This is a genomic window from Novosphingobium cyanobacteriorum, assembly GCF_029436685.1.
Taxonomy (GTDB): domain Bacteria; phylum Pseudomonadota; class Alphaproteobacteria; order Sphingomonadales; family Sphingomonadaceae; genus Novosphingobium; species Novosphingobium cyanobacteriorum.
Genome location: NZ_JAROCY010000004.1, coordinates 229,411 through 287,081 on the forward strand (window position 1 = coordinate 229,411; position 57,671 = coordinate 287,081).

Annotated in this window: 37 protein-coding genes and 1 tRNA gene (1 of these 38 running past the window's edge); 20 read left to right on the forward strand and 18 right to left on the reverse strand. The window is 65.6% G+C overall.

Features of this window, described 5'->3' with window-relative positions:
* Nucleotides 1-44 precede the first annotated feature (44 nt).
* A tRNA-Met gene (locus POM99_RS05970) sits at nt 45-121 on the forward strand.
* A gap of 533 nt (nt 122-654) precedes the next feature.
* Here the strand turns inward: POM99_RS05970 and POM99_RS05975 are convergent.
* Genes POM99_RS05975 through POM99_RS05995 form a run of 5 tightly spaced genes read right to left on the reverse strand, consistent with a single transcriptional unit; the run spans nt 655 to nt 7,966 of the window.
* Nucleotides 655-1,389: a response regulator gene (locus tag POM99_RS05975; protein ID WP_277275938.1), complete on the reverse strand. Its 735-nt coding sequence runs from the start codon at nt 1,387-1,389 to the stop codon at nt 655-657.
* Nucleotides 1,386-3,677, reverse strand: coding sequence for a response regulator (locus tag POM99_RS05980; protein WP_277275939.1), 2,292 nt, complete (start codon nt 3,675-3,677; stop codon nt 1,386-1,388). Before POM99_RS05980 ends, POM99_RS05975 begins: the two co-directional genes overlap by 4 nt.
* Nucleotides 3,674-4,189: a YfiR family protein gene (locus tag POM99_RS05985; protein WP_277275940.1), complete on the reverse strand. Its 516-nt coding sequence runs from the start codon at nt 4,187-4,189 to the stop codon at nt 3,674-3,676. Before POM99_RS05985 ends, POM99_RS05980 begins: the two co-directional genes overlap by 4 nt.
* 12 nt (nt 4,190-4,201) lie before the next feature.
* Nucleotides 4,202-6,337 (reverse strand): TonB-dependent receptor plug domain-containing protein, encoded by a 2,136-nt coding sequence (locus POM99_RS05990; protein ID WP_277275941.1) that lies wholly within the window; start codon nt 6,335-6,337, stop codon nt 4,202-4,204.
* 12 nt (nt 6,338-6,349) lie between these two features.
* Nucleotides 6,350-7,966, reverse strand: coding sequence for a putative bifunctional diguanylate cyclase/phosphodiesterase (locus POM99_RS05995; RefSeq protein WP_277275942.1), 1,617 nt, complete (start codon nt 7,964-7,966; stop codon nt 6,350-6,352).
* A 319-nt stretch (nt 7,967-8,285) separates the two neighbouring features.
* Here POM99_RS05995 and POM99_RS06000 point away from each other — a divergent pair, with 319 nt between their 5' ends.
* The 6 genes from POM99_RS06000 (at nt 8,286) to POM99_RS06025 (ending at nt 17,349) form a co-directional block, all read left to right on the forward strand.
* Nucleotides 8,286-8,801 (forward strand): Csu type fimbrial protein, encoded by a 516-nt coding sequence (locus POM99_RS06000; RefSeq protein ID WP_277275943.1) that lies wholly within the window; start codon nt 8,286-8,288, stop codon nt 8,799-8,801.
* Nucleotides 8,801-9,565, forward strand: coding sequence for a fimbrial biogenesis chaperone (locus POM99_RS06005; protein WP_277275944.1), 765 nt, complete (start codon nt 8,801-8,803; stop codon nt 9,563-9,565). Before POM99_RS06000 ends, POM99_RS06005 begins: the two co-directional genes overlap by 1 nt.
* A 68-nt stretch (nt 9,566-9,633) precedes the next feature.
* Nucleotides 9,634-11,901, forward strand: a complete 2,268-nt coding sequence (locus POM99_RS06010; protein WP_277275945.1) for a fimbria/pilus outer membrane usher protein — start codon at nt 9,634-9,636, stop codon at nt 11,899-11,901.
* Nucleotides 11,802-12,383 carry a spore coat protein U domain-containing protein gene (locus tag POM99_RS06015; protein WP_277275946.1) on the forward strand — a complete coding sequence of 194 codons (582 nt, stop codon included), beginning with the start codon at nt 11,802-11,804 and terminating at the stop codon, nt 12,381-12,383. Before POM99_RS06010 ends, POM99_RS06015 begins: the two co-directional genes overlap by 100 nt.
* A 114-nt stretch (nt 12,384-12,497) precedes the next feature.
* Nucleotides 12,498-13,760, forward strand: a complete 1,263-nt coding sequence (locus POM99_RS06020) for an MgtC/SapB family protein (RefSeq protein WP_277275947.1) — start codon at nt 12,498-12,500, stop codon at nt 13,758-13,760.
* Between the two features lie 241 nt (nt 13,761-14,001).
* Entirely contained in the window at nt 14,002-17,349 is a 3,348-nt protein-coding gene (locus POM99_RS06025; protein WP_277275948.1) for a hybrid sensor histidine kinase/response regulator, read from the forward strand.
* On the opposite strand, the gene POM99_RS06030 is transcribed toward POM99_RS06025, so the two are convergent.
* Both POM99_RS06030 and acs read right to left on the reverse strand, forming a co-directional pair.
* Entirely contained in the window at nt 17,326-17,949 is a 624-nt protein-coding gene (locus tag POM99_RS06030; protein WP_277275949.1) for a response regulator, read from the reverse strand. The genes POM99_RS06025 and POM99_RS06030 overlap by 24 nt on opposite strands.
* A 36-nt stretch (nt 17,950-17,985) precedes the next feature.
* Nucleotides 17,986-19,935: an acetate--CoA ligase gene (gene acs, locus POM99_RS06035; RefSeq protein WP_277275950.1), complete on the reverse strand. Its 1,950-nt coding sequence runs from the start codon at nt 19,933-19,935 to the stop codon at nt 17,986-17,988.
* Nucleotides 19,936-20,128: 193 nt separating this feature from the next.
* Between acs and POM99_RS06040 the strand changes: the two genes are divergently transcribed.
* From POM99_RS06040 to POM99_RS06050, 3 genes are all read left to right on the forward strand, one after another.
* On the forward strand, nt 20,129-21,634 hold the full coding sequence (locus tag POM99_RS06040; protein ID WP_277275951.1) for a DcaP family trimeric outer membrane transporter: 1,506 nt from the start codon (nt 20,129-20,131) through the stop codon (nt 21,632-21,634).
* A gap of 23 nt (nt 21,635-21,657) precedes the next feature.
* A complete protein-coding gene (locus tag POM99_RS06045; protein ID WP_277275952.1) occupies nt 21,658-23,421 on the forward strand; it encodes an MFS transporter in 1,764 nt (587 codons plus the stop codon).
* 93 nt (nt 23,422-23,514) lie between these two features.
* Nucleotides 23,515-25,395, forward strand: coding sequence for an AMP-binding protein (locus POM99_RS06050; RefSeq protein WP_277275953.1), 1,881 nt, complete (start codon nt 23,515-23,517; stop codon nt 25,393-25,395).
* Here POM99_RS06050 and POM99_RS06055 read toward each other — a convergent pair.
* Nucleotides 25,392-27,146, reverse strand: a complete 1,755-nt coding sequence (locus tag POM99_RS06055) for a hypothetical protein (protein WP_277275954.1) — start codon at nt 27,144-27,146, stop codon at nt 25,392-25,394. The genes POM99_RS06050 and POM99_RS06055 overlap by 4 nt on opposite strands.
* Entirely contained in the window at nt 27,143-28,870 is a 1,728-nt protein-coding gene (locus POM99_RS06060) for an Hsp70 family protein (RefSeq protein WP_313792115.1), read from the reverse strand. The genes POM99_RS06055 and POM99_RS06060 overlap by 4 nt, the downstream gene beginning before the upstream one ends.
* A gap of 279 nt (nt 28,871-29,149) precedes the next feature.
* Between POM99_RS06060 and POM99_RS06065 the strand changes: the two genes are divergently transcribed.
* From POM99_RS06065 to POM99_RS06080, 4 genes are all read left to right on the forward strand, one after another.
* The gene (locus tag POM99_RS06065; RefSeq protein WP_277275955.1) at nt 29,150-30,235 is read left to right on the forward strand and encodes a fumarylacetoacetate hydrolase family protein; all 1,086 of its coding nucleotides are present in this window, start codon (nt 29,150-29,152) and stop codon (nt 30,233-30,235) included.
* Between the two features lie 71 nt (nt 30,236-30,306).
* Nucleotides 30,307-31,059 (forward strand): D-xylose 1-dehydrogenase, encoded by a 753-nt coding sequence (gene xylB / locus POM99_RS06070; protein WP_277275999.1) that lies wholly within the window; start codon nt 30,307-30,309, stop codon nt 31,057-31,059.
* Nucleotides 31,056-31,940, forward strand: a complete 885-nt coding sequence (locus POM99_RS06075; RefSeq protein WP_277275956.1) for an SMP-30/gluconolactonase/LRE family protein — start codon at nt 31,056-31,058, stop codon at nt 31,938-31,940. The genes xylB and POM99_RS06075 overlap by 4 nt, the downstream gene beginning before the upstream one ends.
* Nucleotides 31,937-33,892: a sialate O-acetylesterase gene (locus POM99_RS06080; RefSeq protein ID WP_277275957.1), complete on the forward strand. Its 1,956-nt coding sequence runs from the start codon at nt 31,937-31,939 to the stop codon at nt 33,890-33,892. The genes POM99_RS06075 and POM99_RS06080 overlap by 4 nt, the downstream gene beginning before the upstream one ends.
* 3 nt (nt 33,893-33,895) lie before the next feature.
* Here POM99_RS06080 and POM99_RS06085 read toward each other — a convergent pair whose 3' ends face one another.
* Nucleotides 33,896-34,975 carry a LacI family DNA-binding transcriptional regulator gene (locus POM99_RS06085; RefSeq protein ID WP_277275958.1) on the reverse strand — a complete coding sequence of 360 codons (1,080 nt, stop codon included), beginning with the start codon at nt 34,973-34,975 and terminating at the stop codon, nt 33,896-33,898.
* Between the two features lie 225 nt (nt 34,976-35,200).
* Here POM99_RS06085 and POM99_RS06090 point away from each other — a divergent pair, with 225 nt between their 5' ends.
* Together POM99_RS06090 and POM99_RS06095 are read left to right on the forward strand one after the other, a co-directional pair.
* Nucleotides 35,201-36,616: a sugar porter family MFS transporter gene (locus POM99_RS06090; protein ID WP_277275959.1), complete on the forward strand. Its 1,416-nt coding sequence runs from the start codon at nt 35,201-35,203 to the stop codon at nt 36,614-36,616.
* A gap of 64 nt (nt 36,617-36,680) precedes the next feature.
* Complete coding sequence (locus tag POM99_RS06095) at nt 36,681-38,279, forward strand: alpha-N-arabinofuranosidase (protein WP_277275960.1); 1,599 nt, start codon at nt 36,681-36,683, stop codon at nt 38,277-38,279.
* 120 nt (nt 38,280-38,399) lie between these two features.
* On the opposite strand, the gene POM99_RS06100 is transcribed toward POM99_RS06095, so the two are convergent.
* From POM99_RS06100 to POM99_RS06115, 4 genes are all read right to left on the reverse strand, one after another.
* Nucleotides 38,400-40,256, reverse strand: a complete 1,857-nt coding sequence (locus tag POM99_RS06100; protein ID WP_277275961.1) for an NPCBM/NEW2 domain-containing protein — start codon at nt 40,254-40,256, stop codon at nt 38,400-38,402.
* Nucleotides 40,257-40,294: 38 nt separating this feature from the next.
* Nucleotides 40,295-41,374 carry an alpha/beta hydrolase gene (locus POM99_RS06105; protein ID WP_277275962.1) on the reverse strand — a complete coding sequence of 360 codons (1,080 nt, stop codon included), beginning with the start codon at nt 41,372-41,374 and terminating at the stop codon, nt 40,295-40,297.
* Nucleotides 41,375-41,541: 167 nt separating this feature from the next.
* Nucleotides 41,542-42,555 carry a cupin-like domain-containing protein gene (locus POM99_RS06110; RefSeq protein WP_277275963.1) on the reverse strand — a complete coding sequence of 338 codons (1,014 nt, stop codon included), beginning with the start codon at nt 42,553-42,555 and terminating at the stop codon, nt 41,542-41,544.
* A gap of 1 nt (nt 42,556) precedes the next feature.
* Entirely contained in the window at nt 42,557-43,261 is a 705-nt protein-coding gene (locus POM99_RS06115) for a SapC family protein (protein WP_277275964.1), read from the reverse strand.
* 355 nt (nt 43,262-43,616) lie between these two features.
* Here POM99_RS06115 and POM99_RS06120 point away from each other — a divergent pair, with 355 nt between their 5' ends.
* The 4 genes from POM99_RS06120 (at nt 43,617) to POM99_RS06135 (ending at nt 52,406) form a co-directional block, all read left to right on the forward strand.
* Nucleotides 43,617-46,547: a TonB-dependent receptor gene (locus POM99_RS06120; RefSeq protein WP_277275965.1), complete on the forward strand. Its 2,931-nt coding sequence runs from the start codon at nt 43,617-43,619 to the stop codon at nt 46,545-46,547.
* Nucleotides 46,548-46,619: 72 nt separating this feature from the next.
* Nucleotides 46,620-48,182: a tryptophan halogenase family protein gene (locus POM99_RS06125; protein ID WP_277275966.1), complete on the forward strand. Its 1,563-nt coding sequence runs from the start codon at nt 46,620-46,622 to the stop codon at nt 48,180-48,182.
* Nucleotides 48,183-48,279: 97 nt separating this feature from the next.
* Nucleotides 48,280-50,913: a glycoside hydrolase family 3 C-terminal domain-containing protein gene (locus POM99_RS06130; protein WP_277275967.1), complete on the forward strand. Its 2,634-nt coding sequence runs from the start codon at nt 48,280-48,282 to the stop codon at nt 50,911-50,913.
* Nucleotides 50,914-50,918: 5 nt separating this feature from the next.
* Nucleotides 50,919-52,406 (forward strand): family 8 glycosyl hydrolase, encoded by a 1,488-nt coding sequence (locus POM99_RS06135; protein WP_277276000.1) that lies wholly within the window; start codon nt 50,919-50,921, stop codon nt 52,404-52,406.
* Here POM99_RS06135 and POM99_RS06140 read toward each other — a convergent pair.
* From POM99_RS06140 to POM99_RS06155, 4 genes are all read right to left on the reverse strand, one after another.
* On the reverse strand, nt 52,403-54,724 hold the full coding sequence (locus POM99_RS06140; protein WP_277275968.1) for a glycoside hydrolase family 95 protein: 2,322 nt from the start codon (nt 54,722-54,724) through the stop codon (nt 52,403-52,405). The two genes, POM99_RS06135 and POM99_RS06140, sit on opposite strands and share 4 nt — an antisense overlap.
* Before the next feature lie 126 nt (nt 54,725-54,850).
* Nucleotides 54,851-55,591, reverse strand: a complete 741-nt coding sequence (locus tag POM99_RS06145; RefSeq protein WP_277275969.1) for a FadR/GntR family transcriptional regulator — start codon at nt 55,589-55,591, stop codon at nt 54,851-54,853.
* A 101-nt stretch (nt 55,592-55,692) separates the two neighbouring features.
* Nucleotides 55,693-57,144, reverse strand: coding sequence for a family 43 glycosylhydrolase (locus POM99_RS06150; protein WP_277275970.1), 1,452 nt, complete (start codon nt 57,142-57,144; stop codon nt 55,693-55,695).
* A gap of 11 nt (nt 57,145-57,155) precedes the next feature.
* On the reverse strand, nt 57,156-57,671 hold the 3' portion of the coding sequence (locus POM99_RS06155) for an acetylxylan esterase (RefSeq protein ID WP_277275971.1). The gene runs 174 nt beyond the window's last position; the window shows 516 of its 690 coding nt (coding positions 175-690); its start codon lies off the right edge, out of view; the stop codon is at nt 57,156-57,158.

Below are 57,671 nucleotides of genomic sequence, written 5' to 3' on the forward strand. Positions count from 1 at the left end.
CAGGATCAAAGCGGAGGATAAAGCGGCCAAAAGCCGCGCCCCAACGCGGGGTGGAGCAGTCCGGTAGCTCGTCAGGCTCATAACCTGAAGGTCGCAGGTTCAAATCCTGCCCCCGCAACCAGATTAAATATGGTCGCCACACCGCCCTAACGGGCGGTGTTATCGTTTGAAATACTGCATTACCTTGGGCGACGGTTGTTTCGTTCCTTGGACAGGTGGGCGAATTCTGGGTTTTGTGGTGTTCCCCTGAAATTGTTGAGCCTGGCGCTGGATTGACAGTCTCTTGTTAGCGTCTAACGCGTTGAGCCGGACGGTACGATGCGATGTAGGATCACCAGACGGCAAATAGTCTGAACCTTCAGGGATCATGTGAAGCGGCATGCCGACGGCGGATGCGGGCCGGGGGCGGGCAGTCACGAGGGGTTGGTTTGGCGTTTGCTGCTCGGGCACTATTCTGGTGCATGATGGTAAAGTGCCCAACCATAGGGTGTTCCGCCAAGAGTGTCTGCGGGATCGTTGCTGTTGCTTTCCGTCTGCGCCAAGCCCTGCCGTCATTGATGCCCGGGTGCTCGCGATCCGGACGGCCCAACCTTCGACTTTTGTTGGCTGGTTCGGAACCGATTTCTTCAAGAACCAATCGTGCCTTCTAGTAACCTAGCCACCCAAGGTCTGCATCAGGTCCTCTAGCAGAAGTTTCACATTCGCCATCTGGGCAAAATTCGGGGTCCGGCCCGCGGTGACGTTGGTGAAGATCTGTTCGTAGCGTTCGATGATCGTATCGAGTTTTTCGGCGAGGTGACTCGTTGATGGGAGCGGCGCAGAACCGCCGCGCGGCCCCAGCGATTGGCCGTCCAGAGTTCGTTCCAGTTCACGCCTGCGATGGATCTCATGCGCGAGTTCCTGTTCCAGATCCGCGAGTGCGATGCTGCGCAGCACGACGCGTTCATCCAGCGTGGCATTTGCTCGGCGCAGGTCCTCGGCAGAGCTGCGCTTGTCCATGTGCGCTTCGATCCGCGCGCGCAGGACATCGAAGTCGACCGGCTTGGTCACGTAATCGTCGGCTCCGGCACCCAGTGCTTCGATCGTGGCGCCGCTTTCGGCACGGGCGGTGACCATGATTACCGGCAAATCGCGCGTGCGAACGTCATTGCGCAGATGCTGCAAAACCTCGATGCCGTTCATCTGCGGCATCATGTAATCAAGCAGCACCATGTCGGGCAGGGTGGTGGCAATGCTCGCGAGGGCGGCAAACCCGCTGTCGACGCTTTCGACCATGTATCCATAGCGTTCAAGCCTGCGGCAGAGCACGGCGCGGTTGGCTTCCATGTCGTCGACCACGAGAATCCGGCGGACGGAAGGCGAACCCGTGGTTTGGGCAGGGCTGGTCATGCGGCGTATCCTTCAATGTCCGTTCCGTCGCCATCGCCAACGCGGCGGCCAAGGTTCTGTATGCGTCCGGTCAGCACGCGCGGCGACAGGCCGTTCTTGGGCAGGAGCTGGACGATCTTGCCATCAAGCTGCTGAGCTTCGTCTTCACTGAGCACCTTGCCGGTAACGACGATGACTGCGGGGCGGGTGCTTTCAGGCATGGCGGATATCCGTTCGATCAACTGGAAGCCATCGCCATCGGGCATGCGCAGATCGGTCACCACGAAGGTGAAGGTCTCTTCCTCAAGCGCCTGCGCCGCGGCGCTGCCGCTGCTGGCAAGCCGGGTCTGGTAGCCCATCTGCACGAAGCCTCGGTCATAAAGGCGGGCGGTGGCAACATCGTCTTCGACAATCAGCACGCGCCCGGTGTTGCGCTTGGCATACTGATTGAGGATTTCGGCCATATCCTTGCGGTTGACCGGCTTGATCAGGTGCTCGGCAGCGCCCGCCGCAAGCGCGCGGCGGCGGTCATCATCGACCGTGACCACGACGGTCGGAATGCTGCTGAGCGCTTCGTCCTGCTGAAGCAGATCGAGCACCTGCCAGCCATTGCAGCGCGGCAGACCGAGATCGAGCATGATGACATCAGGCACATGCTGACGCGCGAGTTCGAGGCCGGTGACCCCGTCGCGAGCGACGGCCGTGGCGTAGCCCGAGTGTTCGGCAAGCCGCAGCAGCAGTTGCGCGGCGCTCGTCTGATCTTCGATGATAAGGGCGAGTGGCGCTCCTGCGGGGCGCTCCCGATCATTGGCATCAAGCGCCTTCCCTTGGCTTTCCGGGCTCGGTCCGGGCGCATGCGCTTCATCGGCAGGACACAGATCGCGCTGCACGCGCAGGGTAAACGTCGAGCCTTCCCCGGGGGCGCTGTCAACCTCAACCCGGCCGCCAAGCATTTCGGCAAAACGCCAGGTGATGGTCAGACCGAGGCCGGTGCCGCCATAAGTGCGCGTGGTGCTGGTATCCGCCTGCACAAAGGGCTGGAACAACCGGTCAAGCTCTGCCGGGGCGAGGCCGATGCCCGTGTCGGAGACGGAGAAGACAAGTTCGTCGCCTTCCGTGCGGCCGAGGATGAATATCTGCCCGCCCTCGGTGAACTTGCAGGCGTTCGAGCCAAGATTGAGCAGGCATTGGCGCAGCTTGGTATAGTCGGTGTTGGCCTGCTGGATTGCAGGGTCCATCATCACCTGAAGGCGATTGCCCTTTTGCGCGGCGATCGGTTCGAGCATCCCGGCCACTTCATGAAGGAGGCGGGATGGGTCGAACTCATGGACATCCACCTCCATCCTTCCTGCCTCGATCTTTGACAGATCGAGGATGCTGTTGATCAGCGCAAGCAACTGATGCGCCGAACTGTGGATCCAGCCCACGTCGTCGCTTGAGCGCGGCATGTCGGCGCCGGACAGTTCTTCGCGCAGGATTTCGGCATATCCGATGATCGCATTGAGCGGGGTGCGCAGTTCGTGGCTCATGTTGGCGAGGAACTGCGACTTTGCCACGTTGGCCTTTTCTGCATCGTCCTTGGCCTGGCGCAGTTCGTTTGCGGTTTCGGAAAGCGCAGCGTTCCGGTCCTCGATCTGGCCGAGCATCGAATTGAAGGTGGTGCTGATGGTGTTGAAATCGGGATCGGGATCAGCGTGCAGGCGAACACCGTAATCGCCCGAGGTGGTGATGCGAAGCATCGCCCCCAGCAGGCTGTCAATGGGGCGATAGGCGATCCGGTTCATCCAACGCGTAAGGAGCAGGACGATCAGGAACGAGAATACCGAAATCTGCAACGCGACCAGAGTGTTGTCGACCAGGATATCGCCGAAGTCGCGGTAATGGACGCCCATTCTGAGGCGGCCGACGGGATCGCCGTCTGCAGCGATAGGGTATTCGAGCGTCCTGTCCCACTCTGCTGAGTCTTGCCGCGCGCGGGGCTGGGCGGAATAAGTGGCGACGATTTTGCCATCGGGGGTCATGACCTCGGCCCAGCCAATGTCCTTGATTCCGGCCACGGTGGCGAGCGTTTCGCTCGCGGCGCGTGGATCGGCGAACAGCACGGCTGGCGCAACGTTCGCGGCGAGGATCGATGCTGCCTGCTGGTGACGTTGCGCAGCCTGCTTTTCCTCGTTCGCCAATTGCAGCCCGATCAACCCGAGCATGGCCAGCAAGAGCGCGCTGGCGACGGCAAGTCCGGTGAGCAGCGAAAGCTTCGTCCGGAAGGACTGGCGCGACAGGAACCGATCCACCGGGCCGAAGCGGGTCATCGCACTGTCCGGGAGGCGAGGCGAAGCAGATGCGAACTGATGGTTACACCGGTTTCGTTTGCCGTGCGCAGGTTGATTTCAAAGCGGATCTGCGCGCCCGTGCGGACTAGGCCGACCGTCCCGCCGGCGCTTGTGAAGCCGCCTCCATCCCCGAACACCAGGGTGCCACGTTGACGGACACGCGCGATGTCCGCGGAATCACCGTTGCCGATGAACACCGCATCACATCCAGTAGCAGAACTGCCGTCGAAGCTGCGATACAGCACTTGCCGGTTGCCGGCGCGCTGGCCATTGAGACCGGCGAACTCACCGGAACCGGCCGCGCCACGCAGGGCGCAAAGCGTGATGGGCTGGCTGGCAGGCTTTCCCGGAAACTCGACATAGCGCATGATGTTGAAGACGATGGCCGCCTTGAGCGCGTTCGGGTTGGACACCTGGCCCGTGGCGGGTGCGCCGCCCGCAACCGCGACTGCGGTAGCGATGGCGAGGGCGGACTTGGGAAGGATACGCATCTGCATCCCTCCTCAGAACCGGTAACGCAGATGGGCCGAAACCGCGCGGGGTATGTAGGCCGGCGGGGCGGGATAGTCTTGCTGGTTGAATTCGATGTGGCGAGACTGCAGCAGATTGGTGCCGACGACGGAAAACTCGGCGCCGTTACGCAGGCGATAGGTGAGGCGCAGATCGGCGGTGGTATAGGCCGGGATCTTGCCATTGTTGAGTTGGCCGACGTGCCTCAGCTGCGCGTCTACCGATACTGTGTCGCCGATATCGAAATTGTTGCGCAGCGCGATCTGGTTGCGGGGAGAATAGGTCAGCGGGAACAGCAGTGTGGATGGCGCGCCCGTAGTCGGATCGGTGCCCAGCCTGTAGTTGAAATGCGAATAGTTGAGCGTTGCCTTCCACCACGGTGTGAGATTGCCAGCCAGTGTCGCTTCGCCCCCCCAAGTGTGCGTCTTGCCGGAATCGAGAAAGCCGACATCAACCTGCACGCCCACCGGGAATGGTACGTTCGGCACGAAGATCAGGTTGGAGCCGGTCGGAATGTTGACCGTGAGTGACGAGTAATCGTTGTAGTACCCCGCGACGTCGAGCGACCACTTGCCGCCCAGGTCGACGCGGGTACCGGCTTCGTAGGCGATCAGGACTTCGGAATTGCGATCGTTTACGCCGTTCAGCGTGGTGTAGATCGGCAAGGGCGTGGGGTTGTTCGGCTCACCCGGCAGCGCCACGAAGAACGAAAGGTGGGCGTTGCGTTCGAACCGGGATGGAGTGCGGACCGCGCGGGATACCGCTCCCCACAGGGATACGCGTTTTGCAGGGCGGAACAGCATCCGGGCGCTCGGCTGGATTTCAAACCCGGTGAAGTTGTTGTTCTCGACCTTGGTTCCGATCGTCAGGCGCAGAACTCCGGGGATGAGCGTGATGTCATCCTGCACATATCCGCTGATCCACCGGTCGGTTGCCGAGAGCGTGTCGAAACGGACATAGGGCGTCTGCATGATATCGTCGTGCAGGAGCCGGGCGCCGACGCCAAAGCTGATATCGTGCGTGTCGCTGGCCCGCCAATGCAGGCCGAAATCCAGATCGGCAAGCTGCCAGCGGACGCCAACGCCACCGAACTCGGTGCGGTTCAGGCGATTGTACTGCGCCTGAAGTGACCAATCGAGCGTATCGGACTGGCGACGCGTCCAACGACCAAGCACGTTGATTGACTTGAAGACGTTTTCCGCCTGGAACTGGAAGTAACCCGGCGCGAACAGGTTGGTGTTCACGAGGCGGAAAGGCGTGTCGAACTTGCCTTCGCCATATTCGCCCTGCAATGTGAAGGCGTTGTGGTCATCGGGCTCATAGTCGAGGCGAAGGCCGCCTGAGCCACCTGCCCAGCGCCGCCCGATATCCTTGCCCTGTGCATCGACCAGCCCGTCCTCGTGGCGATAGCTGCCATAGGCGCGATAGCTGAACGCGTCGGAAACGCGTGCACCGTGTGAAAGGCTCAAATCCTGCTGGCGCGTGCCGCCGCGCAGATCGACCGTCGTGCCACCACTGTCGGCGCTGTGCTTGGTGATGATGTTGATGACGCCGTTGGATGAGTTCGCTCCCCACAGGGAGGAACCCGGTCCGCGAACGACCTCGATCCGCTCGATATCGCTCAACGGCATCATCAACTGATCCCAGAACACGCCGGAAATCGTGGAGATGAACTGCGAACGCCCATCGACCATGACCAGCAGCGAGTTCGTCAACCGGCTATTGAAGCCGCGGATCGAAACGGCGTAGCCACCATTGGCCAGTTGCCCCACTTCGACACCGGGAACGCCACGGAGAAGATCGGGAATTGTCCGTGCGGCCGAACGACGGATCTCATCCTGGGTGATGACATAGACGGCGGCGGTTGAATCGCTGACCCGCTGGCGCTTCTTGGCGACAGACGTGGATTCGAGCGTGAGCAATTCCTCAAGCGAGACATCTAGCAGGCTGGCCGGCGCGGGGGCGACAGCATCGTCCGATGGTGCGGTTGCTTCGGCGTACGGCTCGGGGACAGCCTGGGCGCTGGCGAGGGCCGGCGTGGCCAGCAACGACAAGGCGAGGAGAGCCCGGCCAATTGCGAGCCCCGATGTCGCGCCTTTCACGGCGGAAGGAATACTTGTCGTATACATGGCTCTGTCCTGTCAGGCAGCGCTGGTTAAATTCACGCGTGGTCGGCGGCGGGTGGAATCACCGATCATTTCGCGCAGATGCTTAAGTTTCATCGGCCGTGCCGTGAGAAAGCCCTGAACCAGATCGCAGCCCATCGCGGAGAGCAGGTCGATTTGCGCCTCCGTTTCCACCCCTTCGGCCACGGTATGCAGGCCAAGGCTGTTGGCCATGCTGATGATCGTCTGGACCAGCACGCGGGCCTCCGGCTTTACCGTAAGGTCCTTGAGCAGCGCCTTGTCGATCTTGAGACGGCTGATCGGCAGGGCTGTCAGCAGGGCGAGGTTGGAATATCCTGTACCGAAATCGTCGATGGCGATCGTCACGCCCAGGTCGCTCAGACGACGCAGGCGGTCGGCCGCCAGTTCAGGATCGCGCAGGGCGACTTCTTCGGTCACTTCGATCTGCAGAAGGTGCGGGGGCACACTCCAGCGCGTGAGCGCGGACTTCACCGTGGAGATGAAATCGATCCGTTCGAGATGCGTTGGCGAGATGTTGATTGAAACCTGCAGCGGTTGGCCAGAGCGTTCGAACTCGGCAATCCGCATCACCGCTTCGCCGATCACCCATTCGCCGATCGTGGGGACCATGCCCGTGCGATCGGCCAGATGCATAAAATGGCGGGGAAGGAGCAGGCCCCGGCTGGGATGGGGCCAGCGGATCAACGCCTCCGCCATGTCGAACGACCTTGTCCGCAGATCGTAGAGCGGCTGATAGTAGAGTTCGAAATTGCCACGACTGGCAGCGTCCCGCAGTTCCTGTTCGAGAACTGCGGAAGCGCGCGCCTCTTCATCGAGTGAGGCGTCGAACAGGGCGAAACGGCCGCGGCCCGAATGCTTGGCGTTGTACATCGCGGCATCGGCAGCGCGCAGCAGTGCGGCATAGTCGCTGCCGTCTTGCGGCGATTGAGCAATACCGACGCTGGCCCCGATACACAGCGAATGCGCGCCGATCTCGAACGGTTCTCCCAGCGCGCGGACAATGCGCGAGGCGATGCGTGGTGCCATGGAAGTGACTTCTGGGTTTGCCATGAAGAAGACGAATTCATCGCCGCCAAGGCGCGCCAGCAGTTCGAACGAGCCGTGCTGGAAGGCCTGCGAGGTATCGCGACGAACAGCCAGTTCAAGCCGGTCAGCAGCGGCGCGAAGCAGGCTGTCGCCCACCAGGTGGCCCAACGTGTCGTTGATGGTCTTGAAGCCATCGAGATCGATGAAGAACAGCGCAGCCGGCTGCTTGTTCGGCAGGGCCGAAATATAGGGTTCGACCCTTTTCTGGAAATGTGCGCGATTGCAAAGACCGGTCAGCGCGTCGAAGTGCGCCGCTTCACGCATGTCGTCCACGCGCTGCTGCACCCTGGCCGCGAGCTCGGCGAAGACCTTGCGTGCTTCCGGCCGGTGGCGGAAGCGGTCCTTGTCGACGTCGGTATCGAAGCGGCCCTGTCCGATTGAGACCACGGCGTCGAGGAGTTCGGCGACTTCAAGGTTTTGGCGCCTGCGTTGCAGCATGGCTGTGCCGATGGCGGCCGTGTTGACCAGTACAAGTGCGCCGACGAGCATGTAGAACGCAGCCGCAGGCGCGAGCATTCGGCCCATGAGCAGAGCAGCGACGCTGGATGCGCCCAAGCCGAGCCATGGCAAGGCCAAATGTCTTTGCTGCACGATCAAGTTTTTTACCATACGCTCTGGCGCCGGTTTGCACCCAACCAGGCTGTATCAATCGTGCAGTAAAAACTTCATGTTAATGGGGGTAGTATTACACCAAGTGGTGAAAGAGTTAGTGTTTCCAATTGCTTAGTGGGTGTAGGGCTGTTGATTTAGTCAATATGGAAACTACTGATAAAACAGTCATATACGGAAGCGTGCCTAGGTGTACATGACTAGTTTTTGAAGGAGGCTGGTCTAGTGGGATGATATGAAAGTCCCATTCATAAACCATGCAGCCAGTTCCACCGGCGTCTTTGCGGCGCTCATTCTGGCTATTGCCCCCACTACCGGACAGGCAGCGACAGCGACCGACACCATGGCCGTGTCGGCTACGGTGCAGAGCGCCTGCATCGTTGCCGCGAGCGCCCTGTCGTTCGGCTCGTACAATCCGACAGCCGGCACCAATGCCGATGCCACGACCACGCTGAGCGTGACCTGTACTTCCGGCACGAGCTACACGGTTGGCCTCAGCGCCGGCAACGGCAGTGGCGCCACGGTTACCAGCCGCAAGCTGACCAACGGCGGCAATACACTGAACTATGCGCTGTACCAGGACTCCGCCCGCACCACGAACTGGGGCAACACTCCGGGCACGGATACCCCCGCGAGTGCGGTGGCAGGATCGAGCGCGACAACACTGACGGTCTATGGACGCATTGCATCGGGGCAGAATGTCCCGGCGGGCAGCTATACCGACAGCGTGACGGTGACGGTCAACTACTGATGCACCAGCTCGCGCGTCTTGTGCCGTTCGCCCTGCTGGCGACGATGTGGGGCCACCCGGCACAGGCCGGTGCCATCCGGGTAACACCCGTGCGGGTAGAGGTTCCGGCAGGACGCCAGTTCTGCGCGCTGACCGTGGGCAACGATGCGGAGCGACCGGTTACGGTGCAGGTCCGGGGATTTGCCTGGACGCGCGACGAAAATGGGTCAGACACGCTTGATGCTGGCAATGCGCCGGTGGTGAACCCCGCCATTGTGACCATCCCCAAGGGGGAAAGCCGGCTGGTTCGCTGCAGCCTTCCGCGCGATACGACTGGCGGCGCTGCGGAACAGCAGTGGCGGCTGATCGTGGACGAGTTGCCGCAACCTTCATCGGAAGTAGCGCCGGGCTCCGTGCAAACGCTGCTGCGCCTTTCGGTGCCTGTGTTCCGCACGCCGGACAAGGCGACGCCCCAGCTGGGCTGGTCAGTGGTGCGCACAGGTGATGGAACGCCTGCCTTGCGGATCACCAATTCCGGCGCGCGTCGGGTGCAGGTCGTCAAAGTGGTGATGCATCTGCGCAGCGGACAGGATGCGCCGCTCAATCGTGGGTTCTACCTGCTGGCAAAAGGCGCAATGGTACTGCCCGTGCGACCGGACATCGCGCACGATCTTGCATCCGTTACTGCGGACACGGATATCGGCACGATGAGCCTGGCACCTGCCGTGCGGGCGGAAGGCGCGCCTGATGGCAAGCTGGACTTGTCGCAGACCGCCAAGCAGTAGCTGCACGGCCGAGAGCGCGGCTTGTGTCCTCAACCATCCGCTTCTGTGCAGCTTTTGCGGCACTCGCCATGTCATCGCCAGCAATGGCTGATGCGGTGCCTGAAGCTCCGCGTCCGGTTGGGTTGATTCTCAACGGTATGGCCATGTCGGAACCGGGGCTGCTGGTGGTGCAAGGGGGGAACCTGTTCACCCGCGTCGAGGACCTGCGCCAGCTGGGCATCGAGGCGTTTACTGCGCCGGTTCTGCCGATTGAAGGGCAGGACTATGTGGAACTGGGGCACATCGCCGGCCTTTCCGCCGAGCTGGATGATGAACGCACAAACCTGAAGATCTCGGCGAGTCCTGAAGTCTTTCCACACCTCGCCTTTGGCCAGGGCAATGCGCGGGCCACACTTTCGCCAATCCTTCCCGCGCAGTTCCTTGGCTATGATCTGGTCCTGTCCTCGCAGGGTGGCGGCGTCGGTCTGTCGGGGCTGGTCGATCTTGGCATGTCCGGCCAATGGGGTGTGCTGGGCACCACCATGCTGCTGGCTGGGCGTGGTGGCCATGCAGTCCGGCTGGACACCAGCTTCAGGCGGGAATTTCCCCAGCGGCGCCTGCGCATCGGGCTGGGGGATGCGGTCAGCCGGCCGGGACCGGGAGGGCAGCCGATCCGCTTCGGCGGGATCCAGTTCGGCACCGACTTCTCGCTGGACCCGGATTCGATCAATTTTCCGCTTCCGGTCCTGCTGGCAAGCGCCGCGCTGCCCAGCACGGTCGAACTGCTGTCGGAAGCGCAACGGCAGAGCTATGAAGTCGGCCCTGGATCTTTCGACATCGCCTTGCAGCCGCGCATGACCGGGGCCGGGCAGGTGACGATGAACATCCGCGACGTGACCGGCCAGACGCGCACGATCGTGCGCGATTTCTACACAAGCACCGACCTGTTGCGACCCGGCCTGACCGATTTCACCGTCGAAGCAGGCGCGTTGCGGCGGAACTATGGTGTGGCTGGCGCCGATTATGGCGCCTTCTTCGCCGCCGCGGCGATCCGTCGTCCGCTGTCATCATGGTTTACGGCGCAGGCGCGCGCGGAAACCGCGGGGGGGACATCGGTGATTGGTATTGGCGGAAGCTTTGTGGTCGGGGCGCTGGCAGAGGTGAATTCAAGCGGCGCTCTATCCTTCGCCGATGGGCACCGCGGCCACGATTTGCGCGTCCAGGCCCGTCGAACAACGTCGGCCTACAGCCTTTCGGCCAGCTTCGAAACGGCCTCTAAGGATTTTCAGTCACCGGGGCAGGCGCCTTCCCAGACCGGAGAACGCCGCGAGATGACATTGGCGGCCAGTCTTCCGCTCGGTCGGTGGGGCGGACTCAATCTTGCGCAAGCGCTTCTGGATTCAGGCCGCAACACACCATCGGCGCGGCGATTTTCGATCACATCTGCCTCTTACAATACCAGCCTGTGGGGCGGCGCGCTGGGGGGCGGCGTGCAGCGGAGCATCCGACGCGGTGGTGGGCAGGCCCGCACGGACTGGTCGGTCTTCGCCAGCTATACCCTGGCCATCGGCCCGCAGACGCGCGTTGCGCAGTTTGCCGAATCCGGGCGTGCGGCCGCCACGTTCGACCGATCCCTGCCTGATGGCCCGGGGTGGGGGTTGCGCGCACTTGTGGGGCAGGATCGCGGCAGGCCATGGCTGGAAGGAGCCTATATGGTCCGGACGGCGGCTGGCGATTTCGGCATCGATGCGGCACGCCGCGGATCGTTTTCCGGAATTCGCGCTACCGCGAGCGGCGCATTGGTGCGGGTGGCGGGCACGGTTCTGGCTACTCCACGCCTTGATTATGCCTTTGCGCTGATCGACGTGGACAGCGACGATACGGTAACGGTAACCTTGGAAAACCGACCACTGCCGCGCAAGGCCGGAGCCGGGCGAAAGGTGATCGCCACCGGGCTGCAGCCCTATGCCGCCAACCATATCGGGATCGATGGATCGAATGTGTCGATCGACTCCGCGCTTGCGTCCACCGATGCGGTGGCGACGCCGGGGTGGCGGCAGGCCGCAGCCGTGCATTTCGGCGACAGCAGCCGCCATCCTGCCAGTTTCCGCATCATGGACGGAACGGGACACCCGATCCCCGTCGGGGCAATCGCGCGATGGAGCGGGGGCACAGGCGTGGTGGGATATGATGGGGAAGTGTGGATGGAAGACCACACCCCCGGAGAGGCGATGATCATCAGCATGGGGCACCGGCAATGCCGGTCTATCGTGCCATCGGGCGGTGCCGGCGGTGCCGAAAGCCCGGGACGCACGATGGCCTGCGAGCCCTATATCGAAGCGGAGGATGTCCTGTGACTACGTTGCGATCATTGTTGGGAATTCTGGCGCCTCTTGCCATTTCGTTGCCTGGGCCTGCCAAGGCGTCATGCGCAGCGTGCAGTTGCTCGGCATCGGCTACGAATCTCAACTTCGGGACCTATGATCCGGCAAGATCCACGCCCACCCAGGCGACATCCAGCGTTTCGGTGAACTGCTTTTCGTTCATCGTGCTGATGGTGGGTACTATCGACATCGGCCTGACGGCCGGAACGTCGGGGACAGCGACAACCCGGACGCTGGCGAATGGTACTTCACGATTGAACTACAACGTTTATGAAGAAAGCGCCCTGATCAACATCTGGGGCGGTCTGGGCAATGGCGGCCTGCTTGAGACGCTCTCGATTGCCGGACTGCTGACCTACACCAAGCAGTTGACTGCTTATGGCAGCATCCCGCCGCGTCAGTGGGTGAAGCCCGGAACCTATTCGGACTCTGTCGTGGTGACGGTGATGTTCTGAAGGCTTCGCGCCGTGGCGGATCACACGGTTCCGCCCTGCAGGCGGGCAACTTTTTGCTTCCCCCCCATGGGCCTGGCAAGGCAAGGCTGTTGCCATGGATAAGGCGGCCTGATCATGACTGCAGACGTTTCGCAGCAGGCGATCGCGCTGGCTGCCGCGCTGGCTGCAGGCCTGCTGGTGGGGCTTGAACGCGGCTGGCGGCAACGGGACCGGCCCGACGGCAGCCGCGCCGCAGGTTTCCGTACGTTCGGCCTGCTGGGGCTGGCCGGCGGGCTGGCGGGCCTGCTGCCCGATGCGCTGGCCTCGGTGGTCGCGCTGGTGGTGGGGTTGGTGGTTGTTGCCGGTTATCATGCCGAGACTGACGGGCCATCACGATCTGCGACGACGGCGGTGGCGGGATTGCTGACCATCGCGATCGGCATTGTGGCAACGCGGATCGGGCCGGCGCTTGCCCTAGGGTCGGCTGCGGCGTGTTTTGCGCTGCTGAACGCGCGGGCAACGATGCACGGCCTGTTGCGCGGCATGGGCGAGGAGGAGATCGACGCGGTGGCGCGGTTCCTGCTGGTGGCGCTGGTGGTGCTGCCGCTGCTGCCCGATGCGCAATTCGGTCCTTACGATGCGTGGAACCCGCGACGGATATGGCTGGTGGTCGTGCTGGTGGCAGGGCTTTCGTTCGCCGGATATGCCGCATCGCGCCGATGGGGTGGGGAACGCGGTCTTCTGGTTGTGGCAGCGAGCGGTGCACTGGTCTCCTCGACGGCGGTAACCGCCGATTACGCGCGGCGGATGCGGGCCGAGCCGGAGCGCGAGGGCGCGCTGATGGCAGGCATCGCGCTGGCCTCGGTGGTCATGTTCCTGCGTGTGCAGGTGATCACATTGGCCCTGGCGCCGATGGCGCTGCCGGCGCTGGCGCTTGCCTTGGCCCCGGCAACGGCGGTGGCGGTGGTCTTTGCGGTGCTGGCCTGGCGGCGGCAGCATGGCTCGCCGGAGGCGGCGGTGAAGCTGGGCAACCCGCTCGATTTCCGCCCGGCACTGGGCCTGGCCGGGATGGTGGCGGTGCTGTCGGTCGCCGCGCGCTGGGCGCTGGCGACGTTTGGTGGCAACGGCATGGCAACGGTGCTGGCGCTGACCGGGATGATGGATGTGGATGCCGCGGTGATCACGCTGGCGGGCCTGCCTGCGGGCGCGGTAAATCCCGGTCTGGCGGGATTGCTGCTGGCCGGGCCGGTGCTGGCCAACACCCTGGTGAAGGCGGGCATGGCCATGGTGCTGGCGCCTGGACGCGCCGGGCTGAAGGCCGCGCTGCCGCTGCTGGCGTCGTTCGGGGCATCGGTGCTGGCGGTGGGGCTGTGGATGCTGCAGCGCATGATGTTGTAAGCGCGCATCATCGCTGCACGGATTAACCGGAGACAACAATTCCGGCTGACTCTTGCGCCGAGAATCGGTAAGTATCGTGCACCGTCAAAGACGTTCGCCCGGCGCGGTCTTGGGAGAGGATGCGAAAAAATCGCACCGCGCCGGGCGTTACGTCTTCCTTTCAGACAGATAGCATCTCGATTGCTTCGTGCGGGCGCGGTGATACCGTGCCGGTGATGGGGTGCACGAAGGGGGAGCGGGCATGAGCCTTGGCCTGGCAGCGTGGATCGCGCTGTGCCTGATCGGCGTGCTGTTCGGCGTGGCGGCCGTTTTCGAAGCCCGCGCCAATGCAGCGCGGGCGCGGCCCCGGCTGCGCCACATGGCCTATACCTTGGCGCTTGGGGTCTATTGCTCCAGCTGGACCTTTTATGGCGCAGTGGGCAGCGCGGTGCGCGAAGGGTGGAACTTCCTGCCCATCTATCTCGCCCCGGCGCTGCTGATGGCGTTCGCCCCCGGCTTTCTGCGGAAACTGGCCGAGGCGGTGGAGCAGGAAAAGGCGACGACGATCTCCGACTTCATTGCGGCGCGCTTTGGCCACGATGCCGGGATGGCCCGGCTGGTGACGGTGACCGCGATGTGCGGCATGGTGCCCTATGTCGCGCTGCAACTGCGTTCGATCGGCATCGCAATCGTGGCGGTGACGGGCCGCGTGGGGGCTGAACCATGGGTCATGGCGGCCGCTTCGGCAGTGCTGGCGCTTTTTGCGATCCTGTTCGGCGCCCGCCGTTATGAGGTGGCCGGCCGCAACGAGGGCATGCTGTTTTCCGTTGCGCTTGAATCGCTGATCAAGCTGGCGGCGCTGCTGATCGTGGCGGGGGTGGCACTTTGGGTGATCGCGATCGCGCCCGAACCGTGGGTGCGGTTTGGCTGGGCCGAGCTTTCCCGCCGCTTCGCGCCCGAACACCTGGGGCTGGAATCCGTGGTGATCGGCCTAGTTTCCGCCATGGCGATCCTGGTCCTGCCGCGCCAGTTCTACATCGCGCTGGCCGAAGCGCAGGATCCGGCGGACCTGCCCCGCGCGCGGTGGGGCGCCGCTGGATATGTCGCAGCGATGGCCGGGCTGATCATCCCCATCGCGCTGGCGGGGCTCGTGGCCCTGCCGGGCGACGTTCCGCCCGACCTGTTCGTGCTGCGCCTGCCCGAAGCGGCGGGGCAGCACTGGGCGGTGGTGGCCGCGCTGCTGGGCGGGATCAGCTCGGCAGCAGCGATGGTGATCGTGGATTCCACCGCGCTGGCCACGATGGTGTCCAACGACCTGATCTTTCCGGCAGTGTTGCGCAGCGGCGGCCGCGTGGACGAGGCGGGCGACATCGGACGGCGGATGCTGCTGGTCCGACGCGTGGCGATCGTCATCGGCATCGCGCTGTCCCTGGCCTGGGCGCTGCTGCTTCCGCCACGCAGCTCGCTGGCTTCGATCGGGCTGGTGGCGTTTGCCGCAATGGCGCAGTTCACCCCGCACCTGCTGCTTGGCGTTATCGGCACCGGTCGTGATGCGCTGGCCGGCAAGGCTAGCCTGGCCACCGGTTTCGCCCTGTGGCTGTGGACGCTGGCGCTGCCGCCGATCCTGCCGCCGGAGTGGCTGGCAGGGCTGGCGCAGACGCCACTGGACCCGCTGCGCCTGTTCGGCATCGGGCACGCAACGCCGCTTGTGCATGGGGTGGCATGGAGCCTTTCGGCCAATCTGATCGTACTGTTGCTGACAGAGGCGGGCACTGACCCCCGGCGGCGCTTGCCGCGCATGGTGCGCGGGGCGCGCCCGGTGCGCAACCAGGGCGAACTGGCGCAGCTGGCGGCGCGCTTCATCGGTGAAGACCGGGTGGAGGAGGCCTTCCCGCCCGCGCTCCATGCCGCACCGGTGGATCGGGTGGCGGCGCGCCGCGCGCAGGATCTGATCGCCGGAGTGGTCGGCGCATCGTCCGCGCGTGCGCTGGTGGCCTCGGCGCTCGCAGGCGGGCAGCTGGGGCTGGACGATGTGACCCGCCTGCTCGACGAAGGCGGGCAGAGCCTGCGCTTCTCGCGCCAGCTGCTGGCGGCGACGTTCGAGAACCTGCCCTCGGGCATCAGCGTGGTCGATGCCGATCTGAACCTGGTGGCGTGGAATGCCCGCTATGTCGAACTGTTCGATTATCCGCCGGGCATGGTGCGTGCAGGCGTGCCGGTGGCAGACCTGATCCGCCACAACATCGCGCGGGGCGATTACCCGCGCCCGGTGGAGGCCGAGGTGGAGCACCGGCTGCAGCGCCTGCGTGAACGGCGGCCCTATGTTTCCGAACGCATCCGCAAGGACGGCCGGGTGATCAAGTCGGTCGGCGGACCCATGCCGGGCGGCGGCTACCTGACCTCGTTCACCGACGTGACCGGAGAGGCGGCGGCGCGAGCCGAACTGCGGGCGACGCTGGAACAACTGGAAACGCGCGTGGAGGAGCGCACGCGCGCGCTGTCCGAAGCGAACCTGCGGCTGGCCGAATCCGGGCGCGAGAAGACGCGCTTCCTGGCGGCTGCGAGCCACGACCTGCTGCAGCCGCTGCACGCGGCGCGGCTGTTCTCCTCAGCGCTGGAGCGGCAGGTGGCCGATGGCCCGAAGAAGAGCCTCGTGGCGCGCGTCGACCGCTCGATCGTGGCGGCGGAAAATCTCCTGCGCGCGCTGCTCGATATCTCCAAGCTCGATGCCGGCGGCATCCAGCCCAACCCCGAAGTGGTGGCGCTGGGCCCCTTGGTGCGCGACATCGCCGAGGGCATCCGCCCGCTGGCCGAGGAGAAGGGATTGCGGCTGATGGTCGGCCCTGCCTTCGGCGTGGTGGAGACCGACCCCGGCCTGCTGCGCTCGGTGCTGCAGAACCTGCTGTCCAACGCGGTGCGCTATACCGAAAGGGGCGGCATCCTGATCGGGGTGCGCCGGCGGGAAGGCGCCTTGCGGATCGATGTGGTGGATACGGGCGTGGGCATTCCGCCCGACCAGCGCCAGGCGATCTTCGCCGAGTTCACCCGGCTGGGCCATGTCGAGGCGGAAGGGCTCGGTCTGGGGCTGGCCATCGTCGAGCGCATCGCGCGGCTGCTGGGGCTGGGCATCGACCTCGCCTCGCGGCAGGGCCACGGCAGCCGGTTCTCGGTGACGATTGCGGAATCGGCGCAGCCTGCGGGAGAAGCCGAGCCGGCCCGATCGCCCGCAGGCGTACCTGCGCGGCCGCTGCGTGTGCTGGTGGTGGACAACGACCCGGCCATCCTCGAAGCCTCGACGGCGCTGCTGGAGGCGCTGGGGCATGGCGTGGTTGCCGCAACCGGAACGGCGCAGGCGCTGGAAATGGCCCCGGATGCCGAAGTGGCGCTGGTGGATTACAACCTCGATGACGGGGAAGACGGCCTTGCGCTGGCCGACGCCCTGCGCCGTGCCCGGCCCGGGATGGCCATCGCGATGATCACTGCGGAAAGCGGTGCGGCGCTGAAGCGCAAGGCGCAGCGGCGGGACATCGCGTTCTTCACCAAGCCGGTCGATCCGGCCGCGCTCGAATCGTTCCTTGCCTCTGCCTCAGTGCGCGAGGTCGAGGCCTAGCGACCGGGCGACAAGCGCCGCCTGCGTGCGGTTCTGCACGTCCAGCTTGCGCATGATCGCGGTCATGTGCGCCTTCACGGTCGCCTCGCTCATGCCAAGGTCGAAGGCGATCTGCTTGTTCAGCTTGCCGTCCAGCACCGCGAGCAGGACCTTGAGCTGGGTGGGGGTGAGGCCCGCCACTTCGCCGCGCACCTTGTCCACGGCGCTGGTCTTTTTCACCGGGGCGGTCGATCCGCCGAGCGCGGCGCGGATCGCGTCCTCGATCTGGGAAAGGTCGGCGTCCTTGCGCAGAAAGCCGACCGCGCCAAAGGCCCGCGCTTCCTCTGCCGCGTTGGCCCCTTCGGCGCTGGAGACGACCAGGATCGGCACGTCCGGCTTTTCTGCGTGGAGGAGGGCGATGCCCGAATAACCGATGGCGCCGGGCATTTTCAGGTCGAGCGTGACGAGGCGCAGGTCCTCTGCCTCCGACGCCGCCTTCGCGGCGGAGGCGAGCGTGCCCGCCTCGATCACCCGAAGGTCCGGCGCAACTGTCGCCACGGCGACCGCCAGCGCCTGCCGGAACAGGGGATGGTCGTCGGCAATCAGGATCGAACCGCTCATCGCTCCCCCGCGTGGCCGCCCTGCGTGCGCCCTTAATCAGGCGGTGGCGAGGTGCGGCCGGTTGGCGAGCAGATTATCGACAACCGACGGATCGGCAAGGGTGGAGGTGTCCCCCAGGTTCGACACGTCGTTTTCGCCGATCTTGCGCAGGATGCGGCGCATGATCTTGCCCGATCGGGTCTTGGGCAGGCCCGGCGCGAACTGGATCACGTCGGGCGTGGCGATCGGGCCGATTTCGTGGCGCACCCACGCGATCAGCTCCTTGCGCAGCGCCTCGTCGGGCTCGATCTCGGCATTGCAGGTGACGAAGGCATAGATGCCCTGTCCCTTGATGTCGTGCGGCATGCCCACAACGGCAGCCTCGGCCACTTTCGGATGGGCGACCAGCGCGCTCTCGATTTCCGCCGTTCCCATGCGGTGGCCCGAAACGTTGATCACGTCGTCGATGCGGCCGGTGATCCAGTAATAGCCGTCCTCGTCACGGCGGCAGCCGTCGCCGGTGAAGTACAGGCCCTTGAACGTGCTGAAATAGGTCTGGAAGAAGCGTTCGTGATCGCCCCACACCGTGCGCATCTGGCCGGGCCAGCTGTCGGTGATGACCAGGCAGCCGTCGGTCGCACCGTCGAGGAAATTGCCGTCGTTGTCGACCAGCGCGGGCTTCACGCCAAAGAACGGGCGGCTGGCCGATCCGGGCTTCAGCGGCGTGGCGCCGGGCAGCGGGGTGATCATCGCGCCGCCGGTTTCAGTCTGCCACCAAGTATCCACGATCGGGCAGCGGCTTTCGCCCACCACCTTGTGATACCATTCCCAAGCTTCGGGATTGATCGGTTCGCCCACCGAGCCGAGCAGGCGCAGGCTCTTGCGGTTGGTCTGCTTCACCCAGTCATCGCCTTCGCGCATCAGCGCGCGCAGCGCCGTGGGGGCGCCATAGAAAATCTCGACGCCGAACTTGTCCACCACCTGCCAGAACCGGCTGGGATCGGGGAAGTTGGGCACGCCCTCGAACATCACCGTGGTCGCCCCGTTCATCAGCGGGCCGTAGACGACATAGCTGTGCCCGGTGACCCAGCCGATGTCCGCCGCGCACCAATAGACCTGGCCGGGCCGGTAATCGAACACGTACTGATGGGTGATGGATGCCCAGACCGAATAACCACCGGTGGTGTGCAAAACGCCCTTGGGCTTCCCGGTCGATCCCGAGGTATAGAGGATGAACAGCGGGTCTTCCGCGTTCATTTCCTCGGGCGCGCAATCGGTGGGCTGGGCGGCAACGGCTTCGGCCCAGTCAAGGTCACGGCCTGCCACCATCGGCACGGCGCCACCGGTGCGACGCAGGACGATAACGGAATCGACCGCAGGGCACTGCTGCAGCGCCTCGTCCACGTTGGCCTTGAGCGGAACCTTCTTGCCCCCGCGCAGGCCTTCGTCCGCGGTCAGCACTATACGGCTGTCGCAATCGGTGATGCGGCCGGCCAGCGCGTCGGGGCTGAAGCCCGCGAACACGATCGAATGGATCGCGCCGATCCGCGCGCAGGCGAGCATCGCCACGGCTGCCTCGGGCACCATCGGCAGGTAGATGGTGACGCGCTCCCCCTTCTTGACGCCCCGGCTTTTAAGCAGGTTGGCAAAACGGCAGACGTCTTCGTGCAACTGGCGATAGGTGATGGCGCGGTGGGTGTCGGTCGGGCTGTCCGGCTCCCACAGGATGGCAACGGCATCACCACGCTCGGCAAGGTGACGGTCAAGGCAGTTGGCCGAAAGGTTCAGCGTGCCGTCCTCGAACCAGCGGATGCCGAAATCGGCCTCGTGGTAGGATGTGTTCTTCACCTTGGTGAAAGGCTTGATCCAGTCGATCCGCTTGGCCTCCTCGGCCCAGAACGCGTCAGGCTCTTCCACGGAACGGCGATACATCTCGTGATACCGCGCTTCGTCGATCAGGGCGCTTTCAGCCCACTCTGCCGGAACCGGGTACACTGCCTCGCCCATTTCGGGGACTCCTCTCAACTCGCGCCTTCTGGCATTTTCGCTAGGGCGGGCTGTACCGCATGCGACGGCTCACCCGCCCCTAGACCATGGTCGTAGATATAAGACCAAGCTCCGGCTGGATGCAAAGCCCGGTCTGACGAAATCTGCCTGCGAGTGTCTCAGGAGATGGACACCCGAAGGAGAGGGGCGTCAGATGACGATGATTTCGCGTAACCGCGCCATGCTGCTTGCCGCCACGATGATGGCGCTGCCGGCTGCGGCGCAGGCCAGGCCGACCGCGCACGAGGCAGAGCTCGAAGCCCGCATCGCCAGGCTCGAAGCGCAGGTTACACAGATGGCCGGCGCGCTGCAGGCCGCGCAGGCGCAGCAGGCCCAGGCTGCCACGCTGGCCAGCGCGGCACAGGCGCGCAGCGACGAGGCCGTGGCCAGCGCAGCGCAGGCAACGGCCAAGGTCGCCGCGCTTGAGGCGAAGCCCGCACCTGCGCCGGCCGAAGGCTTCCGTTCCGGCAACACCACGATCCGGCTGGGCGGATACCTGAAGATGGTCGCGTCGAGCAGCCACTTCAGCAACGGATCGGTGCCCACCAACATGCTGGGCCGCGATTTCTACCTGCCGCAGACCATTCCCACCACGCCGGGCGGCCGCGGATCGACCACGCAGGATTTCACCGCCAAGCAGACCCGCCTGTGGCTCAACCTGGACTCGCAGGTGGCCGGCCACACAGTGAAGGGCTACCTCGAAACCGATTTCCAGACGACGGCGGACGCGGTGCAGAACGTGCCCGGCGGCGGCACCCAGCGCACCACCAACGGCTATACCCTCGCGCTGCGCCGCGCCTTCCTGCAGGTGGACCGCTTCACCTTCGGCCAGGACTGGACCACGTTCCAGTACGTGGCGGCCCTGCCCGAGACGACCGACTACGTCGGCGGGGCGGAAGGCACCGTGTTCGTCCGCCAGCCGCTGATCCGCTATTCGCATCCGCTGGCCAAGGGCCTGACCCTGCATCTCAGCGCCGAAAACCCCGAAAGCGCGCTGGTGACCGCAGGCTCCACCGCCACGCTCGAAAGCGGCACCGACCACCTGCCCGATTTCGCCGCACGGCTGGCCTGGACGGGCAAGCGGGCCGAACTGTCGCTGGCCGGCCTCGCGCGCCAGGTCCGTGGCGAAAGCAACGGCAGCGCACTGGTCAACAACGTGGCGAGCACCGGCGCGGTCGGTACTGGCGTCACCGCCACCGGCCTCGGCGCCAGCGTGGGCGGCAAGCTGTTCCTCAACGACGCGAAGACCAGCGACATCCGCTTCATCGCCACCTATGGCCAGAACATCGGCCGCTACGTGGGCCTGAACTTCAGCCCCGACGCGGTCTACAACCCCGCCACCAACCGCCTGACCGACGTCACCACCTTCGCCGCGCTCGCCGCCGCGCGCCTTTCGCTCACTTCGGCGTTGCGGGTCAACGTGATGGGCAGCTACCAGCATGTGGGGTACGACAAGGCGCTGGCCCTCGCCAGCGTCTCGGGCCTCAACCGTGAAAGCTGGAGCGGGGCGGTCAACCTGTTCTACACGCCGGTGAAGGGCATCGACCTGGGGGTGGAATATCGCCACGGCAAGCGCACCGTGTTCAACGCCACGCAAGCCGGCGGCACCGCCAGCGGCACGCTCGACCGCGTGGAGATCGCCGCGAAATACAGCTTCTGAAAGATCATAACGGGAGAGGACCGATGGTTCACCACGATACGGCGGAGGAATACGCCGTCCTGCCACGGCACCACGTGGCCACGCATGACGAGAAACTGATCATCACCGCGTCCTCGCTGGGCACGGTGTTCGAATGGTACGATTTCTACCTCTACGGCCTGCTCACCGCGATCATCGCGGCGCAGTTCCTCACCGGGCTCAACCCCACCACCTCGTTCATCATGGCGCTGCTGGTCTTCGCGGCGGGCTTCATCGTGCGGCCCTTCGGCGCGCTGGTGTTCGGCCGCATCGGCGATCTCGTCGGCCGCCGCTACACCTTCATCATCACCCTGCTGGTGATGGGGCTGTCCACCTTTCTCGTCGGCTGCCTGCCCACCTACAAGACGGTCGGCGTCGCCGCGCCGATCATGCTGGTGGTGCTGCGCATGTTCCAGGGCCTGGCGCTGGGCGGCGAATATGGCGGCGCGGCGACCTATGTGGCCGAACATGCCCCTGCCGGAAAGCGCGGGCTCTACACCAGCTGGATCCAGATCACCGCCACCGCCGGCCTCGCCATGGCGCTGCTGATCGTGATCACGGTGCGCTCGCCCGTCACCGGCGTGGGTGAGGAGGCGTTCAAGGAATGGGGCTGGCGCGTGCCCTACCTGCTTTCGGGCCTGTTCCTGATCGTGGGCCTGTGGCTGCGGCTGAAGCTGCACGAAAGCCCGGTGTTCCAGAAGATGAAGAGTGAAGGCACCGCCTCGAAGGCCCCGCTGACCGAAGCCTTCGGCCAATGGAAGAACCTCAGGATCGTGCTCGTCGCGTTCTTCGGCGCCATCGCCGGCCAGGCGGTCGTGTGGTACACCGGCCAGCTCTACGCCATGTATTTCCTTGAAAAGATGCTCAAGGTCGATGGCCTCACCGCCAACACCCTGATCATCATCGCGCTCGCCTGCGCCACGCCGTTCTTCCTGTTCTTCGGCTGGCTGTCTGACAAGATCGGGCGCAAGAAGATCATCCTCACCGGCTGCGCGCTGGCCACGGTCACGCTGTTCCCCGCGTTCCACGCGCTGACCACGGCGGCCAACCCCGCGCTAGCCAGGGCGCAGGCGACCGCGCCGGTGGTGGTCACCGCCGATCCGGCCGAATGCTCCTCGCAGTTTGATCCGGTGGGCGCCAACAAGTTCGACACCACCAGCTGCGACATCGTGAAGAACGCCCTCGCCAAGGCAGCGGTCAATTACAAGAACGTCGCGGCCCCGGCCGGCACGCTCGCCACCGTCACCGTGGGCACGGACGTCTTCACCGCGCCCGATCCAAAGGTGCTGGCCGGAGACGAGCGCAAGGCCGCCATCGCCGCCTTCACCGCCAGGGTCGTCGGCGCACCCGCTGTCCCGGCCAAGCCCGCTGCCGATGGCAAGCCGGCCACCGAAGCCAAGCCCGCGGTTGTGGGTGAACTGCAGAAGGTGGGCTACCCGGCCAAGGCCGATCCGGAACAGATCAACAAGCCGCTGGTCGTGGCGATCCTGTTCTACCTCGTGCTGCTGGTGACCATGGTCTATGGCCCCATCGCGGCGCTGCTGGTCGAACTGTTCCCCAGCCGCATCCGCTACACCTCCATGTCGCTGCCCTATCACATCGGCAACGGCTGGCTGGGCGGGTTGCTGCCGGCGATCGGCTTCGCCATGGTGGCCGCCAACGGCGATATCTACCACGGCTTCTGGTATCCGGTGGCGGTGGCTGCGGCGACCTTCGTCTTCGGGCTGCTGTTCCTGCCCGAAACCTACAAGCGCAATATCGACGACTAAAGTCAGGGTTCCGCCACGTCTTGCCCTGGGTCAAGGCGTGGCGGCAGTCCTCCGGGCAAGACTCGGGCAAACGAAACGATCAGGGGATGGATGATGAGCGAAGCCTACTCCCGCGCATGGCAGGGCAGCATCTCGGATCGGGAAGCGTTCTGGTCCGCCGCCGCCGGCGCGCTCGATTGGTTCACCGCCCCCGCCGCCGCCCATGATCCGGAAAAGGGCTGGTTTCCCGGCGGTTCGCTCAACACCTGCCACAACTGCCTCGATCGCCATGTCGCGGCAGGCCGGGGCGATGCCATCGCGCTCGCCTATGACAGCCCGGTCACCGGCACCATCAGGCGCTACAGCTATGCCGAACTGCTCGAAGAGACCGGGCGCGTCGCGGCGATGCTGGCTGCGCTCGGCGTGGGCAAGGGCGATCGCGTGGTCATCTACATGCCGATGATCCCCGAAACGGTCTTCGCCATGCTCGCCTGCGCGCGGCTGGGCGCGATCCATTCGGTTGTGTTCGGCGGCTTCGCTCCGCTGGAACTGGCCAAGCGCATCGATGATGCCACGCCGCTGGTCGTCCTCACCGCATCGTGCGGGATCGAAGGATCGCGCACCATCGCCTACAAGCCCATGGTGGACGAGGCGCTGCGCCTTGCCGACCACCAGGTCGAACGGGTCGTGCTGCTGCAGCGTGAACAACTGCGCGGCGATCTGGGCGGGCCGCGCGACGTGGATTGGCAGGCGCTGCGCACGGCCACGCTGGGCGCTCCCGCGCCCGCGCCGGTGCCGCTCGCCTCCGACGATCCGCTCTATATCCTCTACACCTCGGGCACCACCGGCACGCCCAAGGGCGTGGTGCGTGAAAACGGCGGCCATGCCGTGGCGCTGGCCTGGTCGATGACCAACATCTACGGCATTTCCGCAGACGATACCTTCTGGGCCGCGTCCGACGTGGGCTGGGTCGTCGGCCACAGCTACATCGTCTATGCCCCGCTGCTGGTGGGGGCGACGACGGTGCTGTTCGAAGGCAAGCCCGTCGGCACGCCCGATCCCGGCACGTTCTGGCGGGTGATCGACCGGCACGGGGTGAAGACCTTCTTCACCGCGCCCACCGCGATCCGCGCGGTGCGCAAGGAAGATCCGGATGCCACCTTCCTGAAGGACATCGGCACCGGCGATTGCCGCGCCATCTTCCTCGCCGGCGAACGCGCCGACCCCGACACAATCGGCTGGCTGGAAGACAAGAGCGGCCTGCCGGTGATCGACCACTGGTGGCAGACCGAGCTGGGCTGGCCCGCCATCGCCTCGTGCTTCGCGCTGGGGGACCTGCGGCGCAAGCGCGGCAGCGCCGGCTTCCCCGTGCCGGGCTACGAATTCGCGGTGCTCGATGAAAGCGGCCACCCTGTCGAGCCGGGCCACAGCGGCGCGGTGGTGATCCGCGAACCGCTCGCCCCCGGCGCCTTCCGCACCTTGTGGAACAACCACGCCGGCTTTGCGAAGAACTTCGCCACCTTCCCCGGATGGTACGAAACGGGCGACGCCGGCTTCATCGACGATGAAGGCTTCGTCCACATCATGGGGCGCACTGACGACATCATCAACGTCGCGGGCCACCGCCTGTCCACCGGGCAGATGGAGCAGATCGTCGCCAGCGTCGATGGCGTGGCCGAATGCGCGGTGATCGGCGCGGAAGACGCGATCAAGGGCATGATCCCCGTTGCCTTCGTGGTCGCCCGCGCAGGCGCGAACGAAGCCGCGCTGCACGACGCCGCCATCGCCGCCGTGCGCGCCGAACTCGGCGCGGTGGCCGCGCTGAAGACCTGCTACGTGGTGCCGCAGCTGCCCAAGACCCGGTCCGGCAAGATCCTGCGCAACCTGCTGCGCAAGATCGTGAATGGCGAGGACTTCACCACGCCGCCGACGATCGAGGACCCGGGCGTACCGGCGCTGCTGGTGGACGCGGTGCGAGGGAAGCTGCCGGCCTAGAACGTCTGCAGGATAGCGCCGCGTTCCGGTCCCTTCCAATCGAGCGTGGCCCGCAGCAGGGCACGCGTGACGGCACATTCCTCTGCTGGCCCGGCCTTGTGCGACATTGCGGCTGCAACGGTTTTCTGGGGCAGGCCGGTCGCTTCCATCACTTCCCCGACCAGCTTGCCGGGGACGGACGCCGAGGTCGGTTTTGACGGCTGCGGTGTGTCGAGCTTACCCGTTTCGGCCATCCGCACGGCCAGCGCCTGTTCCTTGCGCAGGACTTCGTCGGAAAGGGTCACCTGGCCGATATCGAGCGACTTCAGGTAACCGGCACAGGCCTCCGGACCTTTCCTGCTGACGGCGTCGATCCGGGCAAGGTGAAGCTGCAGGTCTTGTTCAAGCAACTGCGCGTCCTTGCGGCCATTCAGGAACACGCGGCGGCGGATGAAGTCGGTGGTGGATTGGGTCGCCTTCTCCGGCGTAGCCCCGTTGGAAAGCTCCGAACGGAAGCGCGCCTCGAAAGCGGAAGCCACGCTGATCTGCTTCTCGCGCAGCCACTGGATTGTCTTGTCCGGCCCGAACGCGGCGTGGACCGCCATGGCGAGTTGTTCGTTGTATTTTGGATCGATGGGCGCTTGATAGGCAGGCGGTTCAAGAAGCGGATTCTGGGTGTTCCGATCGCCGTTGTGTGACCAGCTAAAGTAGTACTGCGCACAAAGTATGAGGCCGACACCCAGCAGGCGAAGTGGGAAGGTAAGGATCGAGTAGTCAGGCTTTTGCTCCCACGAACTGACCCGCTGCTGATCGAGATGGCCTTCGAGCTCGGGAAAATGCCTGCGGATTCCGGCCAGCAGTTCGTTGATGCGCTTGCGACTTGTTCCAACCCGTTGATACCATTTCGACCAGCCCGCCCGCTGCAATTCGACCCATGCCTTGTGCAGGGGGTGGTCGGGCAGTTCCACCTTCTGCTGGAAGCGCAGGCCGCGCAGGCGGGTGTTGAGCCAGGCGATGGAAGGGCGTTCGCCCAGCTGGCCGCGCTCGCTTTCCCAGCCAAAGGCGGCGGCGGTCTCTTCCAGCAAGGGGGCGCTGCGCGGCCATGTGCCGGCCAGCAGGTCGGCCAGCCAGTCCTCGATCTGGCCGTGGAGCGATAGGTCGGCCTGCGCCGCATCCGCCAGCATCATCCGCAGGCAGCGCAGCGCGCGCGCCTCCTCGGCGTCATCCATCGCCGGGGCGGGGTCTTCCTCGCTGTGCAGCAGCCGGGCCAGTTCGCGATCGGGCCGTTGCAGCAAGGTGACGTCGGTGGGGGCGGCGCTCGCCAGCACCGGCGGGCCGCCAGTGGCCTCGCGCGCGCCGGGCGGCGCATCGGGGGCGGTCAGTTCCGCCTGCGGTTCCGGCGCGGCATCGGCCGGCGGCAGGCTGCCCGCAAGGATCGCACTGCCTTGGGCGGGAGGATCATGCGGCAGCAGCGGGGCGGCGTAGGCCCATGCACCGCACGTTTCCTGCGGCTCGGGGGCGGGTTGCTGCGCGTCGTCCTCGATGGCTGTGGCCGGCGCATCCCCTGCCGCATCGGCTTGGGCGGCTGCGGCCTTGGCGCTGCGCAGCGCGATGTCCCGCGCCGCGCGCAGGCGGGCGTAGGCTTCGGGATCAGCGTCGACATCCAGCGCTTTCAGCTTCGCCGCATAGGCCTTGCGGATCGCCGGCGTATCGGCCCCGGCCTTCAGGCCGAGCAGGCGCAGCGCGGCGGAGGGCGAAAGGTACGGCGTCACAGCGGCGCGCTCGCGTCGATGGTGTCGAGCCGCTCGGTCAGCACCTGCCGCGCTTCGGCGATGCGGCGGTGGTCCTGTGATTCCAGCGCCCCGGCAAAGTCGGTGATCCACTGGCCGACGATGCGGCGTTCGTCGCCGATGAAGTCCTCATAGGCGCGTTCGGCGCGCGCCATCAGCGCCACGTTCTCCGCCTCCTCGCGCGGGTGGAACTTCAGCTTGGCCAGCTCGGCGCGGCGGGCGGCGATCTCCTTTTCCGAAGGCCGGTCGGCTTCGTCCACGATCACGATGTTCCGGGTCAGGCCCGTCTGGTTCACCGTCACGTCGACTTCGAGCAGCCCGCTGCTGTCATAGGTGAAGCGCACGTCCGCCGTGGCCTCCCCCGCCGGGCGCGGCGGCACCGGCACCTTGATCGACCCGAGCAGGATGTTGCCCGAAACCTCGCGCGCTTCGCCCTGGTAGATGTTGAACAGGATTTCCTTCTGGTTGTCCTGCACCGTGCGGTAATTGCCCATGCGGCTGATTGGCACTGGCGTGTTGCGGTCGATGATGGGGGAAAACACCCCGTGGTGATAGCCGCCGAACTGGTCGCGCTCGATCGTGTCCACGCCCAGGGTGAAGGGGCATACGTCCGAGATGCGGATTTCCTCCAGCGCGGCGTCGCGCGCGGCAAGCCCCGCCTGGATCGCCGCGCCGAGCGCCACTGCATGGTCGGGGTGGACGGTGCTGTTGGGAAAGCGGCCGAACATGCGGGTGATCGCCTTGCGCACCACCGGCATGCGCGTGGCCCCGCCCACCAGCACGATGTCGCCCAGCTCTGAAACCTCGAACGCGCAGTCGCGCAGCGCACGCACCACCGGTTCGCGCAGGCGGCGCAGCAGCGCCTCGCAGGCCCGTTCAAAGGCATCGGCGGTAACAGGCGCTTCCAGCCTGCGATCGTCGATTGTCACCGCGAAGGTGGCGTTGTCCGCGGTCGACAGCTGCCGCCGCGCAGCTTCGGCGGCACGCAGCAGCATGGCTTCGCGCCGCGGCGCATCAAGCTTGGCTAGCAGGCCTTCCGGGTCCACCAGCGGCTTCATCAGCGCCGCCAGCACCTCGTTGAAATCGTCCCCGCCCAGCCGGTTGTCGCCGGCCGAGGCGCGGACTTCGACCACCCCTTCGAACTTCTCGACGATCGAGACGTCGAAGGTGCCGCCGCCCAGGTCGAAGACCAGGAACGGCTCCCGGTCCTCCTGGTCCTGCAGCCCGAACGCCAGCGCCGCGGCCGTCGGCTCGTTGATCAACCGCCGCACCTCCAGTCCCGCCAGCTCCCCGGCGCGGCGGGTGGCCTTGCGCTGGCGGTCGTTGAAATAGGCCGGCACGGTGATGACCGCCTCAGTCGGGCGCGAACCGGTGTGCGCCTCCACATCATCGCACAGCGATCGCAGTACGAGCGCCGAGAGATCCTCGGCCCGCCATTCCTTTCGGGCCAGCAGAACTTCACGATCGTTGCCCATATTGCGCTTGAAGCTTATGGCGGTGTTGGCTGGGTCGGTTGCCATCCGGTCCAGCGCCGCAGCGCCCACCAGGGTGGCGCCATCGCGGGACATCGAGATGGCTGAAGGGGTCAGCAGTTCGCCGAGCGCATTGGGCACGAGGTGGGGCACACCATCCTGCCACACGGCGACGGCGCTGTTGGTGGTGCCAAGGTCGATACCGACAATCATGCGCGCATTGTCCCCCTTCATTTCGCTGTGGAATCGAGATGCCCAATCGGTGGCGAGCGTGCAAGGCCGGGTGGAGCCTTAAACAAATTGTCGCCCGTTTTGATGTACCTGAATCGGTCCGAAAAGACCGGTAATCAGGGAAAAACAGCGCTACCGGGAGCACGTTGCGGCCCATGATGATTTGCAATAACGCAGACTTGATCTCGCCGTGTTGTCGCATTAAGGTAGCGCTATCAAAACGAGAGCTTGGGGGATGTACTGATGGGTTTAAGCCTTGCGGCTTGCCTTCCTGAAGACTTCATGGACGGGACCTTCGTCGGACGGGCGCAAGCTGCCGACGGTCCACACGTGATTGTCCTCCAAGACGGCCGAATCCGCGATCTCACGGCGGTCGCCAGCACTGTTTCCGGCGCGCTGGCGCGTGGGCGACTGGATGGCGGCGACGATCTGGGCGCCATCGCCGATGGTCTTCCCCCGGGGTGGAGCCTGCTTTCCCCGATCGACCTGCAGTGCGTGAAGGCCTGCGGGGTAACCTTTGCCGTTAGCGCTATCGAACGGGTGATTGAAGAGCGTGCGCGCGGCGATGCCTCGGTCGCCGCCGAGATCCGCAGCCAGCTGGAGGAGACCATCGGCGCCGGCATCCGCGCGGTGGTGCCCGGCAGCGCCGAGGCATTGGCGCTGAAGCAGGCGCTGATCGGGCAGGGCATGTGGTCGCAATACCTGGAAGTGGCGATCGGGCCGGATGCCGAAGTCTTTTCGAAATCGCCGGTGCTTTCCACCGTGGGCCATGAAGCTCCGATCGGCGTGCGATCGGATTCGAGCTGGAACAACCCCGAGCCGGAGGTGGTGCTGGTGGTGGACCCGGCCGGCGAAGTGGTGGGCGCGACGCTTGGCAATGATGTGAACCTGCGCGACTTCGAAGGGCGGTCTGCGCTGCTGCTGTCAAAGGCCAAAGACAACACCGCATCGTGTGCGATCGGCCCGTTCATCCGCTTGTTCGACAAGGGCTTCGGCATCGATGACGTGCGCGTGGCGGACGTGGAGCTTGTGGTGGAAGGGCAGGACAACTTCCGCATGGAAGGTACCAACCGGATGACCGAGATCAGCCGTGATCCGCTGGACCTGGTGGCCCAGACGATGAGCGAGCACAGCTATCCAGACGGGTTCGTGCTGTTCTGCGGTACGCTGTTTGCACCCACGCAGGACCGCGATGAGCCAGGCGGGGGCTTTACCCACAAGGTGGGTGACAAGGTGACGATCCGTTCGACCCGGCTGGGCATGTTGCGCAACACGGTAATGACTTCGCGCGATGCGCCCAAATGGACCATCGGTATTGCCGCATTCATGCGCAACCTTGCCGAGCGCGGCTTGGTGGAGAAGGCATGACCATGGCTTCCCACGCAGCCCACGATGCCCCCTTGGCGCCGGCGGCAGAACATTCCAGCGAAGGCGCGGCGATGGCGCAATATCCCAGCCTGCGCGACAAACGCGTGATCGTTACCGGTGGTGCCAGCGGCATCGGCGAGGCAATTGTCGAGGCATTTGTGCTGCAGGGCGCGCAGGTGGGTTTTGTCGATATCCTGTCTGCCCCGGCGAACGATCTGGTGGAACGGCTGGGGCATGCCGCGCATGTGCCGGCGTTCCGCGAACAGGACGTTGCCGATGCTGACGGGCTGACCGAGGCCATCGGCGAGATGGTCATGCGGCTGGGCGGCTGCGACGTCCTGATCAACAATGCGGCCAGTGATGACCGTCATCTGCTGGATGCGGTGACTCCCGCCTATTGGGACGAGCGGCTGGCGGTGAACCTGAAGCACAAGTTCTTTGCATCGCAGGCAGTCTGGCCGGAGATGAAAGCTGCGGGCGGCGGGGTGATCCTGAACCTTGGGTCGATCTCCTGGCACCTGGGTTTGGACGAGCTGGCGTTGTACCAGATCGCCAAGGCAGGCGTGGAAGGCTTGACCCGAAGCCTTGCCCGCGAACTTGGCCCCTACAACATCCGCGTGAACACGATCATTCCGGGCAATGTGCAGACCGCGCGACAGATGCGTTGGTATTCGCCTGAGGGAGAGGCGGAAATCGTGGCGGCGCAATGCCTGAAGGGCAGGCTTCAGCCGGTGGACATCGCCGCGATGGCACTGTTCCTTGCTTCCGACGATGCGCGGTTCTGCACCGGGCACGAGTACTGGGTGGATGGGGGCTGGCGATGAGCCGTTTGGTGGAGCGCACGCTGGCGGTGGGTTGCACGCTGGGCGAAGGACCGGTGTGGGATGCGGCGCGCGAATGTCTTTGGTTCACCGACATCAAGCAGCATCGCATCCATAGCTTCGACCCGGCGCGGGGCCTGCATGAAAGCCATCTGGTGCATGACCAGGTCGGCTGGGTACTGCCGGCGAAGGGCGGAAAGCTGCTGGCCGGGCTGAAAGACGGGCTGCACTTGTTCGATCCGGCGACCGGCAAGTGCGCGCGCGTGGCCGAAGTGGCGGGCGAGCCGGCGGGCAACCGGCTGAATGACGCCTGCGCCGACAGCCGGGGCCGGGTGTTCTTCGGATCGATGGACGATGGCGAGAGTGCGGCAAGCGGTCGCTTCTATCGCGCGCACGAAGCGGTGGTGACCCCGATGGGGCCGGACGCGGTGTGCATTACCAACGGCCCCGCAATCGGGCCGGGGGATAGGCGGATCTATTTCAGCGATACAGCGGCGAAGAAGATTCTGGTGGCGGACCTGGATGCGGACGGGAATGTGGACGAAGCGCGCCTGTTTGCCGACACAGCGCGCGATTTCCCCGATGCCTATCCCGACGGGCCGACCTGCGACGCCGAAGGCTGCGTGTGGACCGGGCTGTGGAACGGCTGGGGCGTGGCGCGCTATTCACCCAAAGGCGAGCTGCTGGAGAAGGTGGATATACCGGCGGCCAACGTGACGAAGCTGGCGTTCGGCGGACCCGACCGCAAGCGCGCCTTCGTGACCACGGCGCGCAAGGGATTGGACGAGGCCGCGCTGGCGGCGCAGCCGATGGCGGGCGACATCTTCGCGTTTGACGTGGAAGTGCCCGGGCTGGTTGCCGCGTTGGCGGAGTTCCGCGCGTGAAAGCGCTGCCGCTGGCGGTGCTGACCTTGGCGGCCGGGCTTTCGGCCCCTGCGCTGGCGGCCCTTGCACTGGCGACCCCTGCACTGGCGGCCCCGGCACAGGTCGGACCTGTGCTGGAACTGGAAGCGGCCTGGGGCGACCATGCGGTGATCCAGCGTGACCGGCCGATCGTGGTGGAAGGCACGGCCGCCCCCGGCGCAGTGGTGGAAGGCACGCTGGACGACGAACGCGTGATCGGCGAGGCCGACCGCAAGGGCCGGTTCTCCCTGCAGTTCAAGGCCCGGCCCGCCTCAGCCACCGGCGTGACGCTGACCGTGCGCGCCGACGGTGAGGCGGTGCGCGCGGCGGACCTGCTGGTGGGTGATGTGTGGCTCTGTTCGGGCCAATCGAACATGGAATTTCCGCTGTCGCGCGCGCTGAACGGCGGGATGGAGGCGGCTTTTTCGACCGATCCGGCGCTGCGCCTGCTGCAGGCGCCCAAGGCGCTGGGCTATCTGCCCGACCGCCATTTCGCCAAGCCGACCGCCTGGGCGGCGGCGGCGCCCGCGAGCGCGCAGGATTTTTCGGCCGTATGCTATTTCATGGCGCGCGAGCTGCGCCGTGCGCGTGGGGTGCCGGTGGGGGCGATCCACGCCAGCTGGGGCGGTTCGAAAGTGACGCCGTGGCTCGATCCGCAGGCGGGCGCGGCGATCAGCGGGCCGGGCGAGATGGCGCTGCTGGCGCTGTTCGCGCGTGATCGCATGGCGGCGGTGACGCAGTTCGCGCCGCGCTGGCAGGACTGGTATGCGCAAGGGACCGGCGGGACGAAGCCATGGGCCGCGCCCGATGCGCTGGAATGGCAGGCGGTTCCGGCGATGAGCGGATGGCGCGCGTGGACCGGCACGCCCCTGGCCGCGAAGGCCACGGGCACGGTGTGGCTGCGGCGGCAGGTGACGTTGAGCGCGGCGCAGGCGCGCGCCGGGGCGACGCTGGCGCTGGGCGTGCTGGACGACATGGACATGACGTTCGTGAACGGGCGCGCCGTGGGCAACACCTTCGGCTGGGACGAGGAGCGGGCCTATCGCCTGCCGCCCGCATTCCTGAAGGCCGGGGTGAACGAGATCCTGGTGGCGGTGACCAACACCTTCGACAACGGCGGCTTCGCCAGCCCGGCCGACAAGCTGGCGCTGACCGTGGACGGTGGCGAGCGGATCGCGCTGGGGGATGGGTGGCGCTATGCCATCGCGCCCCTGTCCAGCTATCCGCCACGGCCGCCATGGGACGCCAATGCGGGCATCGGGCTGATGCACAACCGCATGATCGCGCCGCTGGGGCGGTTCGCGATGGAAGGCGTGGCCTGGTACCAGGGGGAAAGCGACGTCGACACCCCCGATTACGAACGGCGCATGCAGGCGATGATCGCCGGGTGGCGGGCGCGGTTCGGCCAGGGGCTGAAAGTGGGAATCGTGCAGCTGGCGAACTATGGCCAGCCAGCTTCCGCCCCGACCCGTTCGGACTGGGCGCACATGCGCGACGAGCAGCGGCGGATTGCGGCGGGCGATCCCGCCGGGTTCCTGGCGAGCGCGATCGACCTGGGCGAGCGGACGGACATCCATCCGGCGAACAAGCTGCTAGTGGGCCAGCGGCTGGCGCTGGGCGCGCAGGGCAAGGCCATGCCGATGCCGGTGGCGGCGGTGCGCGAAGGCGACGCGGTGCGCGTACGCTTCAAGGGCGTGGAAGGCGGCCTGCACGCGTGGAGCGCGGCCGCGCCGATCGGCTTCGAACTGTGCGATGCGGCGGACGCCTGCCGCTTTGCTGCGGCGAATGTGGACGGCGACACGGTGGTGCTCGCGAGTGACGGACAGGCCGTCGTGAAGGTACGCTATGCCTGGGCCGACAGCCCGGTCGTCAACCTGTTCGACGCGCGTGCCTTGCCTGTGCCGGGGTTCGAACTCGCGGTAACGGAGAATTGAGCTTTACGCCTTTGGCGTTCTATCCGCCTTCGCCGCAGGTGGGCCGGCGTCGGATTCCCGGCGGACCAGTTCGTATTCCAGTGTGGTGAGGCGCGGTCGTCCGTTTGCGTCGGCGCGCTCGTCGCGGATTTCCTGCACCAGTACCTCCAGGCCGGTTTCCGCCATCTTCCGGATCGGCTGACGGATGGTGGTGAGCTCGGGCCAGATGGTGGATGCCAGCGCGGTATCGTCGAAGCCGCAGACGGTGAGATCGCGCGGGACTTCGAGATCGTTGCGGTGCGCGGCGGCGATGCAGCCGGCGGCCATGTCGTCGTTCGAGGCGAAGATCGCGGTGGGTCGGTTGGCGAGCGCGAGCATGTCCATCGCCGCATCGAGGCCGGAGCGATAGGTGAACTGGCCTTGGCGCACGAGCGCCTCGTCCACCTGGGCGCCGGCTTCGGCCATGGCGTCGCGATAGCCGGCAAGACGCAGCGCGCTGGCCGACTGCTGCGGGTTGCCGATGATGAAGCCGATGCGGCAATGGCCCAGCGCGAGGATATGGCGCGTCATGTCATAGGCGGCCTGGTAATCGTCGATCATCACCACGCCGTGGTGCGCTTCGGCCTGGCCCGGACCGATCAGCACGGCGTGCGCTCCGGCGCGGCGGAGGCGAGCAAGCAGGGCGGTGTCGTCGCACAGCGGCGGGGGCAGAAGGAAGCCGTCGATCGCGCTCTCGGTGAGCTTGGCGATGGCCTTTGCCTGGTCCTGTTCGGGGTCGAAACGTTCGACCATCAGATGCGCATCGAGCCGCGTGGCCGCGTCCATGCAGCCGATCAAAAGTTCGCTGAGATAGGCGGCGGACGGGTTGGAATAGAGCAGCGCAATGCGCAACTGAGAGGCGCCGGCGAGGCTGCGTGCCGCGCGGTTGGGCGCATAGTTGAGCTGGCGAATGGCCGCTTCTACCGCGATGCGTGTTTCCTCGCGCACGCCGCCACCGCCGTTGACCACACGGCTGACCGTCATCGGCGAGCATTGGGCGACGCGGGCGACGTCGCTTACGGTCGGGCGGCCGGACTGTCGCCGGCGCGATCGGACATCGTTCATGGTTTCAGGCTCCCGTACGGATGTCCTGACCCTGCAGTATGGGCTTGGCAAGGCCTATTGTGAATAAAGCAGACTTAATTTCATTTCGGACTTGCGTGGTGAAAAGCATGCGATACAAAGGTAGCGCTATCATAAAGTCACAGACCCTTGCGTGGCAAGGGTAACTGGGCTGCATTCGGTTACCCGCGCAAAGGCCGGGGCATAACAACGAGGTGGGAGAGGGACATGGCTGCAACGCAGCAAGACCGGGTCAACATGGCGCTTGTGGGAGCCATCGTATCCGTGGCGACGATCGGCGGGCTGCTGTTCGGGTATGACAGCGGCGCGGTGAACGGGACGCAGGCGGGACTGAAGGCCGCGTTCGCGTTGGATGACAATGGCCTTGGCTTCACTGTGGGTTCGCTGCTGATGGGCTGCGCCGCAGGGGCCTTCCTGGCGGGGCGCATGGCCGACCGCTTCGGACGCAAGCGGATCATGGTCCTCGCCGCGATCCTGTTCCTGGTCGGCGCGCTGGTGCAGGGCACTACCGGCAACCACACGCTGTTCGTGATCTTCCGCTTCCTCGGCGGCATGGCAGTGGGTGCGGCGAGCGTACTTTCGCCCGCCTATATCTCTGAGGTCGCCCCGGCGGCAATCCGCGGGCGGCTGACGAGCGTGCAGCAGGTGATGATCATCACCGGGCTGACGCTGGCCTTCGTGGTCAACTATTTCCTCGCGCAGAAGGCGGGGGATTCGCTCGGGCTGATCGGGGGCGTGCCGGCGTGGCGCTGGATGTATCTGGCGCAGGCGGTGCCGGCGGTGGTGTTCCTGGTGGCGCTGCAGTTCATCCCCGAGAGCCCGCGCTACCTGGTCGGCAGCGGCCGGGGCGACGAGGCGCTGGGCGTGCTTTCGCGCCTGTTCGGCGAGGACGCAGCGGCGCGCAAGGTGGCCGAGATCCGCGCCTCCTTCGCCAGCGACCACCGCCCCCGGCTGGCCGACGTGCTGGCGCCGGGCACGGTACTGCGCCCGGTGGTGTGGGCCGGCCTGATCATCGCGGTGTTCCAGCAGTTCGTGGGGATCAACGTGATCTTCTATTACGGCGAGACGCTGTGGAAACTGGCCGGGGTTTCGGAGAAGGCAGCGCTGGAGCGGAACATCATTTCGGGGCTGGTCTCGATCGCCGCGTGCTTCGTGACCATGGCGCTGGTGGACCGGATCGGGCGCAAGCCGCTGCTGCTGATCGGATCGGCGGGGATGACGCTGTCGCTCGGCACGATGAGCTGGGCCTTTTCGCAAGGGACTCTGGATGCCGCGGGCGCGCTGCAGATGGACCAGCAGCTGGGCCTGATCGCGGTGATCGCGGCCAACATCTATGTGGTGTTCTTCAACGTCAGCTGGGGCCCGGTGATGTGGGTGATGCTGGGCGAGATGTTCCCCAACCAGCTGCGCGGATCGGCGCTGGCGGTGTGCGGGCTGGCGCAGTGGGGCGCGAACTATGCCGTGGTGCAGAGTTTCCCGGCGATGGCCAGCGGGATGGGCTTGGCCGAGACCTATGTGCTCTACACCGCCAGCGCGGCGGTGAGCCTGTGGCTGGTCAAGGCCTTCCTGCCCGAGACCAAGGGCAAGGAGCTGGAACAAATGGAAGGCTGGGGCGGGCACTGAGGCGCCTGCACCGGCAGACGGGCAGGGCCGGACCACTGGCCCGCCAACAGGGAGTGATGCTTCGATGATGGGCTTTGCCAAGACATTCCGTACCATGCTGCTGGCGGCGGGCGCCGTCGGCATCGGCACTGGCATGCCCGCCAAGGCCAAGGACGCCGAGGTGACGGTAGCGATCGATGCGGCACGCCAGGGCCCGGTGATCGACCGCAACATCTTCGGCCAGTTCGCCGAGCACCTGGGTACGGGCATCTACGGCGGGGTGTGGGTGGGCAAGGATTCCCCCATCCCCAACGTGCGCGGCATTCGCAGCGACGTGGTGGGCGCGCTGAAGGCGCTGAGAGTGCCTAACGTGCGCTGGCCGGGCGGATGCTTTGCCGACGAATACCACTGGCGCGATGGCATCGGCCCGGCGGACAAGCGCCGGGTGCAGATCAACAGCAACTGGGGCGGCGTGCCCGAATCCAACGCCTTCGGCACGCACGAGTTCATGGACTTTGCCGAGCAGATCGGCGCGGACGCCTATGTTTCGGTGAACATCGGATCGGGCACCGCCGCCGAAGCCGGGCAATGGCTGGAATACATCACGGCCGAGAAGGACACCTCGCTGGCCAAGGAACGCGCCGCCAACGGCCATCCTGCGCCGTGGAAGGTGCCGATCCTGGGGCTGGGCAACGAGAACTGGGGCTGCGGCGGGGCGATGTCGGCCACGCACTATGTGGAGGAGATGAAGCGCTTCGCCAACTTCACGCGCAACTACAATCCGGCGCAGCGGCCGGACGTGAACGGGGGCGCGGGCAAGATGAAGCGCATCGTCGTGGGCTGGGACAGCGACAAGCTGGATTACACGGAAGAGGTGATGAAGGCGTGGAAGGACCACGTCTATTCTTGGGATATCGAAGGGGTTTCGCTGCACAAGTACACCACCGGCGGCTGGCCACCGCACCTGCCGGCGACGGGATTTGGCAACGAGGACTATGCCATTGCGATCGCCGACACGCTGACCATGGACGACCTGCTGAACAGGCAGGCGGCGATCATGGACAAGTACGACCCGGAGAAGAAGCTGCTGATCGCCGTGGACGAATGGGGCGCATGGCTCGCCCTCACGCCGGGCAGCAACCCCGGGTTCCTGCAGCAGCAGAATTCGATGCGCGACGCGGTGTTGGCTGCGCTGAACCTCAACATCTTTGCCCGCCACGCCGACCGGGTGAAGATCGCCAACATCGCGCAGATGATCAACGTTCTGCAGGCGATGATCCTGACCGACGGCGGCAAGATGGTGCTGACCCCGACCTACCATGTGTTCAAGATGTACGTCCCGTTCCAGGACGCGCAGTTCACGCCGGTAACGTTCAATGCCGGCCAATATGTTTCCGGCGCGCACAAGCTGCCGCGGGTGGATGCGATGGCCGCCAAGGACAAGAGCGGGCAGGTGTGGATCTCGCTGGTCAACATCGATCCCGATGCCGGGACGATCGTGACCCTGCCCGGATACCGCAGCGCCAGCGGCGAAGTGCTGACCGCGCCGAAGGTGGACAGCGTGAACAGCTTTGAGAAGCCCGCCGTGGTCACGCCACAGCCGGTTTCAGCGCGCAACGGCCCGCGCGGGCTGACCCTGATGCTACCGCCCCATTCGATCACCGTTCTCAAAGTGACGAGATAGACCCTGTGTGCCGGCAGCGGCCATCGACCCAACTCCCTCCTTGAGGTCGCTGCCATCAACTGAAAGGCCCGGAAGGCAAGATGCTTTCCGGGCCTTCTTTTCTGCAAAACGGACGGCGCCTTACCAGTCCAGCGCTGCCATGGCCCAGTTGACGGGGATATCCTGCATCACGGGGTGATCTCCTTCGGCGACAAGTTCGACGATGCGCGCGCCCTTGATCGGAACCTTGATCGGCACCGGCTGCTGCCCGCGTTTCATCCACGCGGACTGGAACATCCGTTTGCCGTCGACATGGACAGAGAAGCGCACTTGCGCGGCGAGATCGGCGGTAGCGTCGTCCACACCGGCCAGGGCCGAAAAGGTGGCGAAGCCGTTGTTGCGGATTTCCAGGCGCGAATTGGCAAGGATGCCGATGCTGCTGGGATAGGTCTTGCCCGCCATCTTTGGCGTCTGGGCGAAAGGCGTGGCATCGGCGCGTGCGCCGCCCCAGCCGCCATAAAGCGGATGCTCGCCATCGCCGCGCGTTGAGCGCCAGGGCAGCAGGCCGCGATGGACGAGCGGATCCGCCATGGGGTGGACGATGCCATCGACCGCCGGGTTTACCGAGCCCGGCTGTTCGGACAGGTATAGGCCCTGCGGGTGTTCGCGTACCCCGACGGCCTTGAACAGCAGGGTCTGGTGGCGGTCCAGATGGACAGGCGTTTCACCCTGGAACGATGACCGGCCACCGTCCCAAAGGTCCGTTAGGGCAATGCTGCGGTCGACCCGGTATTTGAGGTGCGCGGCAGTGAGCTTCACATCGACTGGGCTGCCGCTGCGGTTGAACAGGGCGACCGCCTTGGTGCCATCGGCGAGAGTCTTGACGAAGATCTGCACTGTCTCGCCGTCATAGGCGAGCACCGCCTGGTTGCCCGCCTTGTCCTGATTCAGCGCGACAACGTGAGGATTGCCGAGCACCGAGACGAGGGCGGGCGTGGCCTTGCGCATGTCAAAACCAATGATCAGCGGCGAATTGAGCATGGCCCACAGCGTCATGTGCGAGCGCGCTTCGACCATGTGGTCCATGTCGAATTCGCCGCTGCCGACGAACAGCATGTCGGCATCGTTCCAACTGTTGGGGTGGGCATAGAGTTCGCGCCGCGATGCCGCATCAAGATTGTGCAGCATGCGTTCCCAATTGGGCGAAATGTCCTCGCTGGTGCGCGACATGTTTCCGACCTTGCCCGCCCAAGAACGGACGTCTGCCGCACCCCACAGACAGAGCGAGAAGACATAGTCGTTCGCGGGCCGTGTGCGGTGCATTGCATCGGCCACCTGCTGGTAAAGCACGCGGACGGTGGCGACATCGTTGTTGGGCAGGGTCTCGTAATCGATCAGCGGCCTTAACTCGCGGTAGCGGCCTGACGCGACGAGCGGGTTTTCCGCACTCATGGCGCGGATGCCGCAGCCATCCACCTTGACCAGGTCGAAGTTCCATTCGCCAAGGAAAAGCGCGATGTCCTGCTCGATATGGCCATAAAGCCCGACCTCGCGTTCGGCCACGGTGCCTTCGGGCTGGTTGGCGAACTGCGAGGTATAGGCCTGGCCGCAGGAATTGCGGCCGATGTCGGAATAGATCCCCGCCTTCAGGCCCATGGCGTGCAACCGATTGGTGAGAGGGCGGAAACTGCCGGCCTCATCCACGGTGCGGGCCGAAGGAAAGTTGGCGGTGCGGATCATCAGGCGGTTGTCGGTGGTGCGGCGGCGCAGCCACCAGCCGTCGTCGATATCGACATAGCGATAGCCGAGGCGGGCAAGGCCGGTATCGACCAGCGCCTGCGCCGCGGCCATCAGCTTGGTCTCGTCGACGTCGCTGTTGAAGGCGTTCCAGCTGTTCCAGCCCATGGGTGGCAGGGGCGCGTTGCCCCGGGCTGTGACGCTCCAGTGGCCGGTCGCATCAAGCGGCTTGTCGGCTGCGTATGCTGCGGTGGTCAGCATTGATGCTGCAAGCCATGCTGCGGCAATGTGGCGCCGCCTCATTTGGCCGCTCCCGACGCCAGATGCTGGCTGAAGAAGGGGACGACCTGAGCCTGGAAGCGGAAGGCGACGCGGCTGGTGTGATCGCCATCGTAAATGGTGAAGCTGTTGGCGATGCCATAGCGCAGCAGCGCTTCATGCAGGCGCGCGGTATCATCCTTCAGGCTGTCCTTGTCGCCCACATCCATGGCGATGGCGGCGTATCGGCGCAGGTTGCCGATGTATTGGTCGACAAAGGAAAGCGGGGCGTTGGCGGCCCATTTTGCGAGCACGTCATCGCGCGGCTTGCCATCGGGGCCAAGCGGCAGATCGAGGTAGAGCGGCGGGTTGGCGGGGTTGGGCGACCAGGCTGCGGCGGCCGCGAGCGTGCCGCGCTGCGCCCAGGGCAAGCTGGCGGAATCGGCAGGGCTCTTCATGGCGGCATAGGCCTGCATTGCTTCGGGCGAGAGGCCGAACAGGCCGCGCGCGGAGAGGCAACAGGGGCTCATCAGGTAAAGCGCGCCGAAGACGTCAGCATGCTTCATGCCGATGCGGGTGGCGCCGTAACCGCCCATCGAATGACCGACGAGGCCGCGGCTCGCGCGCGTTGCGAGAGTGCGGTAGTGGTTGTCGATATAGGCGACGAGATCGTGCGAAATGAAGCGCTCGTAATCGCCAGTGGTGACCGACGCGGAATACATCGAGCCGTTGTGCGCAGTCTTGCTGTCGGGGAAGACGAAGATCATCTCGTGCGCACCTTGGGCGAAGGCGCCTTCGATTACTTGCGGTACGTGGATCTCGCCGGTCCACTGGCGGGCGCCGATGGAATAGCCATGCAGGGCATAGACGACCGGATAGCGGCGGTGGGGGGCCTTGCCGTAGCTGGGCGGGAGGACGACGAGCACTTCGCGGTCGGCGCTGTCTCCTTCCAGCGCACCTTCCAGTGCGCGACCGTGAACGGTGATGCTCTCGATCTTCACCTTGGCCGCGCCGGCCACGGCGGCGGGGGCGGAGGTGTTCACCTGAGCGGTTGATGGTGGCGAGGCCGCCAGTGTGATGGCGAGCGCGGCAAGGCAGGACACGGCGCGGAATGGGCGCATGACAGGACTCTCCCGGAATTATTGTACGATCTGTTGTGATAAAGCCGAGGTACAGATGACCGCTCTGAACGCGGATTCTGTGAGGATCGGCCCCGGCGTGCCTGTGTGCCACGGCTGCCAGACTCTTGTTTAGTCAGACTAGATTGCGGGCGGGCCGTGTCAAGCTGTCAGCGGCGCAGCGCCTGAAGAATGGTTGCGCGGATCTGGCCATAGCTGGCGCCATTGATGTCGCGCAGGATGCCGCGCCGGTCTTCGGGCAGGTGGGCGAGGGGGTGGCCTTCGGGGCGGAAGACGTAGTGATCGAAGAAGGCGCGGAAGGCGGCGCGTTCGGCTTCGGGGCGCTCGGCGATGGCGATCATCGACAGCAGCATGGCGAGCAGCGGCGCATCTGGGCCGATGGCGGTGGCGTCCCACCAGTAGTTGAGCATGACGTTCACCGGATCGCAGGCTTCGACCTGGTGCCACCACAGCTTGGGCAGGAACAGCGCATCGCCGGCAGCGAGCTCGACCGTGATGGCGCGGGCGCGGGCCTGTTCGAAGCGGGGATAGGTGGCGGGATCGCCAGCGGCGGAGGCTAGGCTGGCGGGCTGGCCGGCCATGGTCAGGTCAACCGGGCCGACGTAGAGATCGCCGATGGCATCAGGTGGATAGAGCGTGAAGCGGCGCGAGCCGAGCAGTACGCAGGCGAGATTCTCGAACGCATCGTAATGTGCGGCGGCGGTGGAGGGGTTGCCGATCCACAGGCGCGGTTCGACCTGCGGCGGCACGATTGGCACACGGTTGGCTTCGGCAAAGCCGGGCAGGTAGGCAGGAGCGACGAGCGAGCCGAGGTAGGCGGTGGGCGCGGAGGGATCAGCGGCGTAGCGCAGGATCCGGTCGAAGGCCTCTGGCAGTGCAGCCTCGAGACGGGTGAAATTGAAGCCTGATAGATCGCTGTTGTAGAAATAACGCCCACCGATGTCCGGAGGCGCGGTAAAGATCATTGGTTTGCGGCCGCTGTCGAAGGCGAGCAGGTAGTCGAACAGTGCCTGCGCGGATCGGGTGCCGGCGGAGCTTGCGGGCAGCTCTGCGCAGAGGCCGCGCAGCACGACAGGCCTGGCTTCCAGGATGACGTGCTGGTGGAAGGTCTCGGGCGCGGAGAGGGCGGCGTGGCCGCGGGGCAGTTCCTTGAGGCTTGGCACGTCAGGCCCAGCTGGTCGCCAGGTTGCCGGCGAGGCGTTCGTTGCGGCGGCGGGCAAGCAGGCCGACCTGTTGCAGCGACAGGCGGATGCCCAGTGCGGCCTGCAGCCAGCCGGAGCGAAATAGTCTGATGATTCTACTGTCGTCGAGCGCGGAGAGTGCCTCGCCGCTCACCGTGTAGAGACCGTTCAGCGACATCGTCTCGCCATCGTCGAACGACAGCGTGATATCGACCGGTTCGACTAGGCGTTCCTGCACGAGCGTGGCGATGAACTGCTCGGTCTGCGCGGCGCCGCTCATGAGTTGGCCGATCGCGCGCTGGATCAGCCGCATATCGTCCGTAGGGGCGCCGGTGTGGTCGAACAGCGGGATCGTGCCACCAGCAGCGAAGCGGGGATGGGCGAGGTCCACGGCGATGTTGTCATCGGCGGCGAAGAAGCCCTGGCGCTGCAGGTCGTAGGGAAGAAACGCAGCGTTTCCAGTGTCTGCGCCCTCAACCAGAATCTCACCCTGCTTGAATCCGAACAGGGCAACGATTGCGAATCGACCGGTGTCGGGCGACTTGGCGAGCATGACCGGGCAGCACGACGCAGCGCGTTCGACCTCGGAAACGACGATCTGCACCATGTGCGGATGATCGCCGCCAAGCGGGTGCATCGCGAGGGCGCGGTGCGCGTCCGTGTTGAGGATCTCTAGTTGCTCGGCCATTCGCCTCTCCTGCTTTCCCACGCATTCTTCGCCGTTTAAGGCCTGGGGCTAGGCCGCCATGTGCGCGCTAACATGCCATGTGTAACGCCATCCGTGGGGTTTGTGCAACAGCCAGCAGGGCTTGCTCCATTGCGCAGACAATTTAGTGTTGATAGCGCTACCTTCATCCGCTACACAGATCGGGCAAGGTGACGAACAGAGCGCCGGCATGGAGAGGCTTACCGGGTCACGACGCCCGGCATTTCCCTGCACGATCAGGCGCTGCCGTCCCGGCCCGTTGTTGCGGGCAGGTGGTATGGCCCGGTTCGTCTTCTTCCCGGGCGGGGGGGCCGTCAGAGAAAGCAGTGGAGAGGGTATGAGGACTTCAATCAATTCGCGGTTCCTGATCGGAGGAGCGATGGGCGTGATGGCGCTGGCCATTGCCCTGCCGGCCTGTGCCGCAGAAGCCCAGCCGGAGCCGGCCGCCGCCGACGCTGCCGACATGCAGCCCGCCGATGCGGGTAGCGGCACCGAAATCGTCGTCACCGGCATCCGCGGTTCGCTGCAGCGGAACATGGAGATCAAGCGCGCCGCATCGGGCGTGGTTGACGCAATCTCTGCCGAGGACATCGGCAAGTTTCCTGATGCGAACGTGGCCGACGCAATCCAGCGCCTGCCCGGCATCTCGATCCAGCGTTCGGGCGCGCGCGGCGAAGCCACCGGCGTGACCGTGCGTGGCTTCGGTGGCGACTTCAACGACACGCAGTTCGACGGGCGCCACCTTTCGACCGCTTCGGGCAACCGCGCGGTGGACTTCACCACGATCGGATCGGACTTCGTCCAGACGATCTCGGTCTACAAGACGCCCGACGTCGAATATGGCGCGAGCGCGATCGGCGCGACGATCAATGTCGCGTTGCCAAAACCGTTCGATTCCAATGGCACCAAGATTGCGCTGAAGGCTTCCGGTTCGGTACAGGACCGCAATGGCAAGGTGACCCCTTCAGGGGCAGGGCTGTTCAGCACGACCTTCGCTGACGACACCATGGGCTTCCTTGCCTATGCGGCCTATCGCCGGGTCGATACCGATGCGAACCAGGTGTTCATCCCGGGCTGGATCGGCAACTACTTCTATGCCTGCCAGGCCAACCCGGCCTGTCAGACCAGCGACTTCACGCCGGCGAACAAGAACAAGCTTGGCTGGTTCCCGCAGCAGGTGGGCGCCAACCAGGTTACGACCAAGGACCAGCGTATCGACGGCCGCATCGCCTATCAGTGGCGGCCAAGCGATCGTGTGCTGTTGACGATCGACGGCAACTTCACGCGCCAGACGCTCAATACGGCCACATATGGCTATGGCGCCTGGTTCAACGGTGATGACCTGCGCAATGTGAAGCAGGATAGCAACGGCACCGTCATTGATTTCAACCAGTTCGGTACGCCGATGGACTTCAATGCCAGCCTGGCGCGGACGATCAACCAGACGCACATGATCGGCGGCAACCTGAAGTGGGAGGCCACCGACCGGCTGAGCTTCGATGTCGACGTGGCAGTTTCCCGTTCGGTGCTGAACCCGGGCAACAACGGCTACGACAATGCCATGGACATCGGCTATGGCGGCACCAACGGCGATCCCAACGGGCCGTTCCTGTCCACGGGCTGCACCTATCCCGCAGGCGCGGGTCCGACCACCCCGCCACTTTCGTGCACCAACTATTCGACCGTGCTGGGCGCCAACACCGGCGTCGCCATTCTCGGGCCGAGCAAGGACTTCCTGCCGAGCATCCACGACGTGGGTCCGGCTGGCAACGTTTCCAAGTTCACCGACCGCACGGTCATCGGCAGCCACGTGATCGCCGGCTTCCCCAACTACTTCACCGACCTGGTTCGCCAGGCGAAGATTGGCGGCAAGTATGACGGGGGCGACGTCAAGGTCCGCTTCGGCGCCAGCTACCAGGAGAACAAGTTCCACCAGGAAGGGCAGAACCCCTTCGTGAACGGCACGTTCTTCCGCTATGGCGGCTATGGCGCGCCTTCGGGCCGCACCGGAGCGGTGGCGCCGCTGCCTGACAGTGTCTATCAGGGCACGATCAACACCAACGGGTTCATCCCCGGCTACAAGGGCGATCTGGCCCCGGCGATCATCGTGTATGACCCGGTGGCCGTCTACAAGGTTCTGGAAGCCACGGGCCGCGGCACCACTGCCCCGGCGTTTGACCCATCGTCCGTGCTCAACGTGCGCGAGCGGACATTCTCGGCCTATTTCAACGTCTCGTTCGACACCGAACTGGGCAACATGCCCTTCCATGTCAGCGCCGGCGTGCGCGATGAGTACACGAAGCTGACTTCGGGTGCGATCGGCCGCAATCCGGTGGTGCTGGAAACGGTGCCGACCGACCCGACGCTGATCAACGTCAAGACCTATACGCCGCAGCAGGACATCACCCGGCAGTCCAACTACAACTATGTCCTGCCCTCGATCGACGTGAAGCTGGAGGTCACGCCCAAGCTGACCCTGCGCTTCGACGCGTCACGCACGCTGACGCGCCCGGCGCTGGGAGACCTGCGCCCGACAATCAACCTGGGCACCCTGCGCAAGGGCAGCCTTGCCGCATCGGGCGGCAACGCCAACCTCAAGCCGTACCTTGCCGACAACCTCGATCTCGGGGCCGAATACTACTACGGCAAGAATTCGTACTTCGCGGTCAACGGTTTCATGAAGTTCATCTCGAACTTCATCGTTGGTGGTGTCAGCACGCAGACGATTAATGGTGTGATCGATCCGTTCACCAACCAGCCCGCGCAGTTCCAGGTGAACGGCAAGGTCAACGGTCCGGACGGCGTGGTGCGTGGCGTGGAAATCGCGTGGCAGCACGTGTTCGGCGAGAGCGGCTTCGGCTTCAACGCCAACGGCACGTTTGTGAGCACCAATCGCAACTTCGATCCCAAGGACATCTCGGGTTCGGCGTTCGCGATCACCGGCCTGGCCAATTCGGCCAACTTCGTGGGCTTCTATGACAAGAATGGTCTGGAAGTGCGCGTGGCGGCCAACTGGCGTGATAGCTACCTGCTGCAGCTTGGGCAGCGCCAGGGTGGCACCTTTGGGGCCGAGCCGGTCAACGTGAACCGGCAGTTCCAGATCGACGCCAGCGCCAGCTACCGCATCACCCAGCAGTTCTCGGTGTTCGGTGAGGCGACGAACCTCAACAATTCGACCTACAGCACCTATGGCCGTTGGTCGAACATGGCGCTCGATACCTACTCTTATGGCCGACGCTTTGTCTTCGGCGTGCGTTTCAACTACTGATCTAACGAGAAGGCGGCGCCGGGATCCATCCCCCGGCGTCGCCGACAAACAGGATGGCGGAGCAGGACGCGAATGGTGCGGGAAGTGCGCGATGTCGTGATCGTCGGTGGCGGCACGGCCGGATGGTTGACCGCCGCGATCATCGCCGCAAGGCACAAGGCCCGCATCGGCCACGATTTCTCCGTTACGCTGGTCGAATCCCCCAATGTGCCGATCATCGGCGTGGGCGAGGGGACTTGGCCCACACTGCGCTCCACCCTGAAGAGCGTGGGCATTTCCGAGACCGACTTCTTCCGCGAATGCGACGCCGCGTTCAAGCAGGGCGCGCTGTTCGCCAAGTGGACCACCGGGGCGGACGATGACGCCTACTACCATCCGCTGGTGCTGCCGCAGCGGTTCGGCGAGCTGAACCTGGCGCCGCACTGGCTGGCGGGGACGCTGGTGGAAGGCGGCGACAACGGCGAGACGTTCTGCGACGCGGTGTGCCCGCAGGGGCGCATCTGCGACGAGAACCTGGCCCCGAAAAGCATGACCAATGCCGAGTACGAGGGGCAGGCCAACTATGCCTACCACCTCGATGCCGGAAAATTCGCCCCGTTCATGCAGCGCCACTGCACCGAAAAGCTGGGCGTGCGCCACGTGCTGGCCGACATGCGGCGGGTGATCCAGGACGAAAGCGGCGATATCCGCGCGATCGAGACCGAGCAGGCGGGCGAGATCGCCGGCGACCTGTTCGTGGACTGCACGGGTATGCGCAGCCTGCTGCTGGGCGAGACGCTGGGCGTACCGTTCAGGGACTGCAACGACATCCTGTTCTGCGATACCGCGCTGGCGGTGCAGGTGCCCTATCCCGATGCGGACGCGCCGATCGCCACGCACACCATTTCCACGGCGCAATCGGCGGGCTGGATCTGGGACATCGGCCTGCCGACCCGGCGCGGGGTGGGGCATGTCTATTCCAGCCGCCACATCAGCCGCGAGGACGCCGAGGCCGAGCTGCGCGCCTATATCGGGCCGGCGGCGGACGGGCTGAGCGTGCGCAAGATCGACATACGCTCCGGCCATCGCGAACTGTTCTGGAAGAACAACTGCGTGGCGGTGGGCCTTGCAGCGGGCTTCCTCGAGCCGCTGGAGGCATCGGCCATCGTGCTGATCGAGCTGTCGGCAAGGATGATCGCCGACCAGATGCCCGCGCGCCGCGAGGTGATGGACATCGTGGCGCGGCGCTACAACGAAAAGACGCTGTATCGCTGGGGCCGGATCATCGACTTCCTGAAGCTGCACTATGTGCTGAGCCAGCGGCGCGACACCGCATTCTGGCGCGACAACATGGACCCGGCGACGATCCCTGAGCGGTTGCGCGACCTGATGGCGCTGTGGCGGTTCCAGCCGCCGTGGCTGCACGAGGAGTTCGACCGGGTGGACGAGGTGTTCCCCTCGGCGTCCTATCAGTACGTGCTCTATGGCATGGGCTTCCGCTCGGAAGTCTCGGCCCGCACGCTTGAGCCCGAGGTGCGCGATGCGCGGCGGGCGCGGCGGGAGAATGCCGACAACACCGCGCGGATGCTGACAAGCCTGCCACGCCACCGCGACCTGATCCAGCGCATCATCAAGTACGGCCTGCAGCCGGTCTGACCGACGCAGCAAAGCCTGCCGGGTCGCGACCGGAACAGAACACCAGAGAGGACCACCCGTGACCAAGAGTTCGACTTTGCCGCGCAGGCTTGCGCGTATGCTCCTTTCAGCGACCGCGGTGGTAACGCTAACGTCCATTTCTGCGCAGGCCCAGGGCGCGGCGGGGCAGGACCCGCGGGGCGAAGCAGACCGGCTGGCCGCGGCGCTGGTGGCGAAGATGACCACCGATGAGAAGGTGGAGCAACTGCTCAACGTGGCGCCGGCGATCCCCCGGCTGAACGTGCCGGCCTACAACTGGTGGACAGAAAGCCTGCACGGCGCGGGCGGGGCGGTGCCGACGACGAATTTCCCCCAGTCGATCGGCCTTGCCGCGACGTTCGACCCGGCGCTGGTGCATGACGTTGCGCGGGTGATCAGCACCGAGTTGCAGGGGCTGCACACGCTGGCGCGGCAGACCGGGCATCTGGGCAAGATCGGCACCGGGCTGGATACCTGGGCGCCCAACATCAACATCTTCCGCGATCCGCGCTGGGGGCGCGGGCAGGAGACCTATGGCGAGGACCCGTTCCTGACGGCGAAGCTGGGCGTCGCCTATGTCACCGGCATCCAGGGTGCGAACCCGGAGCTGCCCGACGTGATCGCCACGCCCAAGCACTTTGCGGTGCATTCGGGCCCCGAACCCAGCCGTCACACCGATAACATCATGGTTTCGCGCCATGATCTGGAGGATACCTATCTGCCCGCGTTCCGCGCCGCGATCGTGGAGGGCAAGGCCGGATCGATCATGTGCGCGTACAACCGCGTGGACGGCCAGCCCGCCTGCGCCAGCGACCTGCTGCTGAAGGACCGGCTGCGCGGGGCGTGGGGCTTCAAGGGCTATGTCGTTTCCGACTGCGACGCGGTGGTCGATATTTATGACCGGCACAAGTATGCGACCGATGCGGCTTCCGGCGTCGCGGTCAGCCTGCTGGCGGGCATGGACAACGAATGCAACACCGGCACGATCGGCGAAGTGAAGGGCCTTGCGGATCGCTATCGCGCGGCGCTGAAGGCCGGGTATCTGACCGATGGAGACCTCGACCGCGTGCTGTTGCGGCTGTTTTCGGCGCGATACCGCAATGGCGATCTTGCGGGCCTGAGCGCGCGACAGCCCAATGCCACGCCGGTGAGCGCGGTAGGGGCGCAGGCCGGCTGGGATCTATCGCTCAAGGCTGCGGAAAAGAGCTTGGTGCTGCTGAAGAACGGGGGCGTGCTGCCGCTTAAGCCCGGCGCGCGGGTGGCGGTGATCGGGCCGCTGGGTGATGCGACGCGGGTGCTGCGCGGCAACTATTCCTCGCCCAATTCGGCGCCGCCGATCTCGGTGGTAGAGGGCCTGCGCCGCGCGATGCCGGGCGCCAAGGTCGATTATGTGCCCTTCGCCCCCTCGATAACCGACGGTGACCTGGTGACGGACGGCAATTTCCTGACGCCCGATGGCAAGCCGGGCCTGCGCGCGGTCTATTATAACGCGCTCGACGCCTCGAAGCCGCGAGGGGAGCGCGCCTATTCCACCAAGCCGGTGGCAACGCGGATCGAGAGCAACCTTGCCAGCAGCGCGATGCAGCTGAAAGAGGTGAGCGACGCCCACCGCGTGGTTTGGGACGGCTTCTTCGTCGCACCGGAAAGCGGACTCTACAAGATGGGCGTGACCGGGGTGAAGGGCGCGATCGACGTGGGGGGCCAACCGACGATCGTGTCCGACCATTACTCGCTGTGGGGCGAGCCCCCCAAGTATGTGGAAGTGCAGCTGAAGAAGGGCGAGCGCTATCCACTGCACTTTGACATTGAGGGCGGCGGCGCGGCCGGGCCGGGGCTGTTCTGGAAGCGCATCACGCACGATCCGTGGGGCGACCTGGCGCGCGGCGCGGCCGAGGCGGACGTGCTGGTGGCGGTGGTCGGGCTGACATCCGACCTCGAGGGTGAGGAGATGCCGCTGAAGATCGAAGGGTTCGACGGCGGCGACAAGACCAACCTGGAACTGCCGATGGACCAGCGCGAACTGCTGATCCGCGCGCGCACGCTGGGCAAGCCGCTGGTGGTGGTTGCCATGAACGGCAGCCCGATCAACCTTTCGTGGGCCAAGGACAACGCCGACGCGCTGGTGGAAGCATGGTATCCGGGGCAGGCCGGGGGCCTGGCGGTGGGCAACGTGCTGTGGGGCAAGGCCAACCCATCGGGCCGGCTGCCGCTGACGTTCTACCGAGACATGTCCGAACTGCCGCCGTTCACCGACTATGCGATGAAGGGGCGCACCTATCGCTACTTCGCGGGCAAGCCGGTCTATGGCTTCGGCTATGGCATCAGCTACACGACGTTCGGCTATGGCGCACCGAAGGTGGAGCCTGTGGGCGCGAGCACCGCGAACGGCATCCGGGTGACGACGCAGGTTACCAACACGGGAAGCCGGGCGGGTGAGGAAGTGGTGCAGGCCTACCTGCGCTTCCCCGACCAGCCGGGCGCGCCGCGCATCGCCCTGCGCGGGTTGCAGCGGGTGGCGCTGCAGCCGGGCGAGAGCAAGGCGGTGACAATTGAGCTTTCCCCGCGCGACCTTTCAGCGGTGCGGCCCGACGGCACGCGGCAGGTCTTCGCCGGGACCTATCGCCTGTCCGTCGGCGGTGGCCAGCCGGACAGCGGGTTGCCGGCGAGCGAAACCACCTTTGCCGTAGATCGCGTGGTGGATCTGCCGAAGTGAGACGGATGCTGCCCCTGGCGCTCTGCGCGGCACTCGTACCCACGGTGGCAATGGCGCAGGCCGCGCCCAAGCCGCAGGTGACCGAGGCGTCTACCCCGCCGCCGGGCATCGCCTTCGTGCCGCACAAGGAAGCGCAGTTGTGGAAGGTCACAGCGCGTCCCGGCGATGGCAAGGGCGCCTTCGCCACCGGCACCTATCGCAACCTGTTCACCGAACTGCTCGGTGTTCCGCGCGACGAGGTGAAGGTCCGGATCGAGGCGACATGGCGCGCCTATTTCCATGGCGACGGGCAGGAGCAGCGGCTCTATTTCGAGACGGGCGCCAATGCCAATGGCACGCTCGCTTATATCACCGACTGGGCCAACAACGACGCCCGATCGGAAGGCATGAGCTATGGCATGATGATCGCGGTCCAGCTGGACCACAAGCGCGAGTTCGACGCGCTGTGGAACTGGGCCAAGACCTATATGCAGGTCACCGACCCGGCCAACCCCTCGTACGGCTATTTCGCGTGGTCGATGGGCACCGATGGCAGTCCGCGCAGCACCGGGGCCGCACCCGATGGCGAGGAATTCTTCGCCATGGCGCTCTATTTCGCGGCGAACCGGTGGGGTAATGGCGAGGGCATCTATAACTACAAGGCCGAGGCGGACCGCATCCTCACCGCGATGCGCCATCGCGAGGTGCGCAGCGGAACGCCGCCGTTCCGCATCCATCCTGACGACCCGGCGCCGTTCATCCAGCCCGACACGCCGTGGCCGAGCATCAACAACCGCGCCGAAGCCGCCGCGCTGGCCGCACAGGGCAAGGCGCCGCCCGCACCGTGGCGCGACCCCGCGCCACGGCCGCACGCGGTCGGCCCGATGATGCAGGAAAGCCATGCGATGATCCGCTTCGTGGCTGATGTCGGCTATCCGGGATCGGACGCATCCTATCACCTGCCCGCGTTCTATGAACTGTGGGCGCGCTGGGGGCCTGAGGCGGACCGCGCGTTCTGGGCCAAGGCCGCCGATGTCAGCCGCGACTACTTCGTGCGCGTGACCAACCCACGCACCGGGCTGGCCCCCGATCACAGCTATTTCGACGGGAGCACGATGCCGACCGGCACGGGCGAGCCCTATCCCTTCGGGTATGACAGCTGGCGTACGGCCAGCAACTGGTCGGTGGACGCCAGCTGGTGGGGCAAGGATCCGCACCAGAAGGGGCTGAGCACAGCGATCCAGACGTTCCTTGCTGGCGAGGGGATCGACCGGTTCGCCGATCGTTATACGCTTGACGGCAAGGCCCTGTCTGCGCGGCATTCGCCCGGCATGGTCGCGGCCACTGCCGTGGCGGGCCTTGCCGGAACGCCGGAGCCGCTGGCGCGCGCCTTCGTGAAGGAGTTGTGGGACACGCCCATGCCGCAAGGCGAGCAACGCTATTTCGACGGCATGCTCTACCTGATGAGCATGATGCACCTTTCCGGCGAATTCCGGGTGATCCAGCCGCGTTAGGTAGAAAGGGTCGTCCCGATCAGACGGACCGGCCGGCCCTTCACAAGACGTAGCGTGCGACGCACCGGGCCGAGGCGGACCTCGCAATCCTGTATTTCCATCGGGTGCAGCACGGCCTCGCAAAGCGCGCGATCGGCCCAGGCCAGATCGACCACCACGCCGCCGCGCGCCACCAACCCGGTTGCGCGGCCTTGCGGCCAGGCGCGAGGAAGGGCGGGCAGGAGATGGAGCGTTCCGCTGCGGCTTTGCAGCAGCATTTCCGTAATCGCCGTTGCCCCGCCGAAGTTGCCATCAATCTGAAACGGCGGGTGCGCATCGAACAGGTTGGGGTAAGTGCGCGCAGGTGCGAGCAGCGCGCGCAGGATTGCGTGCGCACGGTCCGCATCGCGCAGGCGCGCCCACAGGGCCATGCGCCAGGCGGTGGCCCAGCCGGTAGATTCATCGCCGCGCCGGTTCAGCGATACCCGTGCCGCCTGCGCCAGTTCCGGTGTGCGGTCGAGGTCAATCTGGTGGCCTGGATACAGCGCATAGAGATGCGAAACGTGGCGGTGATCCTGTTCCGGGGCGGCCTCGTCCCAGTCTTCGAGCCATTCCTGCAACTGTCCCAGCTTGCCGATGCGGTCGGGCGCGAGGCGCGCGCGGGTTTCGCGCAGCTCCGCCGCGAAGTCCGCATCGCGGCCCAGCAACAGGGCCGCATCCGCAGTGCGGTCGAACAGGTCACGCAGGATCTGGCGATCCATTGCCGGCCCGGCGCAGACCGAGGCGCCGAAGGGGTGGCGGTTCTCTGGCGAAATGGATGGCGAGGTCACCAGCCCCTGCGGCGTGGATTGCAGCGTATCCAGGAAGAATTCCGCCGCGCCGCGCATCAGCGGGTAGATTGCGGCAAGGTAGGCGCGGTCACGACCATGGTCCCAGCGATCCCACAATGCATTGCACAGCCAGGCACCACCCGTCGGCCACAGCCCCCAAGCTGCGCCGTCGATCGGGTTCGAAGCGCGCCACAGGTCTGTGTTGTGGTGGGCCACCCACCCGCGCGCGCCATAGACGATGCGGGCGGTCTTCGCCCCGCCTTGCGCCAGTTCGCGCACCAGGCGCAGCAGGGGTTCCGCACAATCGCCGAGGTTGGCGGGATCGGCCAGCCAATAGTTCATCTCGGTGTTGATGTTGATCGTGTACTTCGACCCCCACGGCGGCTTGGTGCTTTCGTTCCATATCCCTTGAAGGTTGGCCGGCTGCGTGCCGGGGCGGGACGAGGAGATCAGCAGGTAGCGCGCATAGGCAAAATAGAGCGCGGCGAGCGCCGGTTCATCGGCGTGGACATTGGACGCGATGCGCTCGTCCGTGGGCAATGGGCTGGCCGGGCCAAGGTTTATTGCGGCGCGACGATAGAGGCTGCGATGTTCCGCCAGGTGGCGATCGCGCAGCATGGCCCACGGGCGGCGGGCGGATGCAGCGATCTGTCTGGCGACGGTGGCGGCGGGATCCGCTGACGTGTCGCCTGGTCCACGATAGCTCGTGGCCAAGGCGATGCGGATCGTCGCGGCGCGTGCGCCCTTCACCTGCAAGTTCGAACCTTCAGGCTGGACGGTCCCGCCTTCCGTTTCGACGGCAATCCGTGCTGCGATCGTGAGCGCGCCGGGCACGCCCTGGTCGGCACGGTTGCGGCCCGCGACGCGCAGTTCGTTGCCTGCGGCCGTGACCGTCGCGTCCTGCGGGGTTTCAAAGCGCAGGGAGAAATCGAGCGGCTGACCGCTTGCCGAGAGGTGCACGACGATCACCTGATCCGGGGCGCTGGCCAGAACCTCGCGCGAAAGGATGGTATCGCCCATGGCAAAGCGGGTGGTGGCGATAGCGCGGTCGAGATCGAGTTCGCGGCGATAGGGTGCGGGTTGGCCCGGCAGGTCCATGTCGATGAACAGGTCGCCGAAGGTCTGGTACGACATCTGGCCCTGCGGACGGGCGATCAGGGTCTCGTTGGCGAGCGCTTCCGCCTCTGCAAAACGGCGTTCATCGATCAGCCGTCGCACCCGCGCCACGGCCTCCGGACCCGCCTTGGGATTGCGATCGTCATAGGGGCCGCCGCTCCACAGGGTATCCTCGTTCAGCTGGATGTGTTCGCCTGCCACGCCGCCGAAGACCATGGCGCCAAGGCGGCCGTTGCCGACGGGGAGCGCTTCGGTCCAGACGGAGGCGGGCTGGCGATACCACAGCAGGTCGGCGCCGGGTTGCTCGGTTGCGGCAACCGCGGGCAGGCGTGCAAGGCTGCTACCGGCCGCAACAGCGCCGGCCTTGATCACGGTTCTGCGGGAAAGGGGCATGCTGTTTCCGATGGCGGCGAAGGACGAGGACGACCCCACGAGCTCGCCAGGACGGCCCGGGCAGCACGAGGCTGTCTGGCAATAAGTATGATTAAATAGCGCTCTGTCCAGCCAAAAGCGGGCGGATCAACCCTCTGCCGGAGGATCGATATCGGCGAGCGCCAGTTCGATCAGCTTCTGCATGGCTGCGCGGGCGGCAGGGCCATTGCCATCCGCCACGGCGTCGAACAGCAGGCGGTGATCGGGCAGCGGATCGCGCGGCAGCTTCCGCTTGCGCTGCTTGTAGATCGTGGTCCAGCGCACGGCGGCGGAGATCGTGCTGGCGAGCGAGATCAGCGCCATATTGCCGGTGGCCTTCAGCAGCGTGGTGTGAAAGGCCTGATCCGCCGCCTGGCCGAGCGGGGAGGCGAGGGTGTGCCGGGCCATCTCCTCGAGCGAATGGCCCATTTGCGCCAATTGCGCACCGGTTCGTCGGGTGGCGGCGATTTCTGCGGCCGCAGGCTCGATGATCAGGCGCAGTTCGAACAGGTCGTCGATCGCCTGCTGGCTGGGCTCGCCCTCGAAGGTCCAGGCAAGGACATCGGGATCGAGGATGTGCCAGCGCGACGGGTCGGTGATCTTGGTGCCGGCCTTGGGACGGCTTTCGACCAGCCCCTTGGCGGCAAGGATGCGGATCGCCTCGCGATAGGCGGTGCGCGAGATGTGGTTGCGCTCGGCGAAATCGACTTCGCTGGTGAGCACGTGGCCGGGCGGATATTGCCCAGTCACGATGGCGATGCCCAGGTCGCGCGCAATGCTGCCGTGCAGTCTGAGCGATTTGTCAGACCTGTCGATCGTGTCCGTCCCGGCTACCTTCTTTCGCGACACGCCATGCTCCTTGCGCCCATTGCCCTATTTGTACGCAATTCGGGGGATGTCCAGCGCTTCAAGCAGGCGCAGCGTGCAAAGTCGTGATTGCGCGACGGGCATCACGGCCGGCGGAAGGTCCACCGGCCCGCGGGCGAGGCCGGATCGAACCGCACCAGTCGCGGCGTGCTGGCGCCCACGGCAGCCAGCGCCAGCGGGTGGAACGGATCGGGCATGCTGCTGGGCATGATGCGGAACGTGCCGTCGGTCAGCTGGTCGATCCGCCACAACTGTTCCTTCGCGCCGGTGAAGGCAGGCGCGGCGACCACGTCCCCGGTGGGTGTCGCGGCAAGCGCGCGGTTGGTGCCGGCAATCACGATCTTGACATAGGGCGCGCCGAACCAGCCGCCGGCGCCTGCCACCGGCTCGATGGTCCAGTGCTGGTGGGGGCGCACCATGTAGTCGCCCATGTCGACCGGGATCTCGCCAGCCGGCCAGCTGGCGCTGTTCTGGGCAAGGGTCTGTTCGGCCAGCGACTTGACCGGCTCCTTTGGCGGCCCGAACCCGGTCCAGGAGAAGGGCATGCGTACTTCGTCCACTGCCAGCTGCAACGCGCCGCCGCGCTCGGACTGGATCTCGTAAGTGCCGGGGCGAAGGTTCTCGTTGCCGACTGGCCAGCCGTCCTTCCAGGTGAGCGGCAGGATGGCGAGCACGCTCCGTCCCGAGCGGTCGAGGTCCGCCTCGTAGTGAAACGAGAACTTCTCCACACCATCGCCGAGGTCGACCAGCCCGAAGTGCCCGGCGCCCATGCCGCGCCCGTTGGAGCCCCAGACGAGCTTGCCGCCACCCTTGAGCAGGGGCACGCCGAAATTGTCGAGATAGGGACCGAGCGGACTACGCGAACGGCCGACGCGGATGTTGTAGGTGGAATTGGGGCCGTCGCAGCAGGTGCCGTGCGTGCCGAGCAGGTAGTACCAGCCATCGCGATACATCAGCGCGGTGGCCTCCATGTCGATGGCGATGTCCACCGGCTTGTTGCCGGGCAGGCGTTCAGCGGTTCGGGGATCAAGCTCGACTATGCGGATCGCGCCGAAATAGGTGCCGTAGCTGAGCCAGAGACGCCCTTCGGCAAGCAGGAAGGCGGGATCGATCGCGTCGTTGTTTTCCATCCCGTCGCTCGAGGCCACGGTGCCCACGTCGTGGAAGCCGAAGTCCTTCGAGGTGGGATCGAGCGACTTCGTCCACATGATCTTCACATCGCTGCGATGGCCGCCATTCATGCCACCGCCGCCGACCGCCCAGGCGACGAAGTAGCGGTCACCGAGCTTGATCACATCGGGGGCGACGCCGCCTCCGGGGCGGACCGGACCGCCGGTCCAGGTCCAGCCGTCAGAGGACACGAGCCCACCCTGGCCAGTGCCGAAGGTGTAGAAGCGGCCATCGGATTCCACGATGGTCGACGGATCGTGGATATAGGGTTCGCCTTCAAGCTGGGCGACGGGATTGGTCTGCGCAACGAGGCCGGCGGGAAGGAGCGCGAGGGCCACGGCGGCAAGAAGGAGTTTGGAGGGCATGGATCGTCTCTTCAGCGCAGGCTGATCTTGATGTCGCGGATCGGGGCGCCCTTGCCGTCGACGAAGCGGACGGCGAAGTCGCTCAGGCCGGGGCCGTTGATGACCGCGCCGGTCAGCACGTTGCGCCCCTTCTTCAGCGTGACGGCGGGCGAGACGACATCGTCCATCACCATCCGCCGATCACCGAACAGGGCGGCGGTTTCCGTGCCGTTGAGCCACCACATCGAGGCGGAGTTGGAGCCGACCGCGAGATGCGCATCTTGGATTTCGCGCGGGGCCTCGATCACCGTGGTCGCCCAGAAGATCACACCATAGGTAGGCTTGCCATAGGCGGCGGCGAAGTAGAACAGCTTGGCGTCCCATTGTGCTGCATCGAGCGCATGCCAGCGCAGCGTCGCGCCCCTGTGCGTGATGGCTGTGCCGTCGCGCGGTATCGTGCTGTCGATGCCGGATGGCCGATCATCCACGAAAGCCTGCCGTACGTAGGCGCTGGTGAACAGCTGGTTGGTGCGATTGGGCTTCACCAT

Excerpts from the sequence above, each read along its gene's own strand:
- POM99_RS06065 (WP_277275955.1), top strand. The coding sequence starts at position 29,150 with ATGGACGGGACCTTCGTCGGACGGGCGCAAGCTGCCGACGGTCCACAC.
- POM99_RS05990 (WP_277275941.1), bottom strand. The coding sequence starts at position 6,337 with ATGTATACGACAAGTATTCCTTCCGCCGTGAAAGGCGCGACATCGGGG.
- POM99_RS05975 (WP_277275938.1), bottom strand. The coding sequence starts at position 1,389 with ATGACCAGCCCTGCCCAAACCACGGGTTCGCCTTCCGTCCGCCGGATT.
- POM99_RS06060 (WP_313792115.1), bottom strand. The coding sequence starts at position 28,870 with ATGAAGGGGGACAATGCGCGCATGATTGTCGGTATCGACCTTGGCACC.
- POM99_RS06020 (WP_277275947.1), top strand. The coding sequence starts at position 12,498 with ATGACTGCAGACGTTTCGCAGCAGGCGATCGCGCTGGCTGCCGCGCTG.
- POM99_RS06085 (WP_277275958.1), bottom strand. The coding sequence starts at position 34,975 with ATGAACGATGTCCGATCGCGCCGGCGACAGTCCGGCCGCCCGACCGTA.
- POM99_RS06025 (WP_277275948.1), top strand. The coding sequence starts at position 14,002 with ATGAGCCTTGGCCTGGCAGCGTGGATCGCGCTGTGCCTGATCGGCGTG.
- POM99_RS06140 (WP_277275968.1), bottom strand. The coding sequence starts at position 54,724 with ATGCCCCTTTCCCGCAGAACCGTGATCAAGGCCGGCGCTGTTGCGGCC.
- POM99_RS06105 (WP_277275962.1), bottom strand. The coding sequence starts at position 41,374 with ATGCGCCCATTCCGCGCCGTGTCCTGCCTTGCCGCGCTCGCCATCACA.
- POM99_RS06125 (WP_277275966.1), top strand. The coding sequence starts at position 46,620 with ATGGTGCGGGAAGTGCGCGATGTCGTGATCGTCGGTGGCGGCACGGCC.
- POM99_RS06015 (WP_277275946.1), top strand. The coding sequence starts at position 11,802 with ATGCCGGTCTATCGTGCCATCGGGCGGTGCCGGCGGTGCCGAAAGCCC.
- POM99_RS06045 (WP_277275952.1), top strand. The coding sequence starts at position 21,658 with ATGGTTCACCACGATACGGCGGAGGAATACGCCGTCCTGCCACGGCAC.
- POM99_RS06095 (WP_277275960.1), top strand. The coding sequence starts at position 36,681 with ATGATGGGCTTTGCCAAGACATTCCGTACCATGCTGCTGGCGGCGGGC.
- POM99_RS06115 (WP_277275964.1), bottom strand. The coding sequence starts at position 43,261 with ATGGCCGAGCAACTAGAGATCCTCAACACGGACGCGCACCGCGCCCTC.
- POM99_RS06130 (WP_277275967.1), top strand. The coding sequence starts at position 48,280 with ATGCTCCTTTCAGCGACCGCGGTGGTAACGCTAACGTCCATTTCTGCG.
- POM99_RS06150 (WP_277275970.1), bottom strand. The coding sequence starts at position 57,144 with ATGCCCTCCAAACTCCTTCTTGCCGCCGTGGCCCTCGCGCTCCTTCCC.
- POM99_RS06075 (WP_277275956.1), top strand. The coding sequence starts at position 31,056 with ATGAGCCGTTTGGTGGAGCGCACGCTGGCGGTGGGTTGCACGCTGGGC.
- POM99_RS06005 (WP_277275944.1), top strand. The coding sequence starts at position 8,801 with ATGCACCAGCTCGCGCGTCTTGTGCCGTTCGCCCTGCTGGCGACGATG.
- POM99_RS06090 (WP_277275959.1), top strand. The coding sequence starts at position 35,201 with ATGGCTGCAACGCAGCAAGACCGGGTCAACATGGCGCTTGTGGGAGCC.
- POM99_RS05980 (WP_277275939.1), bottom strand. The coding sequence starts at position 3,677 with ATGACCCGCTTCGGCCCGGTGGATCGGTTCCTGTCGCGCCAGTCCTTC.
- POM99_RS06040 (WP_277275951.1), top strand. The coding sequence starts at position 20,129 with ATGACGATGATTTCGCGTAACCGCGCCATGCTGCTTGCCGCCACGATG.
- xylB (WP_277275999.1), top strand. The coding sequence starts at position 30,307 with ATGGCGCAATATCCCAGCCTGCGCGACAAACGCGTGATCGTTACCGGT.
- POM99_RS06030 (WP_277275949.1), bottom strand. The coding sequence starts at position 17,949 with ATGAGCGGTTCGATCCTGATTGCCGACGACCATCCCCTGTTCCGGCAG.
- POM99_RS06000 (WP_277275943.1), top strand. The coding sequence starts at position 8,286 with ATGAAAGTCCCATTCATAAACCATGCAGCCAGTTCCACCGGCGTCTTT.
- POM99_RS05985 (WP_277275940.1), bottom strand. The coding sequence starts at position 4,189 with ATGCGTATCCTTCCCAAGTCCGCCCTCGCCATCGCTACCGCAGTCGCG.
- POM99_RS06100 (WP_277275961.1), bottom strand. The coding sequence starts at position 40,256 with ATGCTGACCACCGCAGCATACGCAGCCGACAAGCCGCTTGATGCGACC.
- acs (WP_277275950.1), bottom strand. The coding sequence starts at position 19,935 with ATGGGCGAGGCAGTGTACCCGGTTCCGGCAGAGTGGGCTGAAAGCGCC.
- POM99_RS06010 (WP_277275945.1), top strand. The coding sequence starts at position 9,634 with ATGTCATCGCCAGCAATGGCTGATGCGGTGCCTGAAGCTCCGCGTCCG.
- POM99_RS06135 (WP_277276000.1), top strand. The coding sequence starts at position 50,919 with ATGCTGCCCCTGGCGCTCTGCGCGGCACTCGTACCCACGGTGGCAATG.
- POM99_RS05995 (WP_277275942.1), bottom strand. The coding sequence starts at position 7,966 with ATGGGCCGAATGCTCGCGCCTGCGGCTGCGTTCTACATGCTCGTCGGC.
- POM99_RS06120 (WP_277275965.1), top strand. The coding sequence starts at position 43,617 with ATGAGGACTTCAATCAATTCGCGGTTCCTGATCGGAGGAGCGATGGGC.
- POM99_RS06050 (WP_277275953.1), top strand. The coding sequence starts at position 23,515 with ATGAGCGAAGCCTACTCCCGCGCATGGCAGGGCAGCATCTCGGATCGG.